Raw genomic sequence first — 57,671 nt, forward strand, 5'->3', positions numbered from 1 at the left:
TATTTTTTCTTAATAGTACTGCAAATGGATAAGCCCTCTCTGAGGGTTCAAGCACCATTTGATAATGTGTTTGTTGTTTATATCGCGCTTAATGCTGAGTGTAAACCTTGTCCGCCACAGATTAAGGTGGACAAGGATGATGCAGTATGGGTTAGAACTTACTGATCACTTTCACGCTGTCGTTTACTTCGCTGACGTCAACAAATCCGATCATATTGGGATTGGCGGCAATCAATGCGAGCATTTCAGCGCTGGAGTCGACGACTTTGGGCGGTTGACCTTGGCCTGAAAAGACTAGTTTTGACCAATAGGCTTTTAACTGACTCTCGGTTTTATTAAGGATCTGTTTAACAAAGGCATCACGTGCAGGCGTACCTTCAGGTTGATCGAGTGCGACGACAGTGCCACCACTGGGGAAAGACTTGAGTTTGCCTAAATAGATCCGTGAAATATCCGCAGCGCTAATTTCTGACGTATTAGAAGGGTGCACCACGACGGCAATTTCGGCTTGAACACAGGCACTGCCAAATAGAAGCGCACTGGCGACTAAGGTTTTTATCATCAACCGAGAACTTATTAATAGTTTCATGCTTAACTCCTTAAAAAACTAAGTCTATTGCCATACTCAGCAACTGTTCATCGGAGGACGGTTTGTCGTTACTGTAGTTGGTGTACTCTAGTTTCAGTGCGGCAGAAGGATGGAAATCCCAGCGGGTGCCTATGATGTAGTAGGCGCTGTCTTCCTGTTGTGCTTCAAGCGCCGCTTGTGTACCAAAAACAAGCGGTGCGAGTGCAGCTTGGTTTGCCGGTGGCAGACCATTGTAAACAGGTAACATAGCGTCATATGCATCGTATTGAGGCTCACCTTTATCAATACCGTAGGTTAAGTGGAAGGTGAAATCGTGATAGCGGATCCCGCCGGAAACAAAGGCTGAATCTTGAATATTAAAGCTACTGGGATCGACATCAATTCGTGTGTATTCGGCCAAAATAAACCATTTTTCAGCATCATATTTAACATTCGCGCCAATGAGTAACGCGCTGTCATTAATCGGTAAAAGATCATCAACTACTTGCTGAGTAAAGAGTCCGGTTTGAGAAATTGCATTGCCTAAGCCAAGCAGTGCGGGTAATTCGTAGGAGAAATCGGTAACTATGCCAATATTTAAACCGTACTCAAACCCTGAGGTTACAAAGTTAAAGTTCATTATGTGCCCCTCGGCGGAGAAGGGCGCAGGAGGCGTTGATGAACCAGTAGGCGAGTAGTCAGAAACTGAAGTGGTAATGTATTTATAGGTCAAACCTACTTCGGTATCGCCCCATAAATCGGCATAAACTAAGCCTACACCTTCACCTGAATTAAATGGCAGTGAATAAACTCCGCGGGGCGGAGTGATCCAATGATAGGCATAGCCTACATCAATATAATCGGAGTATTTATAGAGATTAAAACGTTGGCGACCTGCCATAAGCATAAGTTTGTCGCTGATGTCATAGGAGATATAAGCCCATTCGAATTCAGCGCTATAATCGTTACTGCCTCTGGATAGCACTTGTGCAGTAGCTCTTAAGCCACTACCAAGATCGGCGGTAAATTGTAAGGCAACTTTGGAATCATTATTAAAATCGAGTTCTTTATCGTAACCATAATAGCTTTTATCGTCACTTAGACTCGAGCCCGCGACAATAGAGGCAAATCCATTTATTTGAACATCGGCATAAAGAGACGGCATATAAAGTGTGCTGAATACGCAGAGGGCAACTGTACTTTTTCTCATGGCAGAATACCTTGTTGAGGGAATACAGTATAAAGGTAGTTGATAATTAGCAGATTTCACCTTTGTGCAACATTTTTTAAGCCGCTTGGAACAAAAACAAGGTCTTTACTTGTTAATAGAGGTTTCACAGGTGAGTTTAATGAAACGAGGCGTGCTCAATAACAGACTTTAATAAAGTAAAGCCTAATGTATTTATCCATAAAATAGGAATTAAGTATGGGTGAGCAATATTGATATAAGCACATCTTAGTAACATGTGCTAAGTAGAAATACTTATCTTCAAGATGCGAGTTTTCGCACCTTGAAGCGTAGATTTAGCGATTGATTAATAATGTTTAGCCAGAAAATCGGCTAAATGTTGGTTAATAAATTCCGCTTGTTCGAGAGTTGATATGTGTCCTGCCGCAGGAATATGCACAAGTTGGCTGCCGTCAATGGCATCACTCATCAGGTAACTTTCCAATACGCTTCGGGCTTTATCTTCCACGCCAGCCATGATGAGGCAGGGCAGCGTCAATTGCTCGGCGTATTCCATGGTATCGCGACGACCAAAAATCATTCGTCCAAGTTTAACTATCGTGGGGATTTGCTCCGCTGTGATACTGGCAAGGGACTGTTCAAAGCCCGTAACCAGTTCGGGAGTGTTATTTGCGGCATCATTGGCGAAGAATAAAGGTGAAATCGCACTGATCAGCGGCGCAGGGATCGCCTTAGCGGCGCTAATCATATCCAGCATGCCATCATATTTCGCACGGGTGACTTCGGGTTCGAAGCCGATAAAACTGTTGAGCATAACGAGGGTTTTAACTCTTGTTGGAGCTTTCAGTACCAATTCTGCGCCCCACATAGCACCGACAGATTGTCCGACAACACTAAAGTGACTTATCTCAAGAGCATCCATTAGCTCAAGCATTTGATCGGCAATATCGAGTAGCGTTTTGCAGTTATTGGGCAGTAAATCTGACTGACCATGGCCCCAAAGTTCAGGCACTATGCAGCGATACTGGGCGCTTAAGGTGGCAATTTGAGGCGCCCACATAGCGCTATCCCATAAATAACTGTGCCCAAACAACAATACAGGGCCTGAGCCGACATCAAGGTAACTTAATTTTCGATCGGCAATAACAAGCTGCTGACGGTGTGAAGAAAAATCCATAAAACCTACTTTATCAAATATATCATTGTGTTAAACCGCATTTTGGCGCCCATTTTGACAATATAACGCTAGGCTTAACCTGTGTTGACTGACCTTGGCGAGTATTTCGTGATTAGGGCTGAGCGATACGCAGCACGTATTCATCTATTAGACTGTCTAATCGGGCGAGTACTGCATCTTTTAGCAACATATCACTGTTTTCTAACAGGATTGCCAGTTCGGCACGATCGAATTGTGGCAACAATAACTGCGCTACAGGGAAATAGCTGATATGCCAAGGTTCAGGACTTACCGCACTTTGTCCCTGCTGAAACGGGAAGTAAAAGCCAAAATCATGGGCATTTTCTACCAGCCAAGCATGCAATTTAGCGCAGGGACCATCCTGAACATATTCAGCTTCAACAAGGCGCAGGGTTTTAACATCAATTTGAGCCGCATCGAACACATCGAGATCGGTACCCCAATGGTGGCGTGAAGCGCCAGGCAACGCCGACCAGAGCAAAATCAAGTCAACTATGGCATCGTCACTTAAGCCCTGAATATTGACCGGTAACTCATTGGCATCCAATACCGCGCGTTTACCGCTAGCCTTGGCATTCCAAATTGCCAGTTGCCGTTCAAAGGGACGATGAGCCGAGCAAATTGCGAGTTTTATGCCCGCATCTTCAGCTTTTGCCGCCATAGACTTAAAGGCGATAGCTGTGTTCTCCTCTAACCCAAAGCTATGATAACTAAGGTGATACGGGCTTAAATAATCCACCAATTCAGGGGAGCTTAAGCCGTAAAGCTTTGCGGTTTCGGGACGGATCTTCAGATGTGCTAACACAGTAATTGTTCCAAAATGACTTCATAACACAGGGCTAACTGCTCAAGGTCGTCCACTTTAACGCATTCATTCACTTTATGAATGGTGGCGTTGACAGGGCCAAGCTCTAACACTTTGGCGCCCGTTGGCGCGATAAAGCGACCGTCTGATGTGCCGCCTGTGGTTTGCGGATCGGTTTCATAACCTGTGACTTGGCGGATCGCGATACGAGTTGCATCTAATAACGGGCCATCACCGGTTAAAAAGGGAAGGCCATTGAAAATCCAGCTGATATCGTAATCTAGCTCATAGGCTTTCAATAGAGTTTCAACTCGCTCAATCAAGATTTCGGCGGTCACTTCGGTGGAGTAACGGAAGTTAAACATTACTTCCAGTGCACCAGGGATCACATTTGATGCACCTGTGCCGCCATTAATATTGGCAATTTGGAAGCTGGTGGGCGGAAAGAACTCATTACCATTATCCCAGTGCATTTGACTTAGCTCGGCCAAGAAAGGCGCGGCTTTGTGGATTGGATTATCGGCAAGGTGTGGATAGGCCACGTGGCCTTGAATGCCTTTCACGGTTAAGTTGCCAGTTAAGCTGCCGCGGCGACCATTTTTGACCACATCGCCCAGCTTTAGGGTCGATGAAGGCTCGCCGACTAATGCCCAGGTGATCTTCTCGTTGCGCGCTTCTAAGGTATCAATGACTCGCGTCGTGCCGTTGATGAATGGACCTTCTTCATCGCTGGTGATCAAAAAGGCGATAGAGCCATGATGATCGGGATGTTTAGCCACAAACCGCTCGGTGGCAATGATCATAGCCGCCAGTGAGCCTTTCATGTCCGCTGCGCCTCGGCCATATAAGTAGCCATCAATGATGGTGGGCACAAAAGGCGGCGTGTGCCAGCGGCTCACATCGCCTGTCGGCACAACGTCTGTGTGACCCGCAAAACAAAAAACGGGGCCTTCATTACCACGGCGAGCCCACATATTGGTGGTGTCTTCAAATACCATAGGTTCGATATTAAAGCCGATGGCACTGAGTCTTTCTGCCATTAAGGTTTGGCAGCCTTCATCAAGCGGCGTCACCGAAGGGCGGGCGATCAGCGCTTTTGTCAGTTCTGTAACAGGATAATTGTCGGCTGGCATCATACTGAGAATACTCTTTTATAGGCGGCTTCATCAAAGCCAATCAGCACTTGTTCACCGACGACTAAGACGGGGCGTTTGATCAGTGTCGGTTGCGCCAGCATAAGTTGAATGGCTTTGGCTTGATCGATATCGGTTTTATCTGCGTCACTGAGCGCACGAAAGCTCGTGCTGCGCTTATTGAATACGGTTTCCCAGCCTGAGGTGTTACACCAGAATTCGAGGTCTTCTTGACGTAGGCCGTCATCTCTAAAATCATGGAAATGAACTGGAAGTTGATGATTTTCAATCCATTTACGTGCTTTACGCACTGTATCGCAATTCTTAATTCCGTAGAGGGTCAAAATGATGCTCCAGTGTGGATGGACGCTTGGCTTGCAAGCATTGATTTTACTGGCATTGTGGCATTGTGCGTCGCATGTCACAAGTGGGATGTGTTGCTGATATCTGGTGATTAATAAAACGTTAATTTTCTAGAGATAATAATCGCTGGTGACTTGCTTTGGTTTAACTTTTTAACACTTGTTTAACTTAAGTGCCTTGTATATATTGTTTTTTCATTAAAATCAGTTTGATTTAAGCATTGAGGTCAATGCGCTTTTAAAGGATTAAGATGCACAGCGATGTTTCATTGCAGCGATTTAAGCAATTTCCGCGCTTGATGTGGATATTTTTGTTTGGGTCTTTTATCACCTGTGGCAGTTATTACATGGTGTGGCCATTCTTAGCCGTTATTTAATATGAGAAATTTGCGCTAAGTGCCACTGAGGTCGGCATGGTCATGTCCTGCGCCGTGATTATTTCAGTATTCACGAGCTTTGTTGGTAGCTCATTGTCCGACAGAATCGGTCGTCATAAGCTGATGTACCTGACGGGCATCCTCTATATCATCTCGTTTTCGTTATTGGCTGAAGCCAATTCTGTCGAGGGGTATGTGGTCGTGATGACCCTATGCTCTATGGCCACCTCACTGTGGCGACCACTGACATCCGCCGCTATTGGCGACATTATTACTGATCCTAAGACACGCGAATTGGCGATGCAGTCGCTGTATTTTATCGTCAACGTTGGCTGCGCCGTTGGCCCTATGTTGGGGGTATGGCTTGGTCTTACGGGCAAGCAATCCAGTTTCTACCTTACTGCAGTGGCCTTTACCGTATTGTTGGCCTTGTTATATTGGGGATTTAACCATCAAACCCGTCAGGAACCTGCTATGGCGGCTGGCGCCTCATCGAGTGACAATTTAAGTGGCGATACGAGTAGCAGTGAAAGTGACTTTGTAAATGACATGACAAGTGATGGTGTTAATCGTGGTGTGAATGGCTTATCTACTGATGCAGAGGCGAGCACGAAAAAAGCGGCAGTCGTGAGCCGTAAGCAAATTATCGCCATTCTATTGCAAGATAAACTGCTGCAATGTTTAATTTTTGCCAATATTTTGTGTATGTTCATTTATGCCCAAATGGACAGTTCGTTGATCCAATATCTTACTCGCGCTGGTGCGCCTGATTTGCTGACGTTAATTTCTGGCATGATTTTCACCAATGCTATGGTGATTATCTCCACCCAATTTTTGCTATTGAAACTCATGGCCCGTTTTCCGCTCGTCAAACGGATTCAAATCGGATTGCTATTACTGATCGGCTCACAAATCTGGCTGGCATTTAATCCACTGGATCTATTTTGGGGCTGGATTGGTGCGATTGTGGTGATGAGTGTCGCCGAGACTATTTTGTTCCCCACTATGAATGTGCATATCGACCGCTTAGCCCCTGATCATCTTCGTGGCGCTTACTTTGGGGCCGCTTCATTCTATGACTTAGGATTTGCGCTCTCGCCCCTTGGAGGTGGCATCATATTGGATCATTTTGGCGGTCAGTGGCTGTTTTTGACAGGCGCTTTACTCTCGGTATTGGTGATTTATCTGTACAGTATTTTAGATAAATTGCCGCGCCCCGATTTTGCCATGTTTAAAGCAGATTAATGTACTAGATCCATGTAGCCGTTATTCGCAGGGAACGTGATGCTTAGCGTGAGAATGGTCGAAATAGATTCTCTCAAGCCTGTGTATCGGTGCAGTTTGGCGAATTCAAATACCGTGTATAGGCTTGGTTTTCAAAAACTTAAAAGGCTGGCTCATGATGGTGAGTCAGCCTTTTATTATTCAGAAAACAATCGATAAACGATTGATTCGAAATGGTTAAATTAGATCTGTACCGTAAAGATCACGTCTTTGCCTGCGGTGACACTGCCTTGGGCTTTGTCGAGGTATTTGACATCTTCCATGTTTGCCAAAACGACAGGAGTGAGTAGGCTGTCGACTTGATCTTTAAGGTAGTCAATATCGAATGACAGGATCGGATCGCCGACTTTCACTTCTTGACCTTCCTGGGCCAAACGTTTAAACCCTTTGCCTCTCAGCTCGACTGTACCTACACCAAAGTGAACAAATAGCTCTAAACCTTGGGGAGACTCAATACTGAACGCATGATTTGTCTCAAAAATTTTACCTATAGTGCCGTCGATAGGCGCCAGAATTAATTCGCCTTTGGGGGCGATAGCTATGCCATCACCGACAATCTTTTCAGCAAAAACCACGTCGGGGACTTTTTCAATGGCGACGATATCCCCGGAAACGGGGGCATATACCATGATACCGCCAGCTAATTGAGTCTGGCCCGATACCAAGCGCCTTATTCGGCTTAAAAATCCCATAATCTAGAGCCTCTTTTGCTTGTTTTTGTCATTGTTTTTGTTCTGTAATGCAGCATAACGAATAAATGTCTCTATTTATAGCTTGTTATACACTGCTGTAAGCTTGCAATTCTATCTTGTTGTAATGCTGTGTGCGCTAATGCCGAAAATTGTGTGATGCTGCCTTGGCAAATGGCAGCTTTCACTTCTAAGAGTGAGCTTAAGTTAACGCTGAGTTCGTCCAACCCCATGCCGATTAACAGTGGCGCAATTTGCGGTGAACTGGCGAGTTCACCGCACAGAGAAACTTTAACATTAGCGGCCTTAGCTTGGGTTATTGTCATGTTAATTAAGGCTAAAATGGCAGGCGAAAGGGACGGATAGTCACGGGTAAGCTGCGGGTTTGTCCTATCGGCTGCCATTGCATATTGGGTTAAATCGTTGGTGCCAATGCTGACAAAATCGAGTCTTGGCAGCATAGCGTTGAGGTTGAATACCGCAGCAGGGGTTTCGACAACGATACCGTAGCTTAGTTCGCCATAGCCTTTCTCTTCTTCTTCCAAGGCATCTTGGCACTGGGCAATAAGTGCAAACACCTCATCCAATTCTTCGACTTGATTGACCATAGGGAACATCAAACGGATCGGGCCATGGTTAGCGGCACGCAAAATGGCCCTCAATTGGGTTTTAAATAATTCTGGGTGCGCCAAGGTGTAGCGAATGCCGCGAAGACCCAAGGCGGGATTATCTTCAATTTCTTGGCATAAACAGGGTAGTTCTTTGTCTGCACCTATATCTAAGGTACGGATGGTAAAGGTTTTACCGCCTAGGGCGTGCAATGCATCGCAATATAAGCTGTATTGGGCTTTTTCATCGGGCAGGGTGGCGACGTTCATCAACATAAATTCGGTGCGAAACAAACCTATTCCATCGGCGCCGACATCGCTGACATGGGTGATGTCGTTGAGATTACCCACGTTTGCCATGAGTCCCACAGTATGACCGTCTTGGGTTTGCGCTGGGACATCCTTGTAAGTTTGAAGTGCTGCGCGCCTTGCTTGTTCATGGTGAAAGGTGACTGTGAGTCTTGCCTGTTGGTCTGGATTGGGATTGACATAAAGTTCACCCGCGAGCGCATCGAGCACTAAGGGCGTACCGTTGGGAATAAAGTCTGCGTCGAACTGACAACTTAAGATGGCAGGAATACCGGCTGCTCTGGCTAAAATGGCCGTATGGCTCGTTAAACCGCCCGTTTTCAGTACAATACCGCAGAGGTTTTCCCGCGGCAGTAAGGCAAATTCGGCGGGGGTCAAATCCTGCGCTAATAAGATAGTGGGTCTATCGAGTTTTTCGAGTCCTTGAGCTAAATGGCCGTTTATCGCCGCGACGACTCTTTGGCCTAAACAGCGCACATCTTGGGCTCTATTGGCTAAATAGGGATCATCTAAGGATTGTAACTCATTGGCCTGATGGGCAAAAATACGTTCAACCGCCACACTTGCCGACAATTGTAAGGTGCGAATTGCATCGTTCACTTGCTCGATTAATTCATCGTCTTCTAATAACAATAAGTCGGCTTCGATCAACTGATAATTTTCGGAGTCGCTGTCGAGTGCAGCTTGGCTGTGGGTCAGTTGTGCCTGTAGTTCTTGCAAGGCTTTGGCAAATTTACCCTGTTGTTGAGGGATTTTAGACAGGAGAATAGGGCGATAATCGAGGTGATGTTCGGTGTGGAGCAGGTGAAGTGCCTGTCCAAAGGCAATTCCCGATGACACTATAATCCCCGTTATTGACATATCCCTTCCTAAATTAACCACTGAACTGAGTGTCCGTTAGCGATAGCGAGTCTAGTTGAGTGACGCTAAGCTTGTAAAGCGTTTGTATGTAAAGCATTAGCATGTCAAGACGGTCGAGACGAGTTTTTTGCGTGTCGGCTAAACCTGCAGATAAATGCACTTTAGCGTAAGAAAAGGCCTAGCTTAGGGTTATGAGCAGCTCAGAGACTTTCTCAACCGCGGCCTGTGCCTGTTCACCTTCGGCAAACACTCTTACCGTGACGCCAGAATATAAGCCTAAGGTTTGTAGCTTAAACAGACTCTTAGCACTGGCTTGCTTACCATTACATTCGACCATGACATCACAGTCAAAGGTTTTGGCTTCTTTAACCAGTAAGGCTGCTGGACGGGTGTGAATGCCATGTTTGGCGGTAATGGTGACTGTTTTTTCGTACATAGTAGATGAGCTCATATTTAAAGGGGTATTACACTTCGTCTTTCGATTCTATGATGTGATAGCCCTGTTTTTTCAAGGCGGCGATGGCACTTTTGAGGCGATTATTTTTTACTAAAATGTAATCGGTATCAAAGGTCGAAATCGCAAAAATACTGATTTGTTCGTCCGCTAAGGTGCCAGACACTTTAGATAAAATGCCTGTCATCGAAAATCCCAGTGGCCCGAGTACTTCAAAGCAACACCAGCCCGGTTCTTGCTCTAGGCTGTCGAGTTCCATTTCACTGGAAACGACTAAAGATAAACCTTCTTGGGTCTTACCAATGAAATACATGTCCTGTGCAAAAACCTCACTGGGCAATACGGCATTCGGGCTAAAGCTATGAATTGTGTACTGTTCAGGGTGAACGGCTAAGGTCATTCGCATGGCAGTGTCTCGGTTGGATTTTTAAGGCTAAAGCATACCGCATATCAAACGTTAGCGTGACAGAGAATTTGTGGTTAATGGGATTTTTTCGTTGAAATTCATTGTTGGTGAGATAGCGGTTCACAAGCGTTACCAGACGGTTTACCCAAAGAAAAGGGCGCCCTATGGCGCCCCAATCGACAAGTCATGCCGTTCTCATACACTTTAGTTAGATTTTAAACTGGCCTAAGGTGCGGGACATGTCTTGGCTAATGTCTTGCAGTGACTGAGCTGCATGGCTATTACTTTCGTTAGCTTTTACTGAGACTTCGGTTAATTCCGAAATATTACAAATATTTCGATTAATTTCTTCGGTCACCAGTGATTGCTCTTCAGTGGCGCTGGCTAATTGTGTGTTCATGTCACTGATATGGGCAATCAATTGCAGAATCGCCGCCATGGCTTTACCTGCTTCGTGGGCTTGGGCCTGTAGCTCATCGGATTGCAGTTGAGTTTGATTGTTGCTCTTCATCACTGAGCCTACACCGGATTGGATCTCGCTAATGATTTTTTGGATCTCATTGGTCGAGTCTTGAGTGCGAGTAGCAAGGGCGCGGACTTCATCGGCAACTACGGCAAAACCACGGCCGTGGGTCCCAGCTCGAGCAGCTTCAATGGCGGCATTGAGGGCGAGCAAGTTGGTCTGCTCGGCAATGCTGCGGATCACATCGAGAATGCTACCGATTTGCTGTGAGGCGACGCCCAGCTTTTGGGTGATGACTTCAGAGGCTTTTAATTCTGCCACCAGTTTTTCTGTGTTGCTGACTGTGTTGTCGATCACGACTTGGCTTTGCTGCGCTTGTTCTTTTACGCTGTTCGCCGCATCGGCCGCTTGTTGGGTGTTGCTCGCCATTTCATGGGTGGTCGAGAGCATTTGATTGACGGCTGTGGCGACGCTGCCTGTTTCTCTGTGGATATGTTCAGCACTCTGATTGGACTCTTCAACTGCAATCAAAAGCTGTTTTGCATCTTTATCTAATGCTTGGCCTAAAGGTTGTAAATGGCCGACCATGTCGCCAATTTTTTGGGCGAACATGTTGAAGGCGCGGGCGAGATGGGCAATCTCATCTTTACCTTGAGCATTAATGCGCTGACTTAAGTCGCCTTCGCCTTGGGCAATATCTTCAAGGGCATCAATAGCATCATTTAATGGTGAGGTGATGGAATGGTTAAGCACAAGGAAGAAGGCAAAAATCGGCACTGAAATCAAAAACATGATAATCAGATAGTCGATAATGACTGACTTTAAGCTCGCTTTGACATCGCTAAGATAAGCGCCTGTTATGACTGTCCAGCCCCATTGCGGGTAGTAACGGGCTTCAGCAAGCTTGTCTTCTATCGCGCGGGTCATAGGATCGGCGATAGGGTATTCGAGGGTTGTTTTCGATTTAGCACGCGCTAATGGCAGCATAGTGGCTAAGGGGTTTGTGCCATTAGGTAACTTGAAGGTTAATGCTGAGGTGCCAATAAGATTTGCGCTATCCCCGTGGGCGAGGATTTGATTATTATCATCAATAACAATGAAGTAGCCGGAACCTGAATAGCGAGTTTGATTGATTAAATCCGCGGCGATTTGTTTAGCTTCTGCTTCGCTAAACTTACCTTTGAGCGCATCCTGACGGTGCACATCTATCACGCTTAACATGCTGGCGAGCTGACCGTCTATCTGCAACCATTTCTGCTCAATTAAATTACTGTACTGCTCTTTAATTGAAAAACTGGCAAAACACACAGTCCCTATCGCGGCCATAAGGAGCATCATCATTAAGCGTTGCAAAATGGTAAACCGGCGCAAAAACGTGATCATTTGGATTCCTTAAGGGCTTATTATTGTGCATCAATATACCTGCGAATCAATCTCAATTGAATCGTCTGTGACATAAATTCAGCTAAAGCCGTTAAAAAATATGAGTTTCTTTGATCTAAAGCAGGGAATAGTGATAGGGAACTTTAATCTGTTGCATTATGGGGCATGTTCTTATTAAGTTAGGCCGTTTTATAAGTCGCTTTATGTTGAAGGTTTTATCTGATCTATTAAATATCAATAAGTTAGCATTATGTTAATTTTGCCATCTTGCTATATTAGGCTAATCAATTGTTTTAATTTTGATTTTTTACGCTTTTACGCGCAAGATTAATTCATTATTCAGTTTGAGAATCGATTATGACCACAAATACTATCGTAACGTCGGATGATATTTTACTGAAGTTATGCCACTCAGTCGCCCACGTCCTTTCTAGCACCAGTGCCAGCAATGTTACCCATGCGGGTATGGTACAAAGTATTGCGCGTACTCGTCTTAAACCTGATCTCGGTTGTTTCTCGATTTTTGATGGTGGCTTTTCAGGCCTAGTGGTGATTAACTTTTCAGCCTCTGCAGCGATTGAAATCTACCGTCGCTACATGCTGAACATGGGCATGCCTGAGTCTGAGCTCGCGTTTTCGCATACGTCAGATGAAGTGAGTAATGTGATGGGCGAACTGATGAACCAAATTCTAGGGGATTTTATTAATAAAATTTCTAAAGAATTGCAAACGTCAATCAGCCAAAGCCAGCCAAAAATGTTGACGATTAATAAAGAGTTAACCATATCAATCGACGCTAACTTAGACGATGCGGTTGCCCGTAGAGTGTCGTTTAGGACAGAGAATAACCATATTTTCTACCTCGAGTTTGCCATGGACAAAACCGAATTCATTCGCTTAGATGAATTTGTCTACGATGAAGAATTCGATCCCGATAGTCTGTTAGAGCAGCACAGTTCGATTGGGGGAAATAACGACTCAAATTCGAATGTTTCGCCTTGGGTTAAAATGGCCGATAAACCCGCCATTGCGACTCGTGCCATTGATAATGAAGCTGATGATTTACTCGATCAGCTCGGCATTTAACCAGAGTCTCTAATGTAAGACGGATGTTAACGCATTCGTCTATACAAGTGGGTGGAACTGTTTTAGTATCGACGCAAAATAATAACTAAGGTTAAATCCTCTTTATGGCATCGAAAGCGACCTCGATTGATATTGCTTATCGTGCTGGCGTATCCCAGTCAACGGTTTCCCGTGCCCTTAGAAACAGCCCGTTAGTCAATTTAGAAACTCGCCAACGTATTCAAACCATTGCAAAAGAGCTGAATTATAAGGTCGATAAAAATGCCAGCAATCTTCGCACCCAAAATAGCCATACCTTAGCGCTGTTATTGTGTGAAGACCCCACCAACGATGACTCGTTAATCAATCCTTTTTTCCTTTCTATGCTAGGTTCCATTACCCGAGCAACGGCGCAGCAAGGTTATGATTTATTGGTTTCTTTTCAGCAATTGTCCAGCGATTGGCACGCCGATTATGAAGACAGTAATAAAGCTGACGGCATTATTCTGCTCGGTTATGGCGACTACATGGACTACGAGCAAAAGTTGGAGCGATTGCTCGCGCAGAATACTCACTTTGTGATCTGGGGTGCTGAGCATAACAATAAGTCAGTGCTATCGATTGGTTGTGATAATCATCAAGGCGGCTTGATTGCAACAGAGCACTTGATTTCCCTTGGTCGTAAAACTTTTGCCTTTTTAGGCGATGCCTCGAGCCACAGCCCCGAGTTTAGGGACAGATATTTAGGCCATGTGAAAGCGCTGCAAATGGCGAATATTGCAGTTGATCACACTAAGCAAGTGTCGGCCATTAGCACTGAAAGTGCTGGTTATGATGCGGCTATGGCATTGATGGCCAAAGGCGCACAGTTTGATGCTATTTTTGCTGCTAGCGATCTGATTGCCATTGGCGCGATTCGGGCGCTGAAAGAGAAGGGCATTTCAGTCCCAGAACAAGTTGCAGTGGTGGGATATGATGATATTCCAGTGGCGAGTTTTGCCAATCCGCCATTAACGACCATTAAGCAGAACACCCAATTAGCCGGTGAAATTTTAGTCGACAGTGTACTCAAACTTATCCGCGGACAAGAGGTGAGTGCGCAGCTTATTCCGACGACCTTAGTGGTTCGCAGTTCCTGTGGCATTGATAGTGCGCCGCTTAAGCCGTTATAGATGGGCTGTTATTGCTAGGAGCTTGCTGTTTTTTGCTGGCAAGTCGTTGAGCACTTAATTTGCTTATTGATACATCGCCAATAATCCTTGGATTTATCGGCTTTTTGCTTTTTGGGATCACTTAACCGCATATTGACGTAAAAACTTCGGCACATCTGCTTTGGTTTTCTTGGCGATTTTTTGCAGTAACTCGAATGTGGGAGTATTGAGACCGAACTCTTGCTGAAGGTCTGCCAACATTGCCAGCCACAAATGGCCAGTCATTTCGGCATCGGCTAAGGCGCGGTGAAAGGTGCCATCGCTTGGTAACTGTTTATATCGCACTAAAGTACCTAACTGATGATTCGGTGCCGCTTGATATAACCGTCTTGCCACTAGCAAGGAGCAACCAAATTGCCCTCGATAGCGATGGCGAATTTGAGCAAATTCCGCGTCTAAAAAGCGCTGATCAAATGCCGCATTGTGGGCGACTAAGTTATGATCGGCGATAAAGTCTGCAAAACGCGCCATCACTTCATTGCAGGGCGCTGCATCCCTGAGCATTTGATTGCTGATCCCTGTGTAGTCCTCAATAAAACGACTTATTCTAAATCCTGGGTTCATCAACTCTGAAAATCTTTGCGTGATCACGCCGTTTTCAATCAGCACAGCTCCGATTTCAATCGCGCGGTCCCCTTGATTGGGCGATAGCCCCGTGGTTTCAAAGTCGAGCACGACCAAAGTGTTAGCAGCAGCAGATGTAGGCATAGATCTTACGTGAACTCTATAAATGATGTGTCAGCATTGCCGTCTTTGACAGCGCAACGCTTTTAGATAAGCCGATTGTAATTCAATACGTTAGTAAATTCACTATCACATTAACGCTGATAAAAGACTTAATGCTTTGTTGATCCGGTCGAGCTTTCTTGGTTTCGCTTCCTGTTAGCATTTACCTCTATGAATAACAGTTTGGTTTGTGAGCAACCCATGCAACTCGATATTAATGGCTTAACGCCCGCGCAATTTTTAGCAGAATATTGGCAGAAAAAACCTTTGGTTATCCGCCAAGGATTCAAACATTTTCAAGATTTAATCTCGCCCGAAGAGTTAGCTGGGTTAGCCATGGATGAGCTGGTGGAATCTCGGCGAGTGTACCAACAGGCAGGGCAATGGCAGGCTGAATTTGGCCCTTTTGATTCCTACGATCATCTCGGTGAACGGGATTGGACTTTGATCGTGCAAGCCTTGAACAACTGGGTGCCTGATGCAGAAGCCCTGATCCAATGTTTTGATTTTATTCCGCGCTGGCGTTTAGATGATGTGATGGTGAGTTTTGCCACTCCTGGTGGTGGCGTGGGACCGCATATCGATCTGTATGATGTGTTTATTTGCCAAGGCTCGGGACGTCGCCGTTGGCGCGTAGGCGATCTGGGGCCGCACAAAGAGTTTGCCGCCCATCCCGCTTTGCTGCACACAGAAGCTTTTGAACCGATTATCGATACTGAGTTATTGCCCGGCGACATCCTTTATATTCCACCAGGATTCCCCCATGATGGCATAACCTTAGAACAGTCTTTAAGTTTTTCAGTAGGTTATCGTACAGCTTCCGCCAAAGATATGGTAAGTGCTTTGGCCGATCATCTTTCTGAGCAAGATTTAGGCACACAGCAGATTGAAGATCCAGACCGCGAGCTGACAACGCGCAGTGGTTGTGTTGATAATCGCGATTTAGCGAGGTTACGCATGCAACTGACTAATATGTTAACCGATGAACTGGTGAGCGAGTTTTCGGGCCGCTATTTAACTCAATCTAAATGCGCCCTCGATTTACCCGATGAGCCGTTGGACATCACGCAAGACGAAGTGCTCGCTTGGCTCGATGAGCAGCCGCTTATTCGCCTCGGCGGACTGCGTTGTTTGTATTTTGATATCAATGTGGGACAAGGCGTTGTCTATATTAATGGTGATAAGTATCAGCTCTCTGCCGAATTGGCCGCGGTGATCCCACTCCTGTGTGATAGCAATCAGTTAGATAAAACCGCCTTAGCCCCCTGGTTAGCCGATGCCGATTTGCTTACGCAGCTGACTGAGTGGGTGAACCTCGGTTACTGGTACTTTGAAGACTTGAGTGATGAAGAGTGTTAAGGCTGAGATAATAGGTAATGCATGATGGATGTTGATACCATTTTAGCGCTAACGCCGATGGATTTTAGTGTTAAGTCGGTTTTGCAATCGTTGGATTATAGTGTTGGATGCATTCTAGTGTTAGTTGAGATTTAAAGCAGAATAATGTTGAAAGCCGCATCTACGTTCAGGGCAAGCTCATGCTTGCCCTTGCTTATCTTTTTAAGATCGCGAAGACTTGCAAGTCTGCTTTATTGCCTTAGTTGTCTCTCTACTGCGTTCATTGCCTTGTCATTTTTAATGTTAAACATTGGTTTTTAAAATTATTTTACCAAGCGAGATGAGTTTTGCTGGCACAGTCTTAGTGAGATGGATTTAGGCCGATAAGCCTATTCTGATTAATATCGTCAGGAGTGGAGTGAGCTTCACTGAATAACCAATGCTTAGAGTATTCATGCGATTCGCAGATGGTCATTTAGCCACTGGATCTGCTGATTATGTCACTATGGGCAATTGTGCCCATTGGGTGGTATAACGAGGGGAGAGCTGTTCACGTTTTATCCCCCAAGTTGGGTCAATACCTTGTCCTGCAAACCAAATTTTTCCGCGGCCGCTGTGGTTCACTTTATCGAGTAACTGCATCAGCTCCTTGCTTTTAGGCCTAGGCGTGACGTCATCGAATAATCCTAGCTGAAACACGCCTGCACCAAAAAAATCCCCTAACATGACACCGGCTTTTGCATAGGCATGACCTTCACGCCAAATACGTTGCAGTAGGCTTTGGCCAAGGGTGACAAAATCCCGCGTATCATTGCTGGGGCGAACTAAACTGCCCGACAGCGATTTGCTGTACTGGGGAGTCGCATCGCTAAAAGGGCTAGTACGGACAAATACTGACATCGCTTTAGCGTACTGGCGCTCAGAGCGCAGTTTTTCACAGGCCCTAAAAGTATATTCATTGATCGCCTGTTGCATCGCTTCCAAGTTATCAATACGACTACCAAAGGACCGGGAGCTGATAATTTGTTGCTTAGTGGCGGAGATCTCTTGTATGTCATCACAAGCAATGCCGTTAAGTTCGCGTACTGTGCGCTCAACGGTGACCGAAAAGGTATCGCGGATAAGTTTAGGATGCGCATCCGCCAATTGCAGCGCGGTATTTATGCCCATGATGTTCAAGCGTTTCGTAAGCCTACGGCCTATTCCCCAGACTTCCTCGACAGGGATAAGCGCCATGAGTCGTCGTTGGCGTTCTCGGTCGCGCAAATCAACCACGCCCCAGGTTGCTGGATAACGCTTAGCAGCATAGTTTGCCAGTTTGGCGAGGGTCTTTGTCGGCCCAATGCCAACGCAAACACTGATCCCTGTCCATTGCGGTATTCGCTGATAAATATCTAATGCAAGCTGATGAATATCGGTGCATTTATCGATGCGTGATAGATCTAAAAACGCTTCATCAATACTATACACTTCTACTTTTGGCACCATTTGCTCTAAGGTGGTCATCACTCTGTTTGACATGTCGGCATAGAGTGCATAGTTGGAGGAGAATACCGCAACCTGATGCTGGCGGAGTTGGTTTGCTATTTGATATACAGGCACCGCCATCTTGATGCCAAGTTGTTTGGCTTCTACGGAGCGGGCGACGACGCAGCCATCGTTGTTGGATAACACCACAATCGGCTTGCCAACCAAATCCGGCCTAAACATCCGCTCACAGGAGGCATAAAAATTATTGCAATCGACGAGGGCGAATAGTGAGGGCGTCATTTGAGCTTTTTCACCACGTTGGTCACTACCCCAAAGATGTTTAACTCAGACTCATCATTGATGGCGATCGGGGAGAATAAGGCATTACGTGGTAGCAATTGCACCACAGGGCGTAGCTGTAATTGCTTTACGGTAAACTCACCGTTCACCGCTGCGACAACGGTATCACCGTGGGCTGGCTGTAGTGAGCGATCCACCACCAAAATATCACCGGAGAAAATCCCCGCTTCGATCATCGAATCCCCTTGGACTTTGACAAAAAACGTGGCGGCAGGATGTTTGATGCATAACTCATTGAGATCTAATGTTTGTTCTACATAGTCTTGGGCCGGTGACGGAAATCCTGCGGCAATCAAGGAGCTAAATAGCGAGAGCCGATATTGGGTATGTTTGGCGAAGCGGCCTAGGATCATCATAATAATAAATCACAATATACTGTACATATAAACAGTATAGTCTAACTATGAAGCTTATCGAAAGAATTTATGTGGGGAGAGTTGTGTTATCGACAAAAGAGTAAAGGCGGTATCAATCTGTGCTGCTCGTATAAGTAGTCGCATGTATAGAGTGCGTTGTCGTATTTTGAGCATCGCGCTGCTTTGGACGTGGGCCTTGTGAGTTCTTGATATAACCGCTCTAAAATCCACCATTGGCGGCATGAATACCGCCAATGGTGAGGGTTTAGGCTATCCAACCGAGCCATAGCCACCACAGATAATCCAGTGGAATAAGTGCAACTAGAGTTATTGCCGCTAGAGGTAAGGTGATGCGAAGTAGTTTAGTTAATGGCTCTTGGGATAATTGCATCGCCAAAATCAAAGGAGCCACCTGATAAGGAAAAATCACGGTTGAGAAACCGATCACCTGCGTCATTAATACCGCAGGGGTGGAGAAGCCAGTTGCATTGGCAAAGTCTGCTGCCATGGGGGATAACACAGTCGGCACGCCTGGAACCGTTGCCACTAATCCTGTTAGCGTCGCGATTAACGATAACGACATAAAATTCAGGAACGATGCCCCTTGCTGCAATGGTAACCATTCACTGAACAGTTGACCTAGCGCAGTGCCGAGCCCGGAATGATTGACCAATGCTCCCAGACCTAAGGCCGCCGCGACAAAAATGACGGTCGACAAATCCACCGAACTATTAAAACTCTTAGGCTCAAGCACTCCCCATTTGGGGAGCAATAACAAGATAGCCGTTGTTAATCCTACCCAAGCGGGATTGATGCCGTGCAGCGAGTCAGTCACCCAAAAGAGCAAAGTAATCGCCAGTAACAGTGCAACTTTCTTTTGCATACCAAGGTTATAAGCTTCTTTTTCAATAACGCGTTCAGGCTGATTTTTATCAATTTTTGCAGGAAATAGGAAGATAACTAGCGCCACAATCAATATCGATTTGAGTAAACCAAGGATTGGAAAATGCAATAAGAGATACTCGGTATAACCAAAATGGATATTGAATAGATTCTCACTGGAACCTGCCAATATCATGTTGGGAATATTCGCGGGCAACACGGCAAAACTGGGCATGTTGCACGCCAGTGCCAAGGCGGTTGCAATGCCTATCCGTCCATGGCTACCACGAGCAAAACCGACTTGCTCAGCTAACGCCATACCAATTGGCACCATGACCACAGCACGGCCAACGGATGAGGGCATCACAAAGCCAAGCAGCACGGCACTAAAGACCAAACCCGCAATTAAGCGTGGATAACTTGAGGTCAGTATGGGGGCAATCAAACTGGCCATTCTGCGACTTAAACCAGACTGAGTGATGGCACTGCCGATCACAAACCCCGAAATGATTAACCACACCGCAGTTGAGCCGAATCCGGAGAAAAGTATACTCGGTTCAATGAGTTTAAAAATGGTGGCAAGGGCAAAAAAGATTAACCCCGCCATAAAGGGCGGGAAGAAACCTGTGCTCCAAAACATCAAGGTCACTAACACTACGCCTGCGCTGTAGGAAAACACCGCGGGATGCTGACTTAGCGGAAAAAGCGCAAGTAAAGTAGCGATCAACAGTGCACTGAAAAACGCTAGCTGTTTAACGCCAATAAAACGTTTCATGTTTACCGACCTATTGGGTTGAATACGTAAAAGATGCCTACTAAGATAACTGACTTGGTTTGGCGTTTTAAGAAGGTAATATGTCAAAGTATGTTCCTAAAGCGACATTGTTAACACCCAGTGATGCGGCGTTTATCATAGATGCCAATCGGCCCGTGCTGACCCATACTCGCAATATGGCGGCGGAAGCGGGCATCGAACCTCACTCGCACCCGCGGGGTCAGCTACTTTGGGCCGCCAAAGGTTTGTTACGTGTTCGCAGTGAAAATGCCGTCTGGGTGGTACCCTCAACCCATGCCGTTTGGATCCCTTGCAATTTGCCCCATCAAGTGAACAGTGAAACCCACGCACATACTCGCAATATTTATATTGACCCTAGCTATGGCGTTAGGCCACAGGATACGCAAGTGGTGATGGTGACTATGACAGCGTTGATGCGCGAATTAGTGCTTAAACTTTGTGAAAGTTCACATCTTATGGACAGTGGACAACTGCATCGGCTGGGTTTGGTTGCCATCGATGAGCTCCAAACTCTGGACAGTCTGGATGCCCATTTACCCGCAGGCTCAGATCCAAGACTCAGCCGCTTGATCCAAACGCTGATCCGACGTCCAAAAGTGAGTTACTCACTGACCGAGTTAGCCGAAATGGGCGGCGCGAGTGTGAGAACGATTGAGCGACTATTCAAAGCTGAAACTGGGCTTACTTATCGACAATGGCGACAAAGATTTCGTTTGTTAAATTCGCTTGAGAGCTTAAGCCAAGGGGAGAGCACGACTATGGTGGCCCATAGTTTAGGTTATTTGAGTGTCAGCAGTTTCAGTGCCGCCTTTAAAATGCAATTTGGTTGCACGCCGCAAGATTACCCGCAGCATAAGCCTATGAAAAGCGGGCGCTAAATCAGGCATCATAAAACCGTCTATAAAAAGCTAGAACAACATCTAGGATGCTGTTCTAGCCTGCAATTTATCAAAGTATCGTTAAGCTAATGCGCTATTTTAATTGGCTATTTCAACTTGTCATTTCAATGCCGCTGGGACGATAGGGTAATAATCCCAGACTTGGCCATCGGTCATTGAGCGCACCAGTTTGATGTATTCGGCATGGGTCCAGGCAAGCGGTGTGGCAGAGTTGGTGCCTTGTCCGAGTTGGTAATGATAGCGGGTGGCATCGCCGACACCGTCCCACGCTTGCTCGGGTAACATCATGCCCGCATTCGCAAAGGTTTCCATGCCTTGCACATAGGTGTTGATCAACTGCTGCTTGGTTTGCTGCGCGTTATTGCCTGTTAGCTCGCCTTTTGCTTGGGCGAGTGCTAATTCAAAATGACCACGCTCGCCGGTGAAGAAGGGCCAGACTCGGCCGCGTTGATCGGCGCTGTTGCTGCCAGATTCCGCATAGTTTTTGCCAGTAACCGTATCCTCGCCGTAACCGTCGTTGCCATAACGTCTAAAGCCTGGGATAGTACTGCCATCTTTGGCGGTAAACTCGTATTTTATGCGTAGATTTGGTTCAAGCTCTGTATTATCAATCAGTTGAAGGCTTTGCTTGATGAGCTTGTCAGTTGCACCGCGCACGCCATAACGCACTAGTTCTAAAAATCCGCCATCGAGGATCTGACGTTGATCTAAACCTTGCTTACCGTTATTTGCCGCCAGTGTATCGCGAGTATTTGGCTTTCCATTCGGGCTTAAACGTAAATAGTAAGGCGCGCTGACGCCTGCGCTGTTTTTCAATAGCCCTTGGGTGGTGACTAAGTGTTTTTCTAAACTATTACTTAAGTCTTTGGCGGCGGTAAGATAACGGGCGCTTGAAGTAATATCTTTAGCTTCTTTGGCAATTTCACTCGCGGCAACAAGACCAGCGATCACGGCAGCCGTTGTTGAGGGGGAGTAACCCGCTTGTTCTTCCCAACGTTCTTGCTGAGTTTTAGGTGGGGTGATTTGGGTGTGATTCCAATCCAGATTGACCTCACCGCCACTGATCAAGAAGTCCGCTGCACCTTTGAGCATCTCTTGATACCAGTGACTGATCTCATCAGGGGTGAGTACACCCGCTTGCCAGAGTTTCCAGCCGAGCATGATAGGCATGGCGGTTTGATCGAGCTGCACGCCGACCCATTCGATTTGGCCATCCACATGGGTCTTTTGCAGGAACCAACCGGGCGTACCCGTAAAGCCAGGCGTCTTTTCGGTCACTTGCACTTTTTTCAGGTATTCGAAGGCCACTTTGGGCGTTTGCGTGTCACCCATGGCGAGGAATGCCATGGCGCATTGGTAAAAGTCGCGCGGCCATACCGCTTTATAGCCAGTGCTCGGCACGGCTGCCGAAACCGTATCGCCCCAAGGATTAGATAACGAGGCGATAAGTGCGCCCGCATAGGTTTTATCTTCCTGCGCTTTCAAGACCATAGCGCTGGTATACAGCAGCTTGCCGTTATCTGTGGTGTTGTTAGCCATGTTAGCGATGGCGGGCAGTGAGCTTAAGTAATCGTGCCAGCCTGTGTTGTAATTGCTGAGCACAGCATCATAACCTGCGGCCAAGCTGGCATCGGCATTGGCTAAACTCTGTGCTTCATCTTTACCAAAACCGATGGCGAGATTAAAAGTGACGGGTTTGGCTTTGATGAGCGTAGGGTAACTCGCGGTAAAGGCGATATTGCCAACGGTCGATTTATCTTGCGCACTGGTCGTTTGATAGGGCGTATCGAGTTTGCCGTTATCGGCCAAATCGGCTAGGCCATCGGAAACACCGACAAAGCCAGTCGTAGCCTGCACAAAATTCAGATCGGATTTTACCGTCATTACGCTACTGTCTTTGGCGGCGGTATAGGCCACCAGCGCCTGATTATTAGCATGAGTGTTGGCATGACTGTCAGTATGAGTGTCGATGCGGCCGATATCATTGGCGCCCGCATTGTCGATATGCGGATTGACATACAAATGCGGTGTAATGCCATCTTCAAAGGCGGTAAAGGTGACACGCATCATCAAAGTGTCGCGGTCGGGATCGGTAAAGATATGCTTTTCAATCTGATACTTACCTTCAACATCTTTATTGATAATTCTATAGGCAAGGGATTGCGGGCGACCATTAGCATCTGTATCTAAATATTCTATGCTGCTGATGGTGTTCTCTTTTTCGGTATCGACAAAGCCATTACCTGTGACCACAAATTGCAGTTCTTTGAGCTGCGCATTATGGATAAGACCATACATGGTTTCGGTTAAAATACCTTGGGCGAGGGAGAACCAAACGCGGCTAATGGGATTTTGCTTAGCATCTTGATATTGACCTTGGGTATAAGGCTCGTAAGACGTCCCAATACCAGTTTTACCCGAAAATGCCCAAGTCGGCGCTTTACCTGGTGCGCCGGGCGCAACCTGCTGCACACTTGGCGCTGCATTCACACTTGTGGCAGTTGTTGCTGAATTCGATGTGGGTGAACAGGCTGTGAACCCTATTGTCCCTAATAGACTTGCGGCGACGGCAAGCGCTAGGCGGCTGCGCTTTGTTAACGCTTGTGTGTGACGGTTTTGGTTGGTGTGCAGATCCTGCTGCGGCGTAGGACTCGATTCCATCTCGTTCTCCCCAAATAATGGTTTTATTTTTATAGTGATTGAATTGATAAAGATATTTTATGCTGCTGTGATTAGCCAAATGACTGAATTCACCGCATGCTTAACATGCATTGCTGCATGTCCCCTAATGTGTATCGCTGTTATAAAGAGCTAACTTTTATTCGTTAATTTGCTTGTGGCTTTCGTGATTGAGTGGGTCTTGCGGTTCATCGCTGCACTTTGATTATTTGAGTTATTTTGTTCGACAATGTCTTGGTCGACAAATAATACGGCAATGCCTGCACACATCATCAAGACGCCACCTGTGATCAGTGCATAAATAGGTTGACCATCGAACAGACCATTGAGCACTAAACCCAGCACACTGGCGGCAAGAAGCTGCGGGATGACGATGAAGAAGTTAAAAATCCCCATGTAAACGCCCATTTTTTGCGGGGGTAACATGCCCGACAACATGGCGTAGGGCACAGATAAAATTGACGCCCACGCGATACCGACACCTATCATAGGCAGCCATAACAGGCTTGGGTCTTTAATAAAAAAGAAACTAATCAAACCTATACCACCACAGAACATATTGACTGTGTGGGTCAGCTTGATGCCAATATGCTTAGCCAGCATAGGAATAAAAATCGCCGCAATGGCGGCAAAACCATTGTAAGAGGCGAACAGTACGCCGACCCAATCTGCGCCGTCGTTATAAGCTTGGGACAACACATCGCTGCTGCCAAAATGGTAAGACGTCACGGCGGCTGTGGTGTAAATCCACATGGCAAACAGTGCGAACCAAGAGAAAAACTGCACGATCGCCAGTTGATGCATGGCTTTGGGCATATGGAACAAGTCATCGACCACGCTAAATACCATGCCGAGCTTATTGCGTTCAGCGGGTTGTGAATTGCCCAAACGCAGCGCGCAATACAGTTGTAATGGGCCAAAGGCGAAAATCCCTAAGCTCAAAATATACAGTTGCTTGTCTAAATCCTGCGCCCAAATAGTGAAGGTGAGCAGGGCGCCGAGACCCATCCACACGAAGGAGGCAAATTGATAATCCTTGCGGGTACGAGTGCGGGCTAAGGTTTGATCTTCAGCATTGACTTGTTTTGCGTTAAAGCTGGCTAATTCTTCAGGGGAATATTCTCTTGACGATACGACAGTCCAAGTGACCGCGAGCAATAATACTGTGCCGCCAAAATAGAAGGCATAACGCACTGAATCGGCAATTTCACCCGCTGGTGCAGTATTCGCAACATCAAAAAAGTGAGTCAAAATATAGGGTAAGGCCGAAGCGACCACAGCGCCAATACCGATGAAAAAGCTTTGCATGGCATAGCCTTGGGTACGCTGGCTTTTCGGTAAATTGTCACCGACGAAGGCGCGAAACGGCTCCATGGCGATGTTGATCGAGGCATCCATAATCCATAACATGCCTGCGGCAATCCACAGGGTAGGCGAGTGCGGCATGATAAAAATGGCAAGGGTAGTAAAAATCGCGCCAATCAAAAAATAGGGGCGGCGACGGCCAAGGCGTCCCCAGGTGTTATCACTCAAATAACCAATAATAGGTTGAACCAATAAACCCGTTAGCGGCGCGGCAATCCACAGTATGGGGATTTCATCGATAGAAGCCCCCAAGGTTTGAAAAATGCGGCTGACGTTGGCATTTTGCAGGGCAAACCCAAATTGAATACCTAAAAAACCGAAACACATATTAAAAATTTGCCAGAAACTCAGCTCAGGTTGTTGCTTGAAGGCATACGGCAACTGAGGCGCTGCGGCTTGATGAGGATCTTGCTGGTGATTCGAAGACATTGAACTTCCTTTCTGTTGCCGGCAGTCGTTCTGCCTTGAGTGCTTATTGTTTTAATTGTTTTGCCTAGCAATGGATTGGCACTGTACTTTGCTTTTATGTGGTCAGCTATTTCATCACAGCCAAGAGCATACAATAAAAGCTAATAGTCAGATTCATGGCTTATTCATGGTAGTTTCGCGCATGCCATGAATGAGTGTACTCTGTGAAAAAATGGCGAATATACTCCTCCCTCAGAAGTATATTCGCCGATAAATTCATTTCAAATTTGGACCTAACACCTTAATTCAAAGGGGTTAGCCCAAGTGAGTGGCCTAAAGCCAGTCAGCAGAAAGAACTTAAGCCTGATAGCAATCCTTGTATGTAACCCTATCAGAAACGACCTCACAGATTTCAAACCCCACAAGCAGAGGGTGAAACTAGCGGATTTATAGTAGCCTCGGCGTAGATTTTTGCACAACTGCTTACATACGTATTCATCATGGGTTAGTAACTGGGTGGAAACATAGGTGTAACGCATTTGGACTGTTTATCAATAGTCATAGGCTTGCTGGAATGCTCAAATAACTCTCTAATCTTGTTAGAATACTTGATGATCAGTCATTGCATTATTTTTTAGAAAAAAGGGTATTGTTATTGCGGATGTTAACTGAGTGATAAAATCAACCGCAGCATAACTGACGGCGAGTTCAATGCACTTAATAAGAGTCAGGATGCAATAAATATCCAGTACGGATGCCGATAGCTTGACTCGAAAGTCGCGCACTCTGCACTATGATAATAGCCAGCCTAGATATGGTGGGATCAGATAGGTACTTAGCTTATGATGATCGCCAGATTAAGCGTTTTTCGTTCGATTATTTTAAATTTTTTCAGTTGATTAAAGGAACCCTATGTTTGTTGTCTCGCTTACCTATAAAAAGCCAATTGCAGAAGTGGAGTTACATTTAGCCGCCCATATTGCTTATCTTGATCAGTATTATGCCGCAGGGACTTTTGTCGCCTCGGGTCGCAAAGTGCCACGTACTGGTGGCGTCATCCTCGCCAAGGCTGAAAGTCGCGCGGCGCTAGAGGCTATTTTGCAGCAAGATCCTTTCTGCATTGCCGATGTCGCTGAGTTTGAGGTGATAGAGTTTGTGCCGACTAAAACGGCGCCAGGGTTAGAGCCGTTGCTTGAAGTGATTTAACCTACATCTTTGTTTGAAAATTATTCCGTGTACTTGGTTATAACAGGCTTGGCGGGTTGGGGGGACATAGAGTTCCCCCCCATTTGGATGTTAGTCGGTGTTTATGCTGTTTTCGGGGCGAACTTTTCCGATATTCTGCGACCTAGTTTGGTATTATGCCGTTTTCCCTCTTGAAACCTTACGCAGGTTTCCGCTGCGCGAGTCCCGCTTTTTATGTCTATTCAAACGCTGTTATCGACGGCTCTGGCGAAACGCCATGATTTTTTACAACAAGCAGAACAGGATCAAACCGATTGTTTTCGGGTGTTCCATGGCACAGTCGAAGGCGTCAGTGGCTTGAATATCGACCGTTATGGCGATACTTGGCTAGTGCAGAGTTTTCATCAGACCTTAACCGACGAAGAGTTAGCCGATGTGAGCGCTGTTTTGCTGCAACAGGCCGATTTGCCGATTGTGTATAACGACCGCTCATTAGGTAATTCCCGCGTATTGAACGCGTTATCTCCCGCACTGGCAGATATTGCGAATTCTGAGCGAGTTATGCAGGAAAATGGCATCAAGTTCAGCACTAAACTGCGCCACGAAGGACAAGATCCGCTGTTATTCCTCGATATGCGTATTGGCCGCGAATATGTACGGGCACACAGCCAAGATAAAACTGTGCTGAATTTGTTTTCCTACACCTGCGGCATTGGTACTGCGGCAGCCATCGGCGGCGCGACTCAGGTGATGAATGTTGATTTTTCTTCCTTTGCTTTAGCGACGGGCAAAGCGAATGCGGCGTTAAATCAGGTGTCGAATGTATGTGAGTTTGTGCAGAGTGATGCGTTTCCGGCATTGCGCCAATTGGCAGGCTTGAGTGTGGGAGGGCGTCGCAATCAAAAATTACCGAGTTATCCCAAATTGGCGCAAACCCAGTTTGATCTGGTGTTCCTCGATCCGCCGCGTTATGCCAAGAGTGCTTTTGGTATTGTCGATTTGGTTAATGATTATCAAGGTTTGTTCAAGCCCGCATTAATGGCGACGAAAGTCGGTGGCACTATCGTTTGCTGTAACAATGTGGCGAAAGTCGAGCGCCAAGCATGGTTTGACAGTTTAGTGCGCTGCGTTGAAAAACAAGGCCGTACAGTCACTACGCACACTTGGCTCGATCCCCATGAGGATTTCCCTTCGTTCGATGACAATCATCCACTTAAAATAGTGGCACTGACATTAAACTAATTGGGTCACAGTAAACACAAAGGGCGCTTTTTAGCTCCCTTTGTTTATAGCGACTTTGTTGCTCGCAACAAAGTCGTTAAAGCACTTTATTAAAGCACTTTGAACCTTATTGCCGTGCCGCCACTGCTGGCGAGTGAGAGGTTTAGGCTATCTTTAGCACTCACCTCTTTTGTTTCTATCACATAATCATAGGGGTTGGTTTTCCAATCGGCTTTTGCGCCATCGCGGTAAATTTGTGCTTGATAACGTTTATTCGGGGAGAGGAAATCCAGTTTGACCGTGACCGTGCGTGCGGTTTCATCCGTGAGTGCGCCTAAGTACCAATCACCTTGATCCTTCGCTTGGCGAGCAAAGACCACATAGTCACCGACTTCACCGGCCAGCGCGACACTTTGATACCAATCTGTGGGCACATCGCGGATAAATTGGAAGGCATCTAAGTGCTTTTCATAATTGCGCGGCAGATCCGCTGCCATTTGGATTGGGCTATAGAGCACAACGTACAAGGCGAGCTGTTTGGTCAATGTGGTTTGCACACGATTTTCAGCATCCAACCCCTTGGGCGCTAAGTCAAAAATTCCTGGGGTAAAGTCCATTGGACCCGCAAGCATGCGGGTAAAGGGTAACATGGCCGTGTGTTCAGTGCTGTTTGGTGGGCTCCCCCAAGCATTGTACTCTTGGCCGCGGGCACCTTCGCGGGAGATCCAGTTCGGATAGGTTCGGCGCTGGCCTGTGTCTTTGATCGGCTCGTGGGTATTGATACTGATGTGGTGTTTCGCTGCTTCAGCGACATTGTGCAAATACTCACCGACCATAAATTGGCCGTCGTGCCACTCGTGACGGGTAATGCCTTTGTCATCTATGCGCTTGATCTGGCCACCATCGGCGACATAGCCCGTCTTGACTTGAGTAACACCATGCTGCTCATACAGAGTGAAGGCATCAGCCATTTGCTCGCGATAATGCGTGACTGAACCTGCGGTTTCATGGTGGCCGATTAAACGTACATTTTGTTTTGCTCCGTAGGCTGTGATGGCGGGCAGATCGAAATCAGCATAGGCCTTGGTAAAGCTAAATTGATCGCCGTTGTGGAACCAGTCGCCGTCCCAACCTTCATTCCAACCTTCTACCAGTACACCATCAAACTGATATTTGGCGGCAAAATCCATATAACGCTTTGTTTCACTGGTGGTTGCGCCATGGGTTGGGCCCGAGCCCCAGGTATTTTCGTTTAAGTGCATTCCCCACCAAATACCGACGTATTTCCCTGGTTTTACCCAAGTAACATCGCCGAGTTTATTGGGTTCATTGAGGTTTAGGATGAGGTGCGAATTGAGTAGCCCAGTTGCTTTGTCGGCAATTTGAATGGTGCGCCATGGCGTATAAAAACCCACTTGGGTTTTGACGCGAATACCGTCGGACCAAGGCGTGAGATCGGCCTTAAGTTTGCCATCGCGCTGTTGATCTAAGGTCATGGCGGCAAAGTCCACCAAGGCGGCTTCGTGGATACTTAAGTGCGTACCGTCTGCGAGTTTAAAGGTGAAGGGGGTATGGGCTCTATCGACGTCTTTAAGCGCTGTGGTGCGATATAAATATTCGTAGCGATTCCAGCCGCGGGCAGGGATCCACCATGCTGTGGCTTTAGCGCTATTGCCGACATTGAACTCGGTTAACTCGTTAGTGATTAATAGCGGCGAATTGGCGGGCAGGGCAGCTTGTGGGGCTAAGTGATAGCGAAAGCCAATCCCATCGTCAAAGGCTTTAAATTCGATTTCGAGTTGCACCTTGCCATTACTTAATACAGCAGTCAGTTGATTGTGTTGATCGCGGATCCATTCCTGTTCGCCCCAAGGTTGTTGCCACTTTTCATCAGCACTTTTTTTATCGCTGCTTTTTATCTGTAATCCTTGACCGAGTTCGCCAAGGGATTGAAAAACTAAGCCTAAGCGGCTCGGTTCTATGACTGTTTTACCGCGAAAATCAATTTTATATTCGGGGCGGCCGGTATCATCACTCAAGCTGATTTGAATTTGTTGGTTGGGTGAGCTGACGGTAACGGTTTTGGCAAATACGTTGGCACTAAAAAGACTCGTGACCGCAAGGGCGAGGGCTGTAGGGCTTAATAGCGCTTGCGATAGCTTTTGGTACGATGAGCTCTGGCGAGTGTGGCTGTTTGTTAAGTGACGGGCAGTTAAGTCGCTGCGAGTAAACTGAATAGGGTTGGTCTTGATGAACATTCCTTGATCCTTATTTTTATAATGAATGTGACTCACAGCATGCTAGTGGCGATGGCTTTTTAACCGCAACGGCCTGCATACGTATTCACCACATTAAGGCGTGGCGTAACAGACGTGACGTGAAGCACTGCGAGGGCACGAACAAAAGATGTGGTTTGCTTTTGACTCGAGTAAACTGCGCGCTTTCTTTTTTCTTAAAAGTGCAGGGCAAAGTGCGATTTATAGTGGGATTAACAGCATTAAAAGCCGCAGTAGTAAGGTCAAACCGTGAAAATTAGCCAACGTTTACAACAGATAAACAGCATGATCACAGGTTATTACGATCATATTTGGGATTGCTGCTGCGATCATGGTTTGCTTGGTATGCTGTTGCTAGAAAGGAGCGCTGCCCGCCACGTACATTTTGTTGATTGTGTCCCTTCGCTAATGCAGGCGCTTGAACTGCGTTTACAACGTTTCTTTCCCGCTGACATATCAGGCCTTAATCCACACTTAGATCCAAACTTAAACCCAGACATAGACCCCAATTTAAGTCGTCATAGTCAGTGGCAAGTGCATTGCCTTGATGTCGCGACTTTACCGCTCGCGCAAACCAGTGACAATGATAAACAGTTGATTATCATCGCTGGCGTGGGTGGTGAATTGCTGGTGGAATTAGTGCGGGCAATTCTAGCCAAACACCCACTGCGGCCCCTCGAATTTATTTTGTGTCCCGTGCATCATAATTACTATGTCAGGCAATCACTTTCGGCCTTAGGGCTAGGGCTTAAGTCGGAACACTTATTGGAAGAGAATCAACGTTTCTACGAAATCCTCCATGTCAGTACAATCGCTGCTCCAAATGGTCTATCTATCACTGCTACGGGGTCGTTAATGTGGCAGACATTAGATGAAGCAAACCTGCCGCGAGCACAACGCTACCTGTCGCAGCTGATTGGCCATTACCAACGCATGCCGGCGCACAAGCAAACTCCTGAAATTATTCACGCCTATCAGCAGCAATTGGCCCAGCTCTTGAGTGAGTATGAGTGAGCTTGAATGTTCTTGAGCATTTTTGCCGCTTGGGGATTACGCTGAGAACTAAGATGAGAACCAAAGATGAGCACCAAAGATGAGGATCAGGCGAAAGAGATGATGCATCGCGATCTCGTTGTTAATATTATGGGCAAAACGATTTTAGCATAAACCGTTAACAATCAATCTTGTAATCGTTAAAATCTATTAATCACTCGGACTGGACTGAGTGTGATTATTGCCTCTGTGGCAGTTTTTGATCTGCATTTGGTGTATTTTCGTTTATGCTGCGACTCCTTTTCGGCAAATGGCTACGACGATGCGTTTATTGAGAACCACCCAAGATCCTGCGGTTAACCTACAGACGGCCCGCGTTTTTTATCGCAGAGCTGCCCGCGCGATAGTGTTATCGGGTGAAGATATTTTGCTACTTTATACCCAAAAATACCGCGACTATAGCTTACCCGGCGGCGGAATTGACGATGGCGAGAGTCTTGAAGATGGACTGATCCGCGAGCTACAGGAAGAAACCGGTGCCTTAGACATTCAAGTGTTAGCGCCCTTTGGTCGCTATGAAGAGTTTCGACCTTGGTACCGTGAAGGAGCGAATGTAGTGCACATGGAGTCATTCTGTTATGTATGCCGTATTGACATCACACTGGGTGAGCGTGGTTTAGGTGAGACTCGATTAGAAGCCCATGAGATTAAAAATGGCATGCGGCCTGAATGGCTTAATATTCATCAAGCTATCGCCCATAACGAAGATATTCAGCGCAATCATCCCCATAAAGGCCAATCAATAGAGCGTGAAACTTTTCTGCTAAAACAGATAGTATTGGAATGTTTTTAAATTTTACCATTTTTAAATCATAACTTTAATCTATGATTTTATTTCACGTCAAACTTAGTTGGCTTGGCTTGTTGGCGATCGAACACCGTTATTTTAACCTGATCTTTTAAGCGGATATGCTTCGAGTCTGTGCCTGAGTCTGTGGATGTTTAAGGCTATTTCTCACTCTTTTGCCGCAGCAAGGAAGGCAATGCAGATTATTTTATTGACCCACGAGCGCGAGTTAACCCGCAAAACGAATACTGGCCAACTCGCGTTAGCCGCATTTCCTGAAGAGGTGAAAAGCATCGTCTGGTCGAGAACGGCACCTGATAACGATTTAGTGGCTATGTTGGCATCGCAGCAGGCTAAACTGTTGTTTCCAGCAAGTGATACTGAGCCAGCGCTCTCGAACGCACAAACGTTATTAGCACCAGCGCAATCCACACTCATAGCAACACAACGAATGCCTAGCCAAGTGGTGATTTTAGATGCGACTTGGCAGGAGGCGCGTAAGATGCTGCGCCAGAGCCCCTATCTTAAAACTGCTGCACGAGTCAGTTTGCCGCCACTTATGCCTGAATCCGCCTTTATATTGCGGCGTAATCAGCAAGAAGGGGGCTTGTGCACTGTAGAATGCATTATTGGGCTTTGGCGCCAGTGTGGCAGAGCAGAACAAGCGACGCTATTAGCGTCACTGTTTACTGAATTGAATAGCCATACTTGATTGCGGTGTTTGAGAGAGCGTTCAAGAAAGTGCTTGAATAGATAATTAACGACTTTTAGCTTTGACTCACAGATAAATCAGAGCCAGTTAAATCACTATCAGTTAAATCATAGTCATTTAAATAACAGTCAGATAAATACACAGAAAGTGACTCATGGCACCGCCGAGCACAAACAAATGCCAAATGGCATGGTTGAATGGAATGCGTTTACCGACGTAGAACACAACTCCTAAGGTGTAAAATAACCCGCCTAAGATTAATAGATTAAAGCCTACCTCTGACATCGCCGCCGTTAAATCGCCCATCACAGTGACACATAGCCAACCCATAGCGAGATACAACACTAGGCTTAACTTTTTGAATTTGTGAATAAACAGTGTCTTAAATAGGATCCCACCAATTGCAAGCGACCAAATGGCCGTTAAAATCACTACCGATTGTGTCCCCTGTAGGCTTATCAGCATCAAAGGTGTGTAAGTCCCTGCAATTAAACAGTAAATAGCGCAGTGATCGGCGATCTTCAGTTTATGTTTCCAGCCTGAATGGCTAACACTGTGATATAACGTCGAGCATAGGAAAAGCACTATGATGCTCGCACCATAAATGGTTACGCCCGCAAGTTGAATTGGCGTTAGGTGATCTTGACCTTTAAGCAGCATGAGCACCAATGCCACAATCCCCGCAATGACACCTAGGCCATGGGATACACTGTTAGCGATCTCTTCTTTGATACTATATGGTCCAGATTTTACCGGGTTTTTAACTGTGTTTGGCTGTTCGGTAACACTTTGACTCGACATGGTAGATACACACTCGTAAACGATAATGACTGAGTCTATCAGTTAGAAAAATAAACCACCATATTTAAGCGTACACTTGTAAGCTTAAATTTGTGGTTGGCTTCTATTTTTCATCTTTTAGATTTTTAACGCCGTCTTGCACTCCCATCAGTGCATCGCATTGATGATGCTACTCGCTTCAAGACGTGAGATTTAACATTCAATTTAGCGCGATTATGATCCCAATTTCCAACCTTATTTGTCTTAACTGGCAAGTGACTTATCAAGCATTGGCGTAAGCACTGCGCTTGTCGCGTGTTGTATTCGCGTTGAACTTTACCCTGTTTGCCTCCTCTAATCTGCGTTGGGCACTCGCAAGTAAATGCAATCATTGGATAATTTGCTTTCAATATTCAGCAACTCGATATTGGATTGATATTGGATTGATATTGGATTTGAGTGTAATCGTTCCACGTTAAGCATCATTGAAATCAATGGATACTATACAAAACCTAAGGATGGATTTTGCCTTTTCAACATCAACCCAAGGCCGCGCCTTTATTGACAGCATCTCCTACAGCGATAGCGATTGGAGATGATGCCAATAGTGCTTTGCTGATTTCGGTCACATCGCCAGAAGGCGAGACTTTTATCGCCTTTGATCATCACCTCGGTGAACTGGATGCTGCTCAAACGCCTGTTTTTACCACTGATACGGAGCCATTAGCGTTCAATAGCGATGCAGGTCATTCAGCCTCTAAGCATGACATCAAAGGCATAGCTCAAGATAAAACCCAAGATTTGGTACTGCAAGAAATCCATGCTGAACATCAACATAAATTGGTTCCTGAGTCTGAATCCAAACCTGAACTGTCTAGGACAATACAAACTAGTGCTCAGGGATTGGGTACGGGATCAGTTTTGCGTGCTCGTCAGCCATATTTCAAAGAATTAAGTCTGCTATTTTTCGTACTCTTAGTGCATGTGTGTTTATTTTTACTTATCTGCATTTTGTGGCGCCCGCAGTTAAATCCCTTTGGATTGAAGGAAATAGAAAGCCGTGGCCCTAAAGTGGCAGCGATCAAGGCTTACTTTATTTATGCTCCCGCGGTAGAGAAAGCCGAAACCTCGGAGTCCGAAACTGAGATAAAGGCCGAGGATAAGACTGAAGCGACAAGTTTAGTTGAGCCTATACCAGTTCCCACACCTCCAACTCAAGTTAAGCCTCTGCCAATACTTGAAAAGGTCATGCCTGAAACAATAGCACCTGAAAAGGCCGTCTCTGAAAAAGTGGAAGCGGAAAAAGTAGAGCAGGGAAAAGTGAAGCCAGATACGGTTAAACCGGACATCAATCAATCGAACCAATCTCAATCAAAGAGAACTCAATCAAGTGCCCAAAGTGAAGTACAGCCCGCTGAAGTGACGGCAAAAAAACCAACTAATACGCTTGATACCACAGAAATAAAGCCGCAGCTTGGCGCTAAGAGTTTACCCGCAGCAGAAGGTGAGAGCACAATAGCGACAAGCTCAAGCATGAGTTTATTCACGCAGCAATATTTTGAACGTCAGCGCGAGCAAGCGCTCGATGATCTCGTCATTGAACAGGCCGATAAATTCACCCTGAAATCGAATATGAGTGAAATGAGCCCAGAGATGGAGGTGCTATTTGTCCCTAACGCCGATGATTTCGGTGGCACAACGAGTCTAGATTTACCCTTAGATCCAAATCGTATTGTGCGTAAAGGGGATACTTGTTATCGCGTGGTACAAGTCGGCACTCAAGTTAATCCTAACGCCGAAAATTTAGGTTTTCCCATTAACTGCAGTGGCAAAAAAATCAATCAAGCTATTGATGATGCCATTCAATCTCGATTAAATAAAATGATGCTCAAACCCCATCAATAGCTGCTTTCTTTTATGATCTATTTTCATGCTAATTATAGATTTTTTAGTTTAATTTTATTTAATCAATTAAAAACAATTAATTATGAATCTTTATTTTGGATTGGTGGTTAAGATTTTTAATTGCTTTTTTCCTTGTTTGTTGCTGCCGCTTCTGTCTATACTGCGCACTCATCTTGTCGGAGTGCCTCTTGGCTGAGACCGTTTATTCGGGATCCGTTGAACCTGATCAGGTTAAAACCTGCGAAGGAAACAAGCGTAATAACACACATTAAATCGCCAAAATAGACGGCTTGAACACCTGTTAACTCAGCAGTGTTTTAAGCCTTAATGTTTAGATTTAATTGTTATTGAGCAGGGTAACTCAATTTTTGAAGCCAGTGTTGGCCACAAAAGTTGATTGCCATGTCCAGCTATCAACAACTCAATTCTCCAGACAAGCAACTCCATTTTTTAACGTGAGATTGCTTATGTCCAGTTCAAACCCAAACCCAGCTGTAGCTGCCAGTGCGATAGAAATCACAGCGCTAGAATCGACAATCCCTAATAAATCGACTGAGTCTCGTCAATCAACAGTGCCTAAGGCGCCGAGTCGCCGCGAAACCCGTGCGCAGGCCCAAGCCTTTATCGATACGCTAGCGCCACTGCAACATCCTAATTCACAAAAGATTTATCTCGAGGGTTCCAGTGCCGATATTCGCGTTGGCATGCGGCAAATTCTGCAGACTGACACCCTGGTCGGCGGCACAGATGATGCGCCCATCATGGAAAAAAATCCGCCAATCCGCGTGTACGATTGCGCCGGACCTTATTCCGATCCTGAGGCCGACATCAATGTGCGTCTAGGCCTTGGTAAATTAAGACAAAACTGGATCCTAGCCCGCAACGACACAGAGCAATTATCCTGCGCGACCTCAGACTTTACCCAACAAAGACTCGCCGACGACGGTTTAGAGCATCTGCGTTTTGAGGCAGGCTCGAGTGCCATTGTCAGCCCACGCAGAGCGCTGCAGGGCAAACGAGTCAGTCAATTACACTATGCCCGTCAAGGGATTATCACGCCCGAAATGGAATATGTGGCGATCCGCGAGAACATGGCACTTGCGCAAGTACAGGATGAAATCCTCAATCGTAAAGCCAAGGGCGAAGCTTTTGGTGCCTTAGTCGGCGAACCGATTACCGCCGAATTTGTCCGCGCTGAAGTCGCCCGTGGCCGCGCGATTATTCCGCTGAATATTAACCATCCCGAAGCCGAACCTATGATCATCGGGCGTAACTTTCTGGTGAAAGTGAACGCCAATATCGGTAACTCGGCGGTGACCTCTTCCATCGAGGAAGAAGTGGAAAAGCTCGTCTGGTCTACCCGTTGGGGCGCAGATACGGTAATGGATTTATCCACAGGTCGTTATATCCATGAAACCCGCGAGTGGATCATCCGTAACTCGCCAGTGCCCATTGGCACAGTGCCGATTTATCAAGCGCTGGAGAAAGTAAACGGCGTGGCAGAGGATTTAACGTGGGAAGTGTTCCGCGATACCTTAATTGAACAAGCTGAGCAAGGTGTTGATTACTTTACGATTCATGCTGGTGTACTGCTACGTTATGTGCCGATGACGGCTAAACGCGTTACTGGGATCGTTTCCCGCGGCGGTTCAATCATGGCCAAATGGTGCCTGAGTCACCACAAAGAAAACTTCCTCTACAGTCATTTTCGTGAGATCTGTGAGCTTTGCGTCGCTTACGATGTATCCCTGTCTTTAGGCGATGGTATGCGTCCTGGATCGATTGCCGACGCTAATGATGCCGCCCAGTTTGCAGAGCTTGAAACCTTAGGTGAGCTAGTCAAAATCGCGTGGGAATACGACGTGCAAACCATTATCGAAGGACCGGGACATATCCCGATGCAGCTCATTAAAGAGAACATGGACAAGCAGTTAGTTCACTGCGACGAAGCGCCGTTTTACACCCTTGGCCCACAAATCACCGATATTGCACCTGGGTATGATCATTTCACCTCCGGCATAGGCGCGGCCATGATAGCTTGGTACGGCTGCGCTATGTTGTGTTATGTCACGCCAAAAGAACACTTAGGATTACCGAATAAACAAGATGTTAAGCAAGGTTTGATTGCTTATAAGATTGCCGCCCACGCCGCCGATGTGGCCAAAGGTCATCCGAGTGCGCAAATTCGTGATAATGCGCTGGCAAAGGCGCGGTTCGAATTCCGCTGGGAAGATCAATATAATTTAGGACTCGATCCTGAAACCGCGCGTGCTTATCACGATGAATCTTTACCGCAGGAATCCGCTAAAGTCGCGCATTTTTGCTCTATGTGCGGCCCTAAATTTTGTTCGATGAAAATCACCCAAGATGTTCGCGCCTATGCCGCTGGCTTAGAGGCGGCACAAGCGAAAGCGGAGCAAGTTGAAGCGGCTGCCCAAGCCATGCAAGTCACAATCAAGACGCCGCAGGATTTGGAAGCGGCAATGGCGCTAAAATCGGCACAATTTGCTGCCTCGGGCGCCGAGATCTATCACGTGAAAGACAAGCTTGTCGCCGAAGCTGAGGAAGCCTAATTATGCTGGGTATTCATGGGGGGAAATTGCCCATGAGTACCGAGCGTCCCGCGTTTGTTTGGACCATAGCCGGTTCAGACAGTGGCGGCGGTGCCGGTATTCAGGCGGACTTGGCAACGATTCAGGATTTGGGCTGTCACGGTTGCAGCGTGATCACCACAGTGACGGCGCAAAGCTCAGTGGCGGTCATTTTAGTTGAGCCCGTATCAGCGGCGATGTTAATGGCTCAGCTGACGACTCTACTTTCCGACTTGCCACCCAAAGCAATTAAAATCGGCTTACTGGCAGATCAAACTCAAGTGGCATTGCTGGCAGATTGGATCGCGAGTTTTAAAATCCACTATCCATCTGTGCCTGTGATTGTCGATCCTGTGATGGTCGCCAGTTGTGGCGATGCATTCGCAGTAGATAACTGTCAGGATATAAAAAGTACGGCTAAATCAGCCTTAGATTTTTATCCTTTCAAAGGTTTAATCGAACTTATCACGCCCAATGTGCTTGAACTTGGGCGGTTAACTAACAGTGATGTTTCGACCAAATCGCAGTTCGTTGCTGCAGCACAGGCTTTATCCCAGAGTTTAGATTGCAGTGTGTTCGCTAAAGGGGGCGATGTAAGCTTTGGCAGCACTGATATTCTTGATGATACTCATGTTCAAACTCAGGCTAACGTTCATGTTAGCACTCTCGATAGCAACGGCTGGGATTTTGAGCTTGCCGAGGATTATCTGGTTTGCCATCACGTGCGCGCGAGCTCTGAGCTGCATCAAAATGGGCGTTTCTGGTTGGCAAGCCCGCGGGTTAATACCCGTCATAACCATGGTAGCGGCTGCACTTTGTCATCGGCTATTGCCGCCGTGTTAGCGCAAGGTTTTGTATTGCAAGATGCGGTGGTGGTTGCCAAAGCCTACGTGAGTCAAGGCTTAAGCGCGGCGATTGGTTTAGGGCAAGGTCCAGGGCCGTTGGCCCGTACGGGGTGGCCCAATGACTTGTCCCGCTATGCCAAGATAAAATTGTGTGATGGTAATTTTATTAGTTATCACCTCAACCAACATCTTGATGTTGGTAATGACTTAGTTGCAACAGTTTTTTCCGCAACAGATCAGGCAACCGCTCAGGTAAGAATAACTTCGACGCCAGCTCAATACATCTCATCCCACGGTTTTAAAGTGCTCGATGCCGATCTTGGTGTTTATCCCGTGGTGAGTGACTTAATCATGCTGGAAAGTTTGTTAGTTGCGGGTGTTAAAACCGTGCAGTTACGGATAAAAACCGATACCAGCGGGTCAACTGCTGCAGGGTTAGCAGGATACCAGCGAGATAAATCTGCGCTAGGCAAGTCTGAGTCAGGTAAATTTGAGTTGGTTGGCTCTGAATTAGAAGCACAAATTCAAACGGCCATTGCCTTAGGTAAGCATTTTAATGCGCAGCTTTTTATCAATGATCACTGGCAGTTAGCGATAAAATACCATGCCTTTGGGGTACATTTAGGCCAAGAAGATCTCGCCGTTACCGACTTAGCGGCCATTCAAGCCGCGGGGCTCGCGTTAGGTCTATCCACCCACAGTTATTTCGAGTTGTTATTGGCGCATCAATACTCGCCATCCTACATAGCGCTTGGGCATATATTCCCAACCACGACGAAGCAAATGCCTTCAGCGCCCCAAGGGCTCGCAAAACTTAAGCACTATGTGGCGTTACTCCAAGACCATTATCCCTTGGTCGCCATTGGCGGCATCGACTTAGATAATCTGGCAAAGGTGAAAGCCACTGGGGTGGGCAATATTGCTGTGGTGCGCGCAATAACGAAAGCTAAGGATCCAGTCGCAGCGTTTGCAGAGCTGAGCCAAGCTTGGGAGCAATGTAGCTTGTCTGAAGAACTGGCTGTAAAGCATGAGGTTGCTAAGCATGAGTAAAAACCAACCGCTTGCTCACGCAGAGGTTCTTTGCGACGGTACACAAAGCGCTCATACACTAAGTGATGCCAATTTCATCCGTTATTCTCGGCAAGTCTTATTGCCAGAAGTGGGTGAGGCCGGACAATTACTACTGGCCGACGCCAGCGTTGTTATTGTAGGGCTTGGCGGTTTAGGGCAATTGGCGGCGCAGTATCTGGCCTGTGCAGGCATTGGCTACTTGACCTTAATCGACATGGATAAGGTTGAAGTATCGAATCTACCAAGACAATTGCTATTCAACGATGCCGACATTGGACTCAATAAGGCGCGAGTTGCCAAGCAAAAGCTCAAAGGCTTAGCGCCGCAGTGCACTGTTACTGCCCATGAAACAGTATTTAGTGCTGAGACATCAGCTCATCACTTCGCTGAGGTTTTACAATTAAAACAACAGGGTAAAAGAGTGCTCGTGCTTGACTGCACCGATAACTTTGCGACTCGCCAATCCATTAATCGCTGCTGTATCGAAGCTACTTTGCCTTTAGTTAGTGCGTCAATCGCAGCATTTAGCGGCCAATTGTTTGCGGTCGATCAAATGCAGCTCCCCTCTGGCGGTTGTTATCACTGTATTTTCCCCGCACAGACGAGAGTGTCGCAGAGCTGCAGTACCCAAGGCGTACTCGGCCCCAGCGTAGGCGTGATGGCGTCAATGCAATCTTTGGTGGCTATGCAACTCTTGCTGAGTGTGAATAGCGGTGGTGATGAACCGAAAAATGCCTTGTTGGGGCGTTTTTGGCGCTTTGACGCTAAATCACTTGCGTGGACTGCTGCTGTATTAACGCGGGATCCCCACTGTGACGTGTGTGGTCCCAAAGGGGCTTATCTATCATCAAATAAAGATAGTCTTGAGGTTTGATATGATTTTAATTCACATAAACAATATCCCGCAGTCGTTATCTGAACCGACGTCACTCGCGGCTGTGATCCTCGCACAAAATATTGCCCTCGATTCAGTTGCTATCGTGTTGAATGCTGAGGTCGTTCCGCGCAATCGCTGGCAATCTATTCTCTGCCAACATGAAGATAAATTAGAACTTTTCTCAGCTGTAGCGGGAGGCTAGTATGTTAAAGATTGCCGATGTGGAGTTTGAGTCGCGTTTATTTACTGGGACGGGAAAGTTCAGCAATAGCCAAGTGATGATCGAGGCGATAATGGCTTCAAAATCGCAGTTAGTGACAGTTGCGATGAAAAGAATTGATTTTAAAATGGGGCTTGATGATTTACTCACGCCGTTACGTCAAGCGGGTGTCCGGCTATTGCCTAACACTTCGGGGGCGAGAAACGCCAAGGAAGCGGTGTTTGCGGCTGAGCTTGCCCGTGAAATGCTGGGAACTCATTGGATTAAGCTCGAAATCCACCCCGATCCTAAGTACCTGATGCCCGATGCAATTGAAACCTTAGCAGCGGCCAAGATTCTCTGTGATAAAGGTTTTATCGTGATGCCCTATGTGCATGCCGATCCTGTGCTGTGCTGTCGCTTGGAAGAGGTGGGCTGCGCTGCGGTTATGCCATTGGCGAGTCCGATTGGCAGTAATCAGGGTTTAGTCACTGAAAGCTTTTTAAAAATCATCATAGAGCAGTCGCGGGTGCCAGTGGTGATCGATGCCGGCATTGGCGCGCCTTCACAGGCTGTGCGGGCAATGGAGCTGGGCGCCGATGCGGTGCTCGTCAACACCGCCATCGCCAGCAGCGCGTCGCCGATAGTGATGGCCGAGTGCTTTAAGGATGCGGTGCAATGCGGTAGACGGGCGTTTGAAGCTGGGCTTGGCCGAGTACAAACGGGCGCGGTACAGACCAGTCCTCTGACAGGATTTTTAAACCAATGAGTTTTGTAGCGGAATTTGCCAAAATCCCACGGGATAAACTGTTACTCGATTTGTATTCTTGCACAGCCCAAGATGTCGAGCGGGCGTTAGTGAGTCCAGCAGGGGATTTACGCAGCTTACTGGCCTTGTTATCACCTGCGGCAGAGCCTTATATCGAAACCATGGCGCAGCAATCTGCGGCGCTTACGCGGCAGCGATTTGGCGCGAATCTTGGCATGTATTTACCGCTATATGTCTCGAATCTGTGCGCTAATGAATGTGATTACTGTGGTTTTAGCATGAGTAACAAACTCAAACGCAAGACCTTGAATGAACAGGAGTTGATGGCTGAAATAGCTATTATCAAAGGCAGAGGTTTTGATTCTATTTTACTGGTGTCGGGTGAGCATGAAACTAAGGTCGGCATCGATTATTTTAAGCAAATGTTGCCGTTGGTAAAGCAGCAATTTAGCCATGTGGCGATGGAGGTCCAACCCATGAGTGAGGACCATTATCGCCAGTTAGTCGCGCTAGGTTTAGATGCTGTGATGATTTATCAGGAGACCTATCAGCCCGAGACTTATGCTCGTCACCATTCCCGAGGTAAAAAAATGGATTTTGCCTATCGCTTAGCAACACCGGATAGAGTTGCGGCGGCGGGGGGGGATAAAATTGGTCTTGGGGTATTACTGGGGCTGGATGATTGGCGTTTAGATGCGTTAATGATGGGATATCATCTTGACTATTTAGAGCGTCGCTATTGGCGCACTCGCTTTAGTATTTCGCTGCCAAGGTTAAGGCCTTGTACTGGCGGGATCACCCCAAAAGTTATGCTATCGGATTTAGGTTTAGTGCAAATGATTTGTGCATTTAGACTTTTTAATCATCAGCTTGATATCAGTATGTCGACAAGGGAAAGCCCTGAGCTGAGGGATAATCTTTTGCCACTTGGAATTACTCAAATCAGTGCGGGTAGTTCGACACAACCGGGCGGCTATCAAGCACCCGACAGTCAACTCGATCAATTTGAGATAAGCGATGATCGCAGCGTCGAGCAAGTCATCGAACAGATGCAACTGCAGGGTTTTAATCCCGTATTTAAGGATTGGGAAGCCAATTGGATCACAGGATAAATAAGACCATAAATAAATGGTGAGAATGCGGATAAAACCTGTACTTTTGCAGGTGATTGGTCAATAATTGACCCATTAATCACAGCGTGCAGGAATACCGTTATGCAAATCCAATCTGCTTATTCATCCGGTCTGCAAGGCTTGCAAAGTGCTCAATCTGGGCTCACTCAAGCAACAATAGATGTGGCTAAACCTACACCGACTCAAAGTGCGACTCCGGCTGAATCTACAAGAGATGTTGCGCAGCCTGATAAAACCTCGGCATTACTTACCGCTAATGAGTCATTAAGACAAGGGGAAGCGTCAACAGAAGTGATTGAAACTGATTCTGAAACGATAGGTTCGATCATTAATATTAAGGTGTAAATATCATGTCGGTTGTGGCGCTATCACTTAAGGTTGGAGCGCCATCCTCTTCATTTTCGGCACATGATAAGATGCTCAGCTCGAATCTAAGCCAGACTCAAAGCCAGAGCCTAAACCAGAGTCACGCTAATAGCACTTATCAAGGAGCCAGCGCTCACACTGCAGGCTCCGCAAAAATTGAAGCGAGTGGTGTCCATGAACTACAGGTTACTGGAACTTCATTTGCTCCAGTTCAAGCCACGCCTATTACTTCATTAGCTGCTAACGTTTCCCAATCTCTCCACTCATCACCGAATGTGTCTTTTGCTGCTTCTAGTGCTGTTTCATCAACTGCAGCACCTGTACTTCCTGTACTGAATGGTGCAAGCCAAGCACTCGAGGTCGCTCCTTTTTCCGTACCAACGCCAAGGAGCAATCCTCAGGTAAATACGTTAAATGATCGAGCTAGCTTACATGCCGATGCGAGTTTTAGTTTGTTAACAGGACCAAGATCCATTTCTGGTGTACGCGGGGGACAGATTGCGACACCTATTTCTACTCAGGTATTTTCGCCCGTCGCGGGTACGAGTAATAGCGGACTTGGGGTAAATTCCTTGGCTACAATAAGTCCAAATCTCAGTGTAACGAGCAATATTCCCGTTGATATTTTTACGCCTCTGAGTCCATCAATTGGCACTAGGGGTACTTATATTCCTGCTTTCAATCCATCTAGCACGGGTGATGTTTCTCCAATAATGCCTGATTTAGCGGCAGTGTTTGGGCCACAAACTGTCTTTACTGGATCTGCGTTAGTTGATCCCACTACGACCGATTCTGCAATCAACAGTTCTGTAAATAAGAGTGCTGTAAATAAGAGTATAGCAACGAGTGCAGGGCCTGTTGGTCAGTCAAACTCTACGCAAGCCACAGATCAATCCGCTAGCAATGATGTTGCTCGACCGACTGTGTTAGAACTATTTACTCAAGTTTTCGGTGAAGCTCAGGCTCAAGCTAGTCCTGTAGATGCTCCTGCGACAGCGTCTAACCCAGATGATAGTCAACAAGTCTTAGCTGCTGTCTTTGCCCCAAATGATAATCAGCTTGAAAAGCAAGTACAGGAAGAAGAATCGCGGAAACAGCAAATAGCAGCAGCGGAAGAGGCAAAGCAACAATCACTGGTTCAACAGGCTCAAGAACAAGAGATACAAGCCCAAGAAAAAGTGCAGGCTCAACAGCAACAGCAAGTCGATGAACTTAAAACTCGAGATTCAGAGGTTAAAGCCCATGAGCATGCCCACGCAACCGTCGGAGGACAATACGCTCAGAGCCCGAGTTTTAAGTATGAAAAGGGTGCTGATGGCCAACGTTACGCCACCGATGGCGAAGTGCAGATTGATGTCTCTCCAGTGGGAGGCGACCCGCTTGCAACGATAAACAAAATGAAGCAAGTTTATGCCGCAGCAATGGCTCCTGTTGACCCGTCATCAGCGGATATCCGTGTTGCCGCGGAAGCCTTGCAAAAAATGAATGAAGCTAAGGTGATGCTGGCAGAGGAGCGACAAAAACAAATTGTTGACTTGCAAACGGCTCAAACATTAATAGACGCAGATGCACAAATCAAAGAGTTGCCACCGTTAGAAAAACATACACCTGTAGTGACGGGAGACGTTGATGAGTCCGGTAATATTGCTCAGCCCCAAGAGGCTGTATTCACCCCCGCCTCTACTGCGCTTGATAAGCTAAAACAAGCGATCGAGGCGCAAACGGTCAACACGAGAGTCATTGATACGGGTTCGAAAACCTCTTCTGATATCAGTGACTCAGTCACTACATTGACCACAGTGGAAACGATTGAGCCACCGACCGCAACTTTAGCATTTGGAGAAGCTTCAACTTCAGCGGATTTAGCGACGGGTTTTATTTCAAGATCCGATAGTGCTGCAAGCCGTTATTATGTCGCGGTTGCACAAGCCAGTGCTGGACCTTCAGTTCGTGTCGATATGACGTCGCAAGCCAATATTCAGCCTTCTTATCTGGCATCTTCAAATGATCTGCTTAGCAATTTGCAATCTACGGATGTTTTGTCCGCAAACGATGTAAATGAGCAGTCTTCAAATATCAGTGCTAGCGCGAATTCGAATGTGTCTTTGCAGAGCAAGTTATATGTGGTAGATGACCTCTTGCAGGAGACAGGATTTATTCAGCCGCAATACTTGGGTTATCAACAAGCGCGCTATGTCGACTTTAGTGTGTAAGATTAGGTTTTAAGCTTTAACTATTTCCATGATTCGCTTTTCATTATCTTTTTCGAAACAACTTCTCAGCGCCACTAAGAACTAAGCATTTAATCAGCAGTTAGCACTTATCGTTTTGCTCACTCGAATTGATAACTCTTTTTGTATCTTGCTGTTAATGACTATTCGTCGTTTCAATTCCATGCTGTTTTAAAATCAAGGAAGCAAGCAGTTTTGATGCAGGCCCTTGTTGATCCCTATTAGGGATAACTAAGCTCAACATGATGCGACGTTTTTGGCTGCCCTCAAGGTGTAAACGTACTAGATTACCCGAAGCCAATTCTTCTTGGACTAAGAAAGAGGGGATCCAACAGAAACCAATACCTTGATTTAAAATGACTTTAGCTTCATGGAAGTTAGAGACTGTCCAGCGCTGCTCAGCTTTGAGCCAGCCTATGTCGATATTGGATTGCACGCCGGTATCTTTGATCACTAACTGTAAATATTGTGCCAGTAGTTTATCGTCTTCAATTGTGCCTAAGTCAGCGAGTGGGTGATTTGGATGACAGACGAGGTAGAGTTCTTGTTCACATAAGGGTTCGGATAAATACCCTTTAGGCGGCACCCCTGCACAGATAGCAATATCGACTTTACTCTGCTGAATGAGCTCTTGAGTGCCGGTGATCACTGAGTCCAGCATGATGATTCGAGTGCCACGACTATGGGGCAGAAACGCATTGAGGGCGCACACTAAGCTTTCCATCGGATAGATAATTTCACGGGCAATCGTGAGTGTCGGCTCCCACCCTTGTTCGAGATTACTCGCAAGTTGTTCTAACTCATTGACGGCTTGGGTGACATGCCGTGAGCGGCGCAGCAGCACTTCGCCCTGCGGGGTGAGATAGGCTTTACGGCCTTTGACTTCGAGTAGCTCGATACCTAACTGATGCTGTAATTTGGCAACGGCATGGTTAAGTGACGATTGACTCTTGTTGAGTTTTTCGGCCGCTTGGGCATAGCCGCCAAAATCGACCACCGCTTGCAAAATACGCCATTGTTCTAAGGTAGATTTAGCTCGAGTCATTATAATCTCAAAAAAACGATAGATTGAGGCTTATAGTGGCCACTTCTTACGACTTTTTCAATTAAATATCATAGAGTCAGTCATTCTCACGACATATAGATAGTTATGTCGCGCTAAGTTATTAAGGTGATAGAGAGGCTAATCATGACGATTTTCAGTGTTTGCGCCCGAGCGAGTCACAAACACATCCTAAGCATTCACACTTAAAACGCACAAGAACCTGTTGCGTCGAAAGCTTGATTGTTGGAATTGTCAGCATGTTCTGAAGCGGCGCTATTTGAAATTCTTTGGATCAGTGCAGCACTATTAACGGGGGCGCCAATGACCACTTTTAATTGGTCACTGAAGCTTAAAGCGTCTTCATTGATGACTAATACATTGAATAATTTGAGTTTGTCTCGGCAGTTGAATGTGGATTGATCTATCAGCCTGGCTAGCGATGCTTGCCAGAGTAATTGGTAGTAGAGCGGTCCTTCGTTGGCGATAGCATTAAAGCTGTAGGGATAATCCTTGGTTTGCGGCCAACCTTGGCCAAAGCTGGCACTAAACTCTGCAGCGAGATCGGGATAGACTTGTGAATTTGCGTCTTGGTAAAAGTTAACTGCAACCTTAGCTCGAAAAACTTTGAGCTGTTTCGAATAAGCTTTAGCTAATGTTTCACGCTCCTGTAAATAATCTTGTTCAAACTGCGGAAAGAGTTGATGCCGCAGCACTTCAGCTAACCAGAGACTCACTACAAAATAGCTATCCTGACTCTGCCCCATGGCATTGTTGAGGTAGAAATGACTCGCTTTAGCAAGGGAAGTGACAGCCTCTGCGATGGATTCGGTTAATTGCTCAATGTCTTTGTAGTTACTCAGCTGTGGTTTGAGATCCAACGCTTGTTGTCCAAATTGCTGGCCGAGTACACTTTGACGCAATGTCTGCTGTTGACTACCTTGCTGTGGATTTGGGTTATACGCCACATAGATTTCACCTAACAATCTTTGCTGGTGGTAGACCCTGACGATATGTGGCCGATTGGGATCGGCAGGTATTTTATCGACCTTAGCGGTTTCTATGGTCTCAAAGTGTAAACCAAACACTTGCAGATAAGTAAAGCTGCGACTCAAGACGTCAGAAGTTTGCCATGTCGGCCCCTTGGCTGATGCTTGTTGTGACAGGGTTCGTCCAATATCCCAGGGAGCCACTTGCAGATCTTGGGTTTGGCTATCAAGAAAAGCTTTGACTAATTCAGGGGACGATAACTGCTGCGAACTAAGCACTAATGCGCTGTAATCGGTAAAGCCTGCAGCAGTGGCGGCTTGTTGGCGCTGCTCAGCAATTCGCTCTAATGCCGTTTGATTGGTTTCACTGGCTCTGACTTGGTAGGCCTGCCATACATTTTGGCGACATACGGCGTTTTCCTGCGTCAGTAAGTAACTGACGATAGTGCCAGAAAAGTCGCTCTGCTTTGAATTGTCGGGCTTCGGCTCATCACTTTTATCACCTTTTTTATGCAGATGATGTTGCTGCTGAGTCGCTTCGGGTTGGCATTGGCTGTCATTGAAGGCAAGATTAAATTGCTGGCTGCCTAACCCTTGGCCTATGCTGGCTTGCGCTGTATGTAATTTCGCTTTTTCCTCGGCGCTCCAATGCTGTTGTAGTAACTGTTTAAGCTGTTGGCTCAGCAGTATTTGTTCTGCATTGCCTTGGGCTAAGGCGTAGGCGAGTTGGCTCAATTCAGTTTGGCTGAGAAGTTGCGATAGGGTGTCGGCGAGGTGTAGCTGGCATTGCAGTAGACCCTCGCGTTCCTCACTCGGTAAGTTAAACCCACGGTAATAGTTGAGCCTGTCGTTGATATTATTAAGCCCTAACATCTGTTGCTCAAAAATAAGCGCGCGCTGGGCCAAGGTTAATTCAGACGCAGTTAAACGCGCATTGGCGAACACAGTCGCGAGATCAATACTTGGCAAACGCAGGCATTGTTCAACTAAAAGGGGAACAGGGCTTGGCGCCGCATAGGCGGCATTCGTAACATAAAGGCTCAAGCCAAACAGGCTAACCAGTAAAGTGGGTTTTAACATGGGTAATGTGTTCTGCATCTGTGATGGAATGAGTTAACTTTGACTTAGTATCCAATTGAGTTAGCTTCAAGTCATTGTTATGCATGAAACCCTGTTCTGTTCTGGATGTCAACGATAAGGGTGGGAGTCGCAAATGTATTGCTATTCAAGGAAGGAGTTACACTGAGCTGCTGAACACCTACAGATTCCAGATGTACTAGAGGAATGGTGTTCTTTCTGCTTTTGATATCAGCCATCACCAACTCAAACCCTGAGGACGTAATGACTGATATTCGCTTACTTCAGACTGAAAAGGTTAGTTTAAATCCTGATTAGGCTGATTTTTCACCGCGATAATCGTGGCGCGTTTGGGCGCAGGATAACCTTCAACCGTTTTGGTGATGTCGTTAGGATCTAGGTATTCAACCAGTGATTCGTTGGGCATCCAGTCGGTACGGCGTTGCTCGGCAAGGGCAGTGACATCGGTATCGACACAACGGATATCAGTGAAATCACACTTTTTTAACCATAGCATGAGCGCGGCAACGGACGGAATGAACCATACATTATTCATTTTGCCATATCTATCTTGAGGCACGAGTACGGCATTTTCGTCGCCATCTATCACCAAGGTTTCTAGCACGAGCTCACCACCGGTGCGCAATTGATCACGCAGCTGTAACAAGTGATCGATAGGCGAACGTCTGTGATACAAAACACCCATGGAGAAAACCGTGTCAAATGCATCGAGCGGTGGCAGCTCTTCAATACCCAATGGTAACAGGTGTACAGGGTGATGTGTGCCCGCTAAACGTTTGACGGCTTCAAACTGACATAAAAACAACGGCGAAGGGTCGATACCGACGACACGTTTGGCACCTGAGCCCAACATGCGCCACATGTGATAACCACTGCCGCAACCGACATCGAGCACAGTGCGGTTTTTCAGCGGCGAAATATGTTGCTTAACGCGGTCCCATTTCCAGTCACTGCGCCATTCGGTATCGATGTGGATGCCATGAATGTGGAAGGGGCCTTTACGCCATGGCATAAACAAACGCAGCAGGTTTTCAAGCTTCTCTTTTTCGCCTGGGCTAAGTTGCTCGCCGCTACCGACGGTCACGCTATCAACAAAATCCACTTGGTCGGGTGCTTGATAGTGCAGCTTGTTGAGCACTTTTTCCCACTTTGGCAGGTTGCCGTGTTTATGTTCCCGTTGCCACTTGCCTAAAATGCTCGGCAGGGTTTCGAGCCAGTGCTGTAGATTCGAATCGGCGATTTGTTGGTAAAACGAGCTAAAGCTGATCACTTGATGGCCACCATAGAAGCAAAGTTAAAGCATTGGAACCAGAGACTAAAGTGACTAAAGCCTTGGCGGGTGAGTCGTTGTTGATGCGTGGTTAAGGTGTCGGGCTTCATGACATTTTCCAGCGCACTGCGTTTTTGGCTGATCTCAAGTTCGCTGTAACCATTAGCGCGTTTAAAGTCCAAATGTTGCTCTTCCAATAAGGTTTGGATAGGAGCATCTTCGAAGCGAATTTTTTCAGACAGCACTAAAAGTCCGCCGGGATTAAGACCCTGATAAATCTTGGCTATCAGGGTTTCTCTGTCTTCTGGCGGTAAAAACTGCAAGGTAAAGTTGAGTACCACCAATGACGCATTTTGAATATCGATATCGCGAATATCACCGCAAACCAGATCGACATCCGTATCGCTGACATAGGCATTCAGGTTCTCTTGGCAGCGTGCGACCATAGATTCACTGTTATCTACAGCAATAATGCGACATTGGCGGCCTTGAATTTGGCGACGAATACTTAAGGTGGCGGCACCGAGTGAGCAACCTAAATCGTAAATTTGAGTATTTGGCATGACGAAACGATCTGCAAAATCGCCTATGGTATTGATAATTTGCGTATATCCAGGCACTGAGCGGCGGATCATGTCACTGAATACGCCTGCTACACGGTTATCAAACTGGAAATCGCTAATATGCTCGCTCGCTTGAGCGTAGATAGTGTCTTGAGAAACGTTCATCTGAGATTTTTCATGGGAATTCAACTGCGCATTTTAACGAATCAGAGCGATTAGCAGCAAGTATCATGCTAGTAATTTGCGATAAATTTTTGTCTAATACTTAATAGATAACAAAATCGTTACATGTACATCAAGTACTAAGGGCTCAACTTGAAGTTTGTGATCCACTTAATTGTGATCTTGTGCAGCTGTTTTTTGGGTATAACGGGGCAGGCAAGTCCGTTGTCCTCTGAGCCATTAATCATCGTTATGGGTGAGGATAGCTTTCCCTATCAATATGTCGACAACGATGGCGAGCCGACTGGATTACTGGTTGATTTATGGAAAGAGTGGGCTAAACACAGCCATACCCAAGTTGTTTTTGTGGCGCGCCACTGGCACGAGTCCCTTGATCAACTGCGGCAAGGTAAGGCGCAAGTACATATCGGCATGGGGAAAACCCCAGAGCGAGAGCAAGAATTTGATTTTACGGTGCCCATTGCGGATGTGGGCACTTTTTTGTATTTGCATAAATCCTTGCAGGGCAAAAAATCCATCAAAGAACTGATCCCCTTTCAAATTGGTGTGGTAGCGGCTTCATCCCATGAAGCGGAATTACATCGTATCGAACCGCAGCTTGTGTTTAAACGCTACGAAAGTCGTGAGAAATTATTGGCAGGGGTCGCCGCGGGCGAGATCGTAGTCTTTGCGGGGTTAGAAGGCTATTTGAAAGATCCCGACTCATCCCAAGAGATTGCCGCAAACTTTCCCAATACTGCCCGCCTTCAAATTAAGGCGATGCAGTTTGTACCCGCAGTTCAAAAGGGCAATCTTGCATTAGTCGATAAGATAAATAAAGGTTTCACTGCGCTCGATGTGCACTTTATTCAGCAAACGGAGCGACGTTGGCTTGGCTATCAACGTCAACAAGCTGGACTCGTTATTTCGATGCAACTGGGCGTCGAGCCTTTTGTGGACTTAGGGGTCGATGGTTTACCCCATGGTTTGTATGTGGACATGTGGCAGCTTTGGTCTGAGAAAACGGGTATTGCCGTTGATTTTATTTCTGGTGATATGAACTCCAGCGTGGACGATGTTCGTCGCGGTCTCGCCGATGCCCACATAGGTTATCCTGAAAGTGATGATGTTAAAACGGGCCTTACTCAGGCTTGGCATTTATATACGGTGAAGAGTCGACTCTTTCTCTATCAGCAACAGTTAATCGATTTAGACAGCTTAAAAGGTAAACGTATTGGTGTGGTGCCGACAGCGCCTTATTTGGTGGAGTTGCGTAAAGCATTACCCCAAGTGTCACTGCGTTATTACGACAGTATGGATGCCATGGTGGCGGGGGCGAGGTCTGGAGAAGTTGTCGGTTTTATCGCCGCGGGTGCATGGACATCCCATTATTTACTGCTCAATAAAGGCTGGTCTGACTTTAGCCAGTATCCTGATCTCGAATTTAGCACCAACATTTATGTGCTGACCCGTAGCGATGATGCTGGCCTTACACAGAGGATAGCCAATGGGTTTAACAGTATTAGCAATCAAGAATTTGCTGAGATTGAACATAAATGGATGCTCAATCCTAAAGATCATGTTTTTACCCAAGCTGAGCGCCATGTCAGCCTAAGCCCCGCAGAACAGGCCTATGTGGAAAGTGTAGGCGAACTCAAAGTCGGTTATTTAAAGCAATGGCCACCGATGGAGTTTATGGATGAACAGGGTGAGTTTGCGGGGATCAATAGCGATATCGTCAAATTGCTCAAGGAACAACTCAAACTTAAGCTCACGCCCGTTGCCTTTGATGATTGGCATTCGTTAATCGAGGCGTTGCAAAAGGGCGAGGTGAGTTTAGCCGGCAGTGTCGCGCAAACGGCGGAGCGCCAGCAGCGTTTAGCGTTTAGTGAAGCCTATTGGCCATCGCCGTGGGCCTTAGTATCGCAACTGGAACAAGTCTCGGTTTTTAATATTGCTCAGCTCGCAGGTCAAAGGGTAGCTGTGGTTGAGGGATATCATTTGGTGGCGCAATTGATGAGTCTGGAGCCTTCACTCAAGTTAGTCATAGTGCCAAATACGCAGGCCGGATTAGCGGCCGTGACGAATGGCAATGCGGATGTGTTTATCGATAAAGTGGTGACTTTAGCTTCTGAGCTTAAAACCAGCCACTATCCGACACTGAAAATGTCGCTGCTCAGTGATCTCGCCGATCAGCATAGTCATATTGGTGTTTATCCTCAATTTGCGCCGCTGGTGCCGCTGATTAACAAAGCCTTAGCCTTGATTGACGCTCAGCATCAGCAAAAAATATATACGCGCTGGGTGTCATTTTCAGTGGCGACAGAGAGCGCTAAATATCTGCAATGGCTGCGTTATATCGTGTTTGGCGTGATAATCTTGTGCTTAGTGATGGTGGCGGTGTTATTAGTGAATCGCCGCTTAAATCGTGAGATCACCCAGCGATTGGTGGCAGAAAAACGTTTGTTGCATGTGGCTAATCATGATGCTTTAACTCAGTTGCCCAATCGTGCCTTACTTGATGACAGACTAACCCAAGCTTTGCTATCTCATCGCAGAGAACAGGCACATTTCGCTTTGTTATTCATCGATCTCGATGGTTTTAAACAAATCAATGACCAACACGGTCATCCCATTGGCGATGAATTACTGGTACTGGTCGCCCAAAAGTTAACCAAGGTTATCCGTGGCTCAGATACCGTTGCGCGATTTGGCGGCGATGAGTTTGTTATCCTGCTAAATCGTGTGCAAGATCTCGATGCTGCAACCCAAGTTGCTGATAATATTCTACAGGCACTGTCGAGCCCTTTGCTTATTCAAGGCGTCAGTGTCAGCATCGCCGTTAGTATCGGCGTGGTGATTTACCCCCGCGATGGTGACACAGCGATAGGTTTGTTGAAAAAAGCCGATCAGCTGATGTACCAAGCAAAAAGTAGCGGCGGGCGTTGTTATCGCTCAGCTTGATGTTTTTTTGAACGCTCATGCTCAGATAGTGCGTTCGCCTCTAGTCAAGGGCGTAAAACTGTTTGATACTTCACCGCCTAAGTGTGAAGTACTTTGGTAATCGGCATTATTTTACTATAATGCCGCTTTTATCTCGTTTTGATTATTTCCAAAGCACCGGTTTCCGGATAAAGGATAGAGTTAGATGCGCAGTCATTATTGTGGAGACGTCAATAAGTCTCACGTTGGACAAGAAGTTACCTTGGTAGGTTGGGTTAATCGTAGCCGTGATTTGGGTGGCGTTGTCTTTTTAGATTTAAGAGACAGAGAAGGTCTCATCCAAGTGGTCTATGATCCAGACTTACCTGAGGTGTTCAATGTTGCTAGCACGCTGCGCGCCGAATTTTGCGTTCAGGTCAAAGGCTTAGTTCGTGCCCGTCCTGATAGCCAAGTCAATGGTCAAATGAAGACGGGTGAGATTGAAGTCTTAGGTCAAGCCTTGACGATTATCAATGCTGCCGATCCACTGCCATTGAGCATGGATAACTACCAGAACAACAGCGAAGAGCAACGTCTTAAGTATCGTTACTTAGATTTACGTCGCCCAGAAATGGCGCAGCGATTAATTTTCCGCGCTAAAGTGACCAGTTCTGTGCGTCGTTTCCTCGACTCAAACGGTTTCTTAGACATAGAAACACCGATCCTGACCAAGGCAACCCCAGAAGGTGCCCGCGATTATTTAGTACCAAGCCGTACTTATAAAGGTCAGTTCTTTGCCTTGCCACAATCACCACAGTTGTTTAAACAGTTGCTGATGATGTCAGGCTTTGATCGTTACTATCAAATCGTAAAATGCTTCCGTGATGAAGACTTACGTGCCGACCGTCAGCCAGAATTCACCCAAATCGATATCGAAACGTCTTTCATGAGCTCTGAGCAAGTGATGGCGAAAACCGAAGAGATGATGCGTGGTCTGTTCCTTGAAATGCTGAACGTCGATCTCGGCGAGTTCCCGCGCATGACCTACAACGAAGCGATGCGTCGTTTCGGTTCAGATAAGCCAGATTTACGTAACCCATTAGAGCTGGTGGACATTGCCGATTTACTCAAAGAAGTCGAATTTGCGGTATTCTCTGGTCCTGCGAACGATGAAGAAGGCCGTGTTGCTGCACTGCGTATTCCGGGCGGCGCTGCGCTGTCTCGTAAGCAAATAGATGATTACACGAAGTTTGTTGGCATTTATGGTGCTAAAGGCTTAGCGTGGATGAAGATTAATGACCTAAGCCTTGGCTTAGAAGGCATTCAATCACCTGTGCTAAAATTCTTAAACGAAAGCATAGTCAATGAAATCGTGAGCCGCACAGGAGCGCAAACTGGCGACATTATCCTGTTTGGTGCAGATCAGGCGACTGTGGTTGCCGAATCTATGGGCGCACTGCGTCTTAAAGCGGGCGAAGATTTCAGCTTATTGCAAGGTGAATGGCGTCCACTGTGGGTAGTTGACTTCCCAATGTTTGAGAAAATCAACGGCAACTTCCACGCGGTTCACCATCCGTTCACCGCACCGCGCGGCGTAACGGCAGCTGAACTTGAAGCTAACCCAGCAAATCGCGTTTCTGATGCTTACGATATGGTATTAAACGGCTGCGAATTAGGCGGTGGTTCGGTGCGTATCCACAACCAAGAAATGCAGTCTGCGGTATTCCGTATTCTGGGCATTACTGACGATGAAGCTAAAGAGAAATTCGGCTTCCTGTTAGAAGCGTTGCGTTACGGCACACCGCCACATGCTGGTTTAGCGTTTGGTTTAGACCGCATCATCATGCTGATGACGGGCGCAAGCTCAATCCGTGATGTGATGGCGTTCCCTAAAACCACCACTGCTGCTTGTCCGCTGACTAACGCGCCTGGTTTTGCCAATCCGCAGCAGTTAGCTGAACTGGGTATTGCCGTGGTTGAGAAAGCTGTTAAAGCGGAAGACTGATCTTTTGTAAGAGGGTTTTGTAAGGCGACTTTTGTAAATCGACCTTATTCAAATCGACATTATGTAAATCGTTTTAGTGTAAGTCGATTGACGTTAGCCTTGTCAGTTATTTTTTGTCGTACCGAAAACCGAGGCATGAGCCTCGGTTTGTTTTAGTGAACCGTCATTCCACCGCTTATCAATATCTGTTAGTTCAATCCTTTAAGTAAATAGCCGTTATTTAGTCTTATTCCACCTTCGGCTCTTGATAAGCTTTGCGATGGCACCTAGATGATACCTAAGTAGAGGAGACTTCCCATGGCAGGTCACAGTAAATGGGCCAACATTAAGCACCGTAAAGCGGCTCAAGATGCTAAACGCGGTAAACTCTTTACTAAATTCATTCGCGAGTTAACCGTTGCAGCCCGTGAAGGTGGCTCAGATCCCGACTCTAATCCACGATTACGTGTCGCCATCGATAAAGCCCTCGGTGGCAATATGACCCGAGACACGGTTGAGCGTGCGATTAAACGCGGCGCCGGTGAATTAGAAGGCCAGCAACTCGAAACCATTCTCTATGAAGGTTATGGCCCAGGCGGCACTGCTGTGATGGTTGAAACCATGACGGACAATCGTAATCGTACTGTGAGTGGTGTACGTAATGCGTTTAGTAAATCGGGCGGTAACTTAGGCACGGATGGGTCGGTTTCTTATCTGTTCACTAAGCGTGGGGTGTTATCCTATGCGCCGGGAACTGATGAAGATGCATTGATGGAAGCGGCGCTTGAAGCGGGCGCGGAAGATATTGTCAGCTATGATGATGGTGCTGTGGATGTGTTTACTGATCCCGTTGATTTCTATACGGTGAAAGAGCAGCTCGATAAAGCCCATTTTGTGGCGGATAATGCCGAAATCGCGATGATAGCCTCGACGAAAGCTGAGCTTGATCTAGAAACCGCCGAAAAATTTATGCGCCTTATCGACACCCTTGAAGATCACGATGATGTGCAAGAGGTGTATCATAATGCGGAAATCTCCGATGATGTGATGGCAAGCCTAGGCTAGATAGAGTGTGAGCTGAATTGGGGCTTCAATTGATGCCAATTTCAACTCGCAAATGCTAACGTAGGAACAGGGACGCAAATGTAGATCCCATATTAAGGTATTGAATGGCAATTATTTTAGGTGTTGACCCAGGTTCACGGATCACAGGCTACGGCGTGATCCAATGTCAGGGACGGCATCAGATTTACCTCGGCAGTGGTTGTATTCGCACTTCGTCTGAAGAGCTGCCTGGTAGGCTAAAGCAAATTTTTGATGGGATCACTGAGATTATTCGTCAGTATCAACCGGACGAATTTGCGATTGAGCGCGTATTTATGGCAAAAAATGCCGATTCTGCGCTCAAGTTAGGCCAAGCACGCGGCGCGGCCATTGTTGCTGCCACAGTCGCCAATTTACCTGTGGCCGAATACAGTGCGACTCAAATTAAGAGCGCAGTCGTGGGTACGGGGCGAGCACAGAAAGCCCAAGTACAACACATGATCCAACAACTACTTAAATTACCCGCAGCCCCTCAAGCTGACGCCGCAGATGCACTCGGAGTTGCTGTGTGTCATTATCACACCAGCCAGAGTTTAATTGCATTGAGTGGCCGGGCAACGGCAAGAACATACGGACGGTACAGATGATAGGTCGTTTACGGGGCGTGCTCGTTGAGAAACAAGCACCAGAAATTTTGATCGATGTTAACGGTGTTGGTTACGAGTTGCAGATGCCGCTTACTAGCTTTTATGAGCTGCCTGAAGTTAATCATGAAACTATGGTCTACACCCACTTTGTGGTGCGTGAAGATGCACAGCTTCTCTATGGTTTTATCACTAAGCAGGAAAGGGCGTTATTTCGCTTACTGATCAAGACCAATGGTGTCGGTCCCAAGCTTGCTTTGACCATTTTATCAGGCATGACAGCCGCAGAATTTGTGGGTTGCGTTGAG

At 46.6% G+C, this 57,671-nt stretch carries 45 protein-coding genes, 2 pseudogenes and 1 riboswitch (1 of these 48 only partly in view); of the genes and pseudogenes, 24 read left to right on the forward strand and 23 right to left on the reverse strand.

Annotated elements, in window-relative coordinates:
- Window positions 1-151: 151 nt before the first annotated feature.
- From ACHA99_RS18740 to ACHA99_RS18765, 6 genes are all read right to left on the reverse strand, one after another.
- Entirely contained in the window at window positions 152-589 is a 438-nt protein-coding gene (locus ACHA99_RS18740) for a phosphate ABC transporter substrate-binding protein (RefSeq protein WP_105252606.1), read from the reverse strand.
- Between the two features lie 10 nt (window positions 590-599).
- Window positions 600-1,778 (reverse strand): porin, encoded by a 1,179-nt coding sequence (locus ACHA99_RS18745; protein WP_105252605.1) that lies wholly within the window; start codon window positions 1,776-1,778, stop codon window positions 600-602.
- Between the two features lie 325 nt (window positions 1,779-2,103).
- On the reverse strand, window positions 2,104-2,934 hold the full coding sequence (locus tag ACHA99_RS18750) for an alpha/beta fold hydrolase (RefSeq protein ID WP_393944360.1): 831 nt from the start codon (window positions 2,932-2,934) through the stop codon (window positions 2,104-2,106).
- A 112-nt stretch (window positions 2,935-3,046) separates the two neighbouring features.
- On the reverse strand, window positions 3,047-3,760 hold the full coding sequence (locus tag ACHA99_RS18755) for a M15 family metallopeptidase (RefSeq protein WP_263236298.1): 714 nt from the start codon (window positions 3,758-3,760) through the stop codon (window positions 3,047-3,049).
- The gene (dapE, locus tag ACHA99_RS18760) at window positions 3,754-4,893 is read right to left on the reverse strand and encodes a succinyl-diaminopimelate desuccinylase (protein ID WP_173248640.1); all 1,140 of its coding nucleotides are present in this window, start codon (window positions 4,891-4,893) and stop codon (window positions 3,754-3,756) included. The genes ACHA99_RS18755 and dapE overlap by 7 nt, the downstream gene beginning before the upstream one ends.
- Window positions 4,893-5,237: an ArsC family reductase gene (locus tag ACHA99_RS18765; protein WP_263138725.1), complete on the reverse strand. Its 345-nt coding sequence runs from the start codon at window positions 5,235-5,237 to the stop codon at window positions 4,893-4,895. Before ACHA99_RS18765 ends, dapE begins: the two co-directional genes overlap by 1 nt.
- 269 nt (window positions 5,238-5,506) lie before the next feature.
- On the opposite strand from ACHA99_RS18765, the pseudogene ACHA99_RS18770 reads away from it, so the two are divergent.
- Window positions 5,507-6,877 (forward strand): annotated as a pseudogene (locus tag ACHA99_RS18770) (MFS transporter).
- Between the two features lie 221 nt (window positions 6,878-7,098).
- On the opposite strand, the gene crr reads toward ACHA99_RS18770, so the two are convergent.
- From crr to ACHA99_RS18795, 5 genes are all read right to left on the reverse strand, one after another.
- Complete coding sequence (crr, locus tag ACHA99_RS18775) at window positions 7,099-7,608, reverse strand: PTS glucose transporter subunit IIA (protein WP_106650635.1); 510 nt, start codon at window positions 7,606-7,608, stop codon at window positions 7,099-7,101.
- Between the two features lie 71 nt (window positions 7,609-7,679).
- Window positions 7,680-9,383 carry a phosphoenolpyruvate--protein phosphotransferase gene (ptsP, locus tag ACHA99_RS18780; RefSeq protein ID WP_393944363.1) on the reverse strand — a complete coding sequence of 568 codons (1,704 nt, stop codon included), beginning with the start codon at window positions 9,381-9,383 and terminating at the stop codon, window positions 7,680-7,682.
- A 178-nt stretch (window positions 9,384-9,561) separates the two neighbouring features.
- Entirely contained in the window at window positions 9,562-9,819 is a 258-nt protein-coding gene (locus ACHA99_RS18785) for an HPr family phosphocarrier protein (RefSeq protein ID WP_028760055.1), read from the reverse strand.
- Window positions 9,820-9,847: 28 nt separating this feature from the next.
- On the reverse strand, window positions 9,848-10,243 hold the full coding sequence (locus ACHA99_RS18790) for an ACT domain-containing protein (protein WP_028760054.1): 396 nt from the start codon (window positions 10,241-10,243) through the stop codon (window positions 9,848-9,850).
- Between the two features lie 208 nt (window positions 10,244-10,451).
- Window positions 10,452-12,089: a methyl-accepting chemotaxis protein gene (locus tag ACHA99_RS18795; protein ID WP_028760053.1), complete on the reverse strand. Its 1,638-nt coding sequence runs from the start codon at window positions 12,087-12,089 to the stop codon at window positions 10,452-10,454.
- Between the two features lie 357 nt (window positions 12,090-12,446).
- Between ACHA99_RS18795 and ACHA99_RS18800 the strand changes: the two genes are divergently transcribed.
- Both ACHA99_RS18800 and ACHA99_RS18805 read left to right on the forward strand, forming a co-directional pair.
- Window positions 12,447-13,175: a DUF3334 family protein gene (locus tag ACHA99_RS18800; RefSeq protein ID WP_028760052.1), complete on the forward strand. Its 729-nt coding sequence runs from the start codon at window positions 12,447-12,449 to the stop codon at window positions 13,173-13,175.
- A 104-nt stretch (window positions 13,176-13,279) separates the two neighbouring features.
- Window positions 13,280-14,326 (forward strand): LacI family DNA-binding transcriptional regulator, encoded by a 1,047-nt coding sequence (locus ACHA99_RS18805; RefSeq protein WP_028760051.1) that lies wholly within the window; start codon window positions 13,280-13,282, stop codon window positions 14,324-14,326.
- A 117-nt stretch (window positions 14,327-14,443) separates the two neighbouring features.
- On the opposite strand, the gene ACHA99_RS18810 is transcribed toward ACHA99_RS18805, so the two are convergent.
- Window positions 14,444-15,073 (reverse strand): PolC-type DNA polymerase III, encoded by a 630-nt coding sequence (locus tag ACHA99_RS18810; protein WP_393944367.1) that lies wholly within the window; start codon window positions 15,071-15,073, stop codon window positions 14,444-14,446.
- 219 nt (window positions 15,074-15,292) lie between these two features.
- Between ACHA99_RS18810 and ACHA99_RS18815 the strand changes: the two genes are divergently transcribed.
- A complete protein-coding gene (locus ACHA99_RS18815) occupies window positions 15,293-16,450 on the forward strand; it encodes a JmjC domain-containing protein (RefSeq protein ID WP_393944390.1) in 1,158 nt (385 codons plus the stop codon).
- Window positions 16,451-16,924: 474 nt separating this feature from the next.
- Here the strand turns inward: ACHA99_RS18815 and umuC are convergent, their stop codons facing one another.
- From umuC to ACHA99_RS18830, 3 genes are all read right to left on the reverse strand, one after another.
- Window positions 16,925-18,199 carry a translesion error-prone DNA polymerase V subunit UmuC gene (gene umuC / locus ACHA99_RS18820; protein WP_393944369.1) on the reverse strand — a complete coding sequence of 425 codons (1,275 nt, stop codon included), beginning with the start codon at window positions 18,197-18,199 and terminating at the stop codon, window positions 16,925-16,927.
- The gene (gene umuD / locus ACHA99_RS18825) at window positions 18,196-18,615 is read right to left on the reverse strand and encodes a translesion error-prone DNA polymerase V autoproteolytic subunit (RefSeq protein WP_006081811.1); all 420 of its coding nucleotides are present in this window, start codon (window positions 18,613-18,615) and stop codon (window positions 18,196-18,198) included. Before umuD ends, umuC begins: the two co-directional genes overlap by 4 nt.
- A 265-nt stretch (window positions 18,616-18,880) precedes the next feature.
- Window positions 18,881-20,272, reverse strand: coding sequence for an SLC13 family permease (locus ACHA99_RS18830; protein WP_263164771.1), 1,392 nt, complete (start codon window positions 20,270-20,272; stop codon window positions 18,881-18,883).
- An 80-nt stretch (window positions 20,273-20,352) separates the two neighbouring features.
- Here ACHA99_RS18830 and ACHA99_RS18835 point away from each other — a divergent pair, with 80 nt between their 5' ends.
- Window positions 20,353-21,171 (forward strand): helix-turn-helix transcriptional regulator, encoded by an 819-nt coding sequence (locus tag ACHA99_RS18835; protein ID WP_173244669.1) that lies wholly within the window; start codon window positions 20,353-20,355, stop codon window positions 21,169-21,171.
- A 120-nt stretch (window positions 21,172-21,291) separates the two neighbouring features.
- On the opposite strand, the gene ACHA99_RS18840 is transcribed toward ACHA99_RS18835, so the two are convergent.
- Together ACHA99_RS18840 and ACHA99_RS18845 are read right to left on the reverse strand one after the other, a co-directional pair.
- Window positions 21,292-23,853, reverse strand: a complete 2,562-nt coding sequence (locus ACHA99_RS18840; protein WP_393944372.1) for a glycoside hydrolase family 15 protein — start codon at window positions 23,851-23,853, stop codon at window positions 21,292-21,294.
- Window positions 23,854-24,003: 150 nt separating this feature from the next.
- A complete protein-coding gene (locus ACHA99_RS18845; RefSeq protein ID WP_173244675.1) occupies window positions 24,004-25,665 on the reverse strand; it encodes an MFS transporter in 1,662 nt (553 codons plus the stop codon).
- Between the two features lie 891 nt (window positions 25,666-26,556).
- On the opposite strand from ACHA99_RS18845, the gene ACHA99_RS18850 reads away from it, so the two are divergent.
- A complete protein-coding gene (locus tag ACHA99_RS18850) occupies window positions 26,557-26,850 on the forward strand; it encodes a YciI family protein (RefSeq protein WP_173244678.1) in 294 nt (97 codons plus the stop codon).
- A gap of 213 nt (window positions 26,851-27,063) precedes the next feature.
- Window positions 27,064-28,071, forward strand: coding sequence for a class I SAM-dependent rRNA methyltransferase (locus tag ACHA99_RS18855; protein WP_173244681.1), 1,008 nt, complete (start codon window positions 27,064-27,066; stop codon window positions 28,069-28,071).
- 89 nt (window positions 28,072-28,160) lie between these two features.
- Here the strand turns inward: ACHA99_RS18855 and ACHA99_RS18860 are convergent, their stop codons facing one another.
- On the reverse strand, window positions 28,161-30,308 hold the full coding sequence (locus ACHA99_RS18860) for a glycoside hydrolase family 97 protein (protein ID WP_393944375.1): 2,148 nt from the start codon (window positions 30,306-30,308) through the stop codon (window positions 28,161-28,163).
- Window positions 30,309-30,575: 267 nt separating this feature from the next.
- Between ACHA99_RS18860 and ACHA99_RS18865 the strand changes: the two are divergent.
- The 3 genes and pseudogenes from ACHA99_RS18865 (at window position 30,576) to ACHA99_RS18875 (ending at window position 32,878) form a co-directional block, all read left to right on the forward strand.
- Window positions 30,576-31,356, forward strand: a pseudogene (locus ACHA99_RS18865) (tRNA (adenine(22)-N(1))-methyltransferase).
- A gap of 285 nt (window positions 31,357-31,641) precedes the next feature.
- On the forward strand, window positions 31,642-32,172 hold the full coding sequence (locus ACHA99_RS18870; RefSeq protein WP_173244689.1) for an NUDIX hydrolase: 531 nt from the start codon (window positions 31,642-31,644) through the stop codon (window positions 32,170-32,172).
- Between the two features lie 190 nt (window positions 32,173-32,362).
- Entirely contained in the window at window positions 32,363-32,878 is a 516-nt protein-coding gene (locus ACHA99_RS18875) for a tRNA-uridine aminocarboxypropyltransferase (RefSeq protein WP_393944377.1), read from the forward strand.
- 117 nt (window positions 32,879-32,995) lie between these two features.
- Here the strand turns inward: ACHA99_RS18875 and ACHA99_RS18880 are convergent, their stop codons facing one another.
- On the reverse strand, window positions 32,996-33,679 hold the full coding sequence (locus ACHA99_RS18880) for a hemolysin III family protein (RefSeq protein WP_028759837.1): 684 nt from the start codon (window positions 33,677-33,679) through the stop codon (window positions 32,996-32,998).
- 504 nt (window positions 33,680-34,183) lie between these two features.
- On the opposite strand from ACHA99_RS18880, the gene ACHA99_RS18885 reads away from it, so the two are divergent.
- The 9 genes from ACHA99_RS18885 to ACHA99_RS18925 all read left to right on the forward strand — a co-directional run bounded on the left by ACHA99_RS18885 (window position 34,184) and on the right by ACHA99_RS18925 (window position 45,627).
- Entirely contained in the window at window positions 34,184-35,563 is a 1,380-nt protein-coding gene (locus ACHA99_RS18885; RefSeq protein WP_173244695.1) for a hypothetical protein, read from the forward strand.
- Between the two features lie 167 nt (window positions 35,564-35,730).
- Window positions 35,731-35,829: riboswitch (TPP riboswitch) on the forward strand.
- Between the two features lie 201 nt (window positions 35,830-36,030).
- Window positions 36,031-38,136: a phosphomethylpyrimidine synthase ThiC gene (gene thiC / locus ACHA99_RS18890; RefSeq protein WP_393944379.1), complete on the forward strand. Its 2,106-nt coding sequence runs from the start codon at window positions 36,031-36,033 to the stop codon at window positions 38,134-38,136.
- Window positions 38,137-38,138: 2 nt separating this feature from the next.
- Window positions 38,139-40,049: a thiamine phosphate synthase gene (thiE, locus tag ACHA99_RS18895; protein WP_173496868.1), complete on the forward strand. Its 1,911-nt coding sequence runs from the start codon at window positions 38,139-38,141 to the stop codon at window positions 40,047-40,049.
- A complete protein-coding gene (locus ACHA99_RS18900; RefSeq protein ID WP_173496869.1) occupies window positions 40,042-40,944 on the forward strand; it encodes a HesA/MoeB/ThiF family protein in 903 nt (300 codons plus the stop codon). Before thiE ends, ACHA99_RS18900 begins: the two co-directional genes overlap by 8 nt.
- A 1-nt stretch (window position 40,945) precedes the next feature.
- Entirely contained in the window at window positions 40,946-41,149 is a 204-nt protein-coding gene (thiS, locus tag ACHA99_RS18905) for a sulfur carrier protein ThiS (protein WP_105252576.1), read from the forward strand.
- A gap of 1 nt (window position 41,150) precedes the next feature.
- Window positions 41,151-41,915, forward strand: a complete 765-nt coding sequence (locus ACHA99_RS18910) for a thiazole synthase (RefSeq protein WP_173244704.1) — start codon at window positions 41,151-41,153, stop codon at window positions 41,913-41,915.
- Window positions 41,912-43,027, forward strand: coding sequence for a 2-iminoacetate synthase ThiH (gene thiH, locus ACHA99_RS18915; RefSeq protein ID WP_173244707.1), 1,116 nt, complete (start codon window positions 41,912-41,914; stop codon window positions 43,025-43,027). Before ACHA99_RS18910 ends, thiH begins: the two co-directional genes overlap by 4 nt.
- A 102-nt stretch (window positions 43,028-43,129) precedes the next feature.
- Entirely contained in the window at window positions 43,130-43,393 is a 264-nt protein-coding gene (locus tag ACHA99_RS18920) for a chemotaxis protein (protein WP_173244710.1), read from the forward strand.
- Window positions 43,394-43,398: 5 nt separating this feature from the next.
- Window positions 43,399-45,627: a putative metalloprotease CJM1_0395 family protein gene (locus tag ACHA99_RS18925; RefSeq protein WP_393944383.1), complete on the forward strand. Its 2,229-nt coding sequence runs from the start codon at window positions 43,399-43,401 to the stop codon at window positions 45,625-45,627.
- Window positions 45,628-45,781: 154 nt separating this feature from the next.
- Here ACHA99_RS18925 and ACHA99_RS18930 read toward each other — a convergent pair whose 3' ends face one another.
- The 4 genes from ACHA99_RS18930 to cmoA all read right to left on the reverse strand — a co-directional run bounded on the left by ACHA99_RS18930 (window position 45,782) and on the right by cmoA (window position 50,772).
- Complete coding sequence (locus ACHA99_RS18930) at window positions 45,782-46,690, reverse strand: LysR family transcriptional regulator (protein WP_028759846.1); 909 nt, start codon at window positions 46,688-46,690, stop codon at window positions 45,782-45,784.
- A gap of 203 nt (window positions 46,691-46,893) precedes the next feature.
- On the reverse strand, window positions 46,894-48,756 hold the full coding sequence (locus tag ACHA99_RS18935; protein ID WP_393944385.1) for a peptidase M3A: 1,863 nt from the start codon (window positions 48,754-48,756) through the stop codon (window positions 46,894-46,896).
- 295 nt (window positions 48,757-49,051) lie between these two features.
- Window positions 49,052-50,044: a tRNA 5-methoxyuridine(34)/uridine 5-oxyacetic acid(34) synthase CmoB gene (gene cmoB / locus ACHA99_RS18940; protein WP_173496872.1), complete on the reverse strand. Its 993-nt coding sequence runs from the start codon at window positions 50,042-50,044 to the stop codon at window positions 49,052-49,054.
- The gene (gene cmoA, locus ACHA99_RS18945; protein ID WP_173496873.1) at window positions 50,041-50,772 is read right to left on the reverse strand and encodes a carboxy-S-adenosyl-L-methionine synthase CmoA; all 732 of its coding nucleotides are present in this window, start codon (window positions 50,770-50,772) and stop codon (window positions 50,041-50,043) included. The genes cmoB and cmoA overlap by 4 nt, the downstream gene beginning before the upstream one ends.
- A 150-nt stretch (window positions 50,773-50,922) precedes the next feature.
- Between cmoA and ACHA99_RS18950 the strand changes: the two genes are divergently transcribed.
- From ACHA99_RS18950 to ruvA, 5 genes are all read left to right on the forward strand, one after another.
- Window positions 50,923-53,733: a transporter substrate-binding domain-containing protein gene (locus tag ACHA99_RS18950; RefSeq protein WP_173496874.1), complete on the forward strand. Its 2,811-nt coding sequence runs from the start codon at window positions 50,923-50,925 to the stop codon at window positions 53,731-53,733.
- A 184-nt stretch (window positions 53,734-53,917) separates the two neighbouring features.
- On the forward strand, window positions 53,918-55,696 hold the full coding sequence (gene aspS, locus ACHA99_RS18955; protein WP_028759851.1) for an aspartate--tRNA ligase: 1,779 nt from the start codon (window positions 53,918-53,920) through the stop codon (window positions 55,694-55,696).
- Between the two features lie 297 nt (window positions 55,697-55,993).
- Window positions 55,994-56,740 carry a YebC/PmpR family DNA-binding transcriptional regulator gene (locus ACHA99_RS18960; RefSeq protein ID WP_198573165.1) on the forward strand — a complete coding sequence of 249 codons (747 nt, stop codon included), beginning with the start codon at window positions 55,994-55,996 and terminating at the stop codon, window positions 56,738-56,740.
- A gap of 104 nt (window positions 56,741-56,844) precedes the next feature.
- The gene (gene ruvC, locus ACHA99_RS18965) at window positions 56,845-57,366 is read left to right on the forward strand and encodes a crossover junction endodeoxyribonuclease RuvC (RefSeq protein WP_006081743.1); all 522 of its coding nucleotides are present in this window, start codon (window positions 56,845-56,847) and stop codon (window positions 57,364-57,366) included.
- Window positions 57,363-57,671, forward strand: the start of a protein-coding gene (gene ruvA, locus ACHA99_RS18970) for a Holliday junction branch migration protein RuvA (protein WP_028759853.1). It continues 309 nt past the right edge of the window; the window shows 309 of its 618 coding nt (coding positions 1-309); its start codon is at window positions 57,363-57,365; its stop codon lies beyond the right edge, outside the window. Before ruvC ends, ruvA begins: the two co-directional genes overlap by 4 nt.

This window comes from Shewanella sp. S23-S33 (genome assembly GCF_043359565.1).
GTDB classification, from domain to species: domain Bacteria; phylum Pseudomonadota; class Gammaproteobacteria; order Enterobacterales; family Shewanellaceae; genus Shewanella; species Shewanella oncorhynchi.

Bases quoted from the DNA above. Each gene is read 5' to 3' on its own strand.
- umuC (WP_393944369.1), bottom strand. From the start codon at position 18,199: ATGACGCCCTCACTATTCGCCCTCGTCGATTGCAATAATTTTTATGCC.
- ACHA99_RS18935 (WP_393944385.1), bottom strand. From the start codon at position 48,756: ATGTTAAAACCCACTTTACTGGTTAGCCTGTTTGGCTTGAGCCTTTAT.
- ACHA99_RS18795 (WP_028760053.1), bottom strand. From the start codon at position 12,089: ATGATCACGTTTTTGCGCCGGTTTACCATTTTGCAACGCTTAATGATG.
- ACHA99_RS18810 (WP_393944367.1), bottom strand. From the start codon at position 15,073: ATGCCTACATCTGCTGCTGCTAACACTTTGGTCGTGCTCGACTTTGAA.
- thiH (WP_173244707.1), top strand. From the start codon at position 41,912: ATGAGTTTTGTAGCGGAATTTGCCAAAATCCCACGGGATAAACTGTTA.
- ACHA99_RS18790 (WP_028760054.1), bottom strand. From the start codon at position 10,243: ATGCGAATGACCTTAGCCGTTCACCCTGAACAGTACACAATTCATAGC.
- ACHA99_RS18880 (WP_028759837.1), bottom strand. From the start codon at position 33,679: ATGTCGAGTCAAAGTGTTACCGAACAGCCAAACACAGTTAAAAACCCG.
- ACHA99_RS18900 (WP_173496869.1), top strand. From the start codon at position 40,042: ATGAGTAAAAACCAACCGCTTGCTCACGCAGAGGTTCTTTGCGACGGT.
- ACHA99_RS18745 (WP_105252605.1), bottom strand. From the start codon at position 1,778: ATGAGAAAAAGTACAGTTGCCCTCTGCGTATTCAGCACACTTTATATG.
- ACHA99_RS18910 (WP_173244704.1), top strand. From the start codon at position 41,151: ATGTTAAAGATTGCCGATGTGGAGTTTGAGTCGCGTTTATTTACTGGG.
- thiS (WP_105252576.1), top strand. From the start codon at position 40,946: ATGATTTTAATTCACATAAACAATATCCCGCAGTCGTTATCTGAACCG.
- dapE (WP_173248640.1), bottom strand. From the start codon at position 4,893: ATGCCAGCCGACAATTATCCTGTTACAGAACTGACAAAAGCGCTGATC.
- ACHA99_RS18830 (WP_263164771.1), bottom strand. From the start codon at position 20,272: ATGAAACGTTTTATTGGCGTTAAACAGCTAGCGTTTTTCAGTGCACTG.
- ACHA99_RS18805 (WP_028760051.1), top strand. From the start codon at position 13,280: ATGGCATCGAAAGCGACCTCGATTGATATTGCTTATCGTGCTGGCGTA.
- ACHA99_RS18855 (WP_173244681.1), top strand. From the start codon at position 27,064: ATGTCTATTCAAACGCTGTTATCGACGGCTCTGGCGAAACGCCATGAT.
- ACHA99_RS18850 (WP_173244678.1), top strand. From the start codon at position 26,557: ATGTTTGTTGTCTCGCTTACCTATAAAAAGCCAATTGCAGAAGTGGAG.
- thiC (WP_393944379.1), top strand. From the start codon at position 36,031: ATGTCCAGTTCAAACCCAAACCCAGCTGTAGCTGCCAGTGCGATAGAA.
- ACHA99_RS18860 (WP_393944375.1), bottom strand. From the start codon at position 30,308: ATGTTCATCAAGACCAACCCTATTCAGTTTACTCGCAGCGACTTAACT.
- ACHA99_RS18875 (WP_393944377.1), top strand. From the start codon at position 32,363: ATGCAGATTATTTTATTGACCCACGAGCGCGAGTTAACCCGCAAAACG.
- thiE (WP_173496868.1), top strand. From the start codon at position 38,139: ATGCTGGGTATTCATGGGGGGAAATTGCCCATGAGTACCGAGCGTCCC.
- ACHA99_RS18840 (WP_393944372.1), bottom strand. From the start codon at position 23,853: ATGGAATCGAGTCCTACGCCGCAGCAGGATCTGCACACCAACCAAAAC.
- ACHA99_RS18800 (WP_028760052.1), top strand. From the start codon at position 12,447: ATGACCACAAATACTATCGTAACGTCGGATGATATTTTACTGAAGTTA.
- ptsP (WP_393944363.1), bottom strand. From the start codon at position 9,383: ATGTCAATAACGGGGATTATAGTGTCATCGGGAATTGCCTTTGGACAG.
- ACHA99_RS18750 (WP_393944360.1), bottom strand. From the start codon at position 2,934: ATGGATTTTTCTTCACACCGTCAGCAGCTTGTTATTGCCGATCGAAAA.
- ACHA99_RS18845 (WP_173244675.1), bottom strand. From the start codon at position 25,665: ATGTCTTCGAATCACCAGCAAGATCCTCATCAAGCCGCAGCGCCTCAG.
- ACHA99_RS18925 (WP_393944383.1), top strand. From the start codon at position 43,399: ATGTCGGTTGTGGCGCTATCACTTAAGGTTGGAGCGCCATCCTCTTCA.
- aspS (WP_028759851.1), top strand. From the start codon at position 53,918: ATGCGCAGTCATTATTGTGGAGACGTCAATAAGTCTCACGTTGGACAA.
- ACHA99_RS18930 (WP_028759846.1), bottom strand. From the start codon at position 46,690: ATGACTCGAGCTAAATCTACCTTAGAACAATGGCGTATTTTGCAAGCG.
- ACHA99_RS18815 (WP_393944390.1), top strand. From the start codon at position 15,293: ATGCAACTCGATATTAATGGCTTAACGCCCGCGCAATTTTTAGCAGAA.
- ACHA99_RS18920 (WP_173244710.1), top strand. From the start codon at position 43,130: ATGCAAATCCAATCTGCTTATTCATCCGGTCTGCAAGGCTTGCAAAGT.
- ACHA99_RS18785 (WP_028760055.1), bottom strand. From the start codon at position 9,819: ATGTACGAAAAAACAGTCACCATTACCGCCAAACATGGCATTCACACC.
- crr (WP_106650635.1), bottom strand. From the start codon at position 7,608: ATGGGATTTTTAAGCCGAATAAGGCGCTTGGTATCGGGCCAGACTCAA.
- ACHA99_RS18960 (WP_198573165.1), top strand. From the start codon at position 55,994: ATGGCAGGTCACAGTAAATGGGCCAACATTAAGCACCGTAAAGCGGCT.
- ACHA99_RS18870 (WP_173244689.1), top strand. From the start codon at position 31,642: ATGCGTTTATTGAGAACCACCCAAGATCCTGCGGTTAACCTACAGACG.
- umuD (WP_006081811.1), bottom strand. From the start codon at position 18,615: ATGATGATCCTAGGCCGCTTCGCCAAACATACCCAATATCGGCTCTCG.
- ACHA99_RS18740 (WP_105252606.1), bottom strand. From the start codon at position 589: ATGAAACTATTAATAAGTTCTCGGTTGATGATAAAAACCTTAGTCGCC.
- ACHA99_RS18835 (WP_173244669.1), top strand. From the start codon at position 20,353: ATGTCAAAGTATGTTCCTAAAGCGACATTGTTAACACCCAGTGATGCG.
- ruvC (WP_006081743.1), top strand. From the start codon at position 56,845: ATGGCAATTATTTTAGGTGTTGACCCAGGTTCACGGATCACAGGCTAC.
- cmoA (WP_173496873.1), bottom strand. From the start codon at position 50,772: ATGAACGTTTCTCAAGACACTATCTACGCTCAAGCGAGCGAGCATATT.